Raw genomic sequence first — 57,671 nt, forward strand, 5'->3', positions numbered from 1 at the left:
TTGATCCAAAGGAATCTCACCCCACCGAAGTGGAGACGAGGTTATTTGGCATTTGACAAGTGCACGCTGTTGAGTTCTCAAGGATCGGACGCTCCCCCAGCCAGTCTCACAACCAGCCCAGAAGGCAACTTCACAACCATACCTCACCACTACGCGACTTGATGCACTCGGAACCAGGTTCCGCTGCAGACTGAGCCGCTGTCGGGGTGAAGTCTCCATCCTAGACGCAAGCGTCTTGTTCTCTCAAGGAGGTTTGGGATGGAATTCGTTCTCCGCTTGAGGGGGCGTAGGCCTTCCGGCCCTCTCGCTCTTCCCTGTGGGGCGAACAAGTAATAAGTTACGCGGCTCCCGGCATCCTGGCAAAACAACCCCACATCCCGGGCGTGTCGCGCCGAGACCACGCGGCGGAGATCCGCGTCATGATGCGCGAAACGGCGGATGCCGCGACCCATCGGCCGCGGCATCCGCCGTCTTCGCGCGTCGCGCGCTCACTCCCACTCGATGGTCCCCGGGGGCTTCGAGGTCACGTCGAGGACCACGCGGTTCACTTCGCGGACCTCGTTCGTGATGCGGTTCGAGATTCTCGACAGGACGTCGTAGGGCAAGCGCGTCCAGTCGGCGGTCATCGCGTCCTCGCTCGAGACGGGGCGCAGCACGATCGGGTGCCCGTACGTGCGACCGTCCCCCTGCACACCGACCGAGCGGACGTCCGCGAGCAGCACCACAGGGCATTGCCAGATCTCGGCATCGAGGCCGGCCTTCGTCAGCTCGGCGCGCGCGATCGCGTCGGCATCACGCAGGATCTCGAGACGGTCAGCGGTGACCTCGCCCACGATGCGGATTCCGAGGCCGGGCCCCGGAAACGGCTGGCGCCCGACGATCGCCTCGGGGAGTCCGAGCTCGCGACCGATCGCGCGCACCTCGTCCTTGAAGAGCGTTCGCAGCGGTTCGATGAGCTCGAACTGCAGGTCCTCGGGGAGACCCCCGACATTGTGGTGGCTCTTGATGTTCGCGGTCCCGGCGCCACCGCCGGATTCGACCACGTCGGGGTAGAGGGTCCCCTGCACGAGGAACCGGATCGGCTCCCCGTCGGCAGCCGCCTCGGCCATCAGGTCTCGCTCGGCCTGCTCGAAAGCGCGGATGAACTCCCGCCCGATGATCTTGCGCTTCTGCTCCGGGTCGCTCACTCCCGCCAACGCCTCGAGGAACCGTTCGCGTGCGTCGACGGTGATGAGCCGCACCCCGGTCGAGGCGACGTAGTCGTTCTCGACCTGTTCGCGCTCGCCCTTCCGCAGCAGACCGTGGTCGACGAAGATCGCCGTCAGCTTGTCACCGACCGCCTTGTGCACGAGCGCAGTGGAGACGGCCGAGTCGACACCGCCCGAGAGCGCCGAGATCACACGGCCCGATCCGACCTGCTCACGGATGCGATCGACCTGTTCGGCGATGACGTTCCCGCTGTTCCAGTCGGCGGGGAGTCCTGCCGCCTTGTGCAGGAAGTTCTCGATCACGTTCTGTCCGTGGTCGGAGTGCTTCACCTCGGGGTGCCACTGCACCCCGTACATCTTGCGGATGTCGTTGGCGAACGCCGCGACCGGGGTCGCTCCCGTCCGCGCGAGGACGTCGAAGCCCTCGGGGGCGCGGGACACCTGGTCACCGTGGCTCATCCACACGTTCTGCTCCGGAGGCTGTCCGGCCAGGAGCGTGCCCTCGGTGACGACGGTGGCGTCGGTCGCGCCGTATTCGCGCAGACCGGTGTTCGCCACCTCGCCGCCGAGCGCCTGGGCCATCACCTGGAATCCGTAGCAGATGCCGAGCGTCGGAACGCCGAGGTCGAAGACCCCCGGGTCGATGGCGGGGGCGCCCTCCTCGTAGACCGACGAGGGCCCGCCCGAGAGGATGATGCCCACCGGCTCCTTGGCCGCGATCTCCGCCGCCGTGGCCGTGTGCGGCACGAGTTCGCTGTAGACACCGGCCTCGCGGACGCGGCGGGCGATCAGCTGCGCGTACTGTGCGCCGAAGTCGACGACGAGGACGGGTCGCTGGGACGTTTCTGTCTGGGTGGTCACCGGGTGCCTTCCGTGGCGGGGATGGATGCCGCGGCCTCCGCCGCTTCGCGTTCGGCGAGGTACGTGCGCACCTCGCGACCGACGCGGGCCTCCATGAAGAACGACAGCGCGGGGACGACTCCACCGAGCGCGAGGACGATGAAGCGGAGGAACTTCCAGCGCATGAGGCTCCACACACGGAAGCACGCGAACAGGTACACGACGTAGAACCAGCCGTGGACGACGAGGATCGCGAGGGAGATGTTGAAGCCGTCGCCGAGCGAGAGCATCTCGCACGAGTTCGTCTGCGGCAGGAACAGCGACCACCACTGGCAGTCGGCACCGGGGATCACCCCGGCGAACCACAGCGCACCGCCGGATCCACCCGCGAAGAGCTCGAGGTGGATCGGCGTGTACTTCAGGATCATCTCCGCGAGCAGCAGCAGCAGACCGACACCCGTGATGACGGAGCAGATCTGGTAGAAGCGCAGCGCGTTCCGGATCGCCGGGAACGAGGCGAGGCGGGGGGCGGGCATGCCGTCCAGTCTAGTCGCGAGCGGGCGCGGCCTCTGCGGTGCCGCCGGCGTCCGCCTCGGCCCCGGCAGCGATCGCGGCGTCCTCGATCGCCTCGAGCTCCTTCTCCCACGCATCCTTCGCCAGGCGGTACCACATGTAGAAGGCGAAGCCCGCGAACACGGCCCACTCGACGGCGTAGAAGATGTTCAGCCAGTTGACGCTCGAGCGTTCCTCGGGCGCCGGCGAGTGGATGTCGTCGAGACCGGCGAACGGCTCGGCCGAGGTCAGGTATCCGCGGTAGACGTCGAGATCCTCGATGTCGCTCCACCGGCTGAGCAGAGCAGCCGGGTCCATGCGCGTGATCTCCCACGGCTCGCTGCGCGGCGGGACGGCCGGCCCCTCCCCCGAGATGAGACGCCCGGTCAGCGCGACGTCCTGCGGCGGATCGGCATCGAGGGCGCGCGCCGCGGCATCCGCGGTCTCGCGATCGCCGGTCCAGCCGACGGCGACGGCGAGCGATGTCGGGGCGTCCGACCCGGTGTCCGCGGGGTCCACCCGCAGCTGACCGGTGACCCAGTATCCCTCGACGCCCTCGTCGAACCGCGATGAGACCACGATGAAGTCGTCGGCGACGAACGACCCCGTCACCTCGACCCGCTGGCCGACGAGCGGGTCGGGCAGGTACGCGCCGGGCTCGCTGACGTCGGCGATCGGGCGCACGATCTCGGTCTGCCCCGGTTCGGGGGGCGAGGTGTCGACCGCGCGCGCCAGCTGCCACTGACCGAGCCAGGCGAACACCGACGCCACCAGCAGCGCGAAGCCGAGCATGCCCAGCCACCAGGGACGGAGCATCACCTCGCGCAGCGTCGGCGCGAACGCCGGCACGCCGGCGGTCGGTGCGGGGACGGTCGAGGTCATCAGCGCGAGCTGTAGGGCGCGACCACGACCTCCACGCGCTGGAATTCCTTGAGGTCGGAGTAGCCCGTCGTGGCCATGGACTTGCGGAGCGCCCCGATGAGGTTCGCGGTGCCGTCGGCGACCGGCGCGGGTCCGTAGAGGATCTCCTCCAGCGAGGCGACCTGGTCGACGGCGACGCGGTGGCCGCGCGGCAGCTGCGAGTGGTGCGCCTCGGGGCCCCAGTGGAACCCCTGCCCCGGTGCGTCCGTCGCGCGGGCGAGCGCCACGCCGAGCATGACGGCGTCGGCACCCATCGCGAGCGCCTTGACGATGTCACCCGAGGTGCCCACACCGCCGTCGGCGATCACGTGGACGTAGCGTCCGCCGGACTCGTCCAGGTAGTCGCGACGGGCTCCGGCGACGTCGGCCACGGCCGTCGCCATCGGGGCGTGGATGCCGAGGGTCGCCCGGGTGGTCGATGCGGCTCCCCCGCCGAAGCCCACGAGAACGCCGGCCGCACCGGTGCGCATGAGGTGGAGCGCTGCGGTGTAGGTCGCGGCGCCGCCGACGATGACGGGAACGTCGAGGTCGTAGATGAACTTCTTCAGGTTCAGCGGTTCGTCGACGCTCGAGACGTGCTCGGCGGACACCGTGGTGCCGCGGATGACGAAGAGGTCGACGCCGGCCGCGACGACGGTCTCGTACAGGTCCTGCGTGCGCTGCGGGGTCAGCGATCCGGCGACGGTCACCCCGGCGGCGCGGATCTCGGCCAGCCGGTCGCGCACGAGCTCGGGCTTGATCGGCTCGGCGTACAGCTCCTGCATCCGCCGCGTCGCCGACGCGTCCGGCAGGGCGGCGATCTCGGTCAGGAACGGCTCGGGGTCGTCGTATCGGGTCCAGAGGCCCTCGAGGTCGAGGACGCCGAGCCCGCCGAGCTGACCGAGCATGATCGCCGTCCGCGGGCTCGTCACCGAGTCCATCGGCGCGCCGAGGACCGGGATCGAGAACGGGAACGCGTCGATCGACCAGGCGGTCGAGACGTCCTCGGGGTTGCGCGTGCGCCGCGAAGGCACCACCGCGATGTCATCGAACGCGTAGGCGCGGCGGGCGCGCTTGGCGCGGCCGAGCTCGATCTCCATGGTCACCCCCTCAGCCTACCGTCGGGCCGAAGCGGCGCTTCCGGGCGGATGCCGGCGCGTGACGCTCGGATTGGCCGGCGCGTCGGAGCGGTGGAAGGGTGGATTCCATGACGCGCATCGTGATCGTAGGGGCCGGGATCATGGGGCTGTCGACGGCGTGGGCCCTCACGAGGCGCGGCGAGACGCCGCTCGTCCTCGATCGCTTCGGTCGCGGACACCTGCTCGGCGCATCGCACGGCCGCACGCGCAACTTCAACAACGCCTACTCCGACGTGCACTATCTCGACCTGCTCGAACGGGCGCGGGAGGGGTGGGACGCTCTCGGCGACGTCGACGGCGAACCGCTGCTCCGGCGGCACGGCCTCGTCACGCACGGCAGCGGGATCGGGGCGGCCGGGCTGGAGCTCATCGCCGGCCGGTTGGCGGAACGCGGCATCCCCGCATCGATGCTCTCGGCCACGGATGCTGCGACGCGCTGGCCCGGGATGCGCTTCGACGGCGACGCACTGTACTCGCCCGATGCCGGTGTCGTCCGAGCAGACGTCGCGATGATCGAGCTCGAGCGGCGGATCGTCGCCGCGGGCGGCGAGGTGCGATGGGGGACGCCCGTGCTCGCCGTCGAAGACCGCGCCGCGGGCGGCGCTCGGGTCGACCTCGGCGGCGGCGCCGCGATCGAGGCCGACGTCGTGGTGGTCACCGCGGGAGCGTGGATGACGCCGCTGCTGGCGGACATCCGGCTGCCTCGCCTGACCGTGACCGAGGAGACGCCGGCCCACTTCGCCCCGCGCGGCGATGCGGCGTGGCCGTCGTTCAACCACATCCCAGCAGCCGGCGCCTACCCGGCTCCGGTGTACGGCATGCCGACACCGGGCGAGGGTGTGAAGGTCGGCTTCCACCGCGTCGGCGACGAGGTCGATCCCGACGCGCGCCCCCACCGTGTGACGCACGCCGAGGCGCTTCGCGACTACGTCGCCGTATGGATGCCGGGACTCGATCCCGCCTCGGGCGTCCACCTCTCCTGCACCTACACATCGACCGACGACAGCGCGTTCATCCTCGACCGCGTGGGCTCCGTCGTCGTGGGCGCCGGCTTCTCGGGCCAGGGCTTCAAGTTCGCGCCCGGTGTCGGCGCGACGCTCGCCGACCTCGCCCTCGACCCGGCCGCACGCGCGGCCGAGGCGTTCCGCCTCCCCGCCTGAGCCGCCGGGGCGCCCACCGGACGGGTCGCCCACCGGACGGGTCGCCCACGGAACGGAGGAGATCAGCCCCCGACAGGGCCGATGCCACCACGTCGCCCTCCCCGACGCGGATGACCTCCGCACGGCGGGCGGTCGCCGCACGGCGAGCGACCTCACCGACCCGGGCACAGCAGCCCGGCGCCTCGTCGTCACCCGCGCCGGTGTCGCACCGAAGGGGATCGCCTCGGCGGAGGGCGGATGCTGCCCACAGGCCCTCCGCAGCTCGGATCTCCTCCCGACCGCTGCCGCTGAGCCGCTGCTCCCCTCCCTCCCCCGCGCGGCCGGTCGAGGAATTCTCCCCGGGTCTGCGGTGCGGGGCGTCGCGACGGGCGGCACCGGCCGAGCATCGACGGATGAGCGAGAGGGATGTGGCCCGCGCGGTGCGGAGGCTCGGCGGCGTCGCGCGAACGACGACACTGCTGGACCAGGGCCTGTCGCGGCACCACGTGGCGACGGCCGTCGCAGCGGCCGAGGTGAAACGGATCCGGCGCGGATGGGTCGCCGCGACGGATGCCGATCCCGAGCTCGTCACGGCCGCACGGGCCGGAGTCGTCGTGACCTGCGTGAGCGCGGCGCGTCGCCTCGGCCTCTGGGTGCTCGCCGACGACCGGCCACACGTCGCGGCCCCCTCGCACGCCGGCCGGATCGCGCTCGATGGCGGGGTGGTCCACTGGGCGGCGCCGACCGTGCCGCGTCATCCCGATGCCCTCGTCGACTCCGTCGAGAACACCCTCATCGCCGTCTCGCGGTGTCAGCCGTTCGAGCGCGCGCTGACGGTCTGGGAGTCAGCCCTCCGCCGGAAGCTGATCGCGCGCGAGGCGATGCAGCGTCTCGACATGCCGCCGGCGGCACGTCGATTGTGCCGCGAGGCCTCGCCGTTCTCCGATTCCGGGCTCGAGACGCTCCTCCCGCGTCGGCTGCGGTGGCTGGGCCTGCCGCTGCGGCAGCAAGTGTGGCTCATCGACCGCCCCGTCGACCTGCTCATCGCCGATCGCCTCGTGGTTCAGATCGACGGAGGGCATCACGTCGGGGGGCAGCGCGCCGCCGACATCGACCACGACACCCGTCTGATGCTGCTCGGGTATCACGTGATCCGCGTGACCTACGCCCAGGTGATCGAGGATTGGCCGCGGGTGCAGGATCTCATCACCGCGGCCGTCGCCCAGGGGCTGCACCTCGCCCGGTAGGCGGGCCGGATGCCGTCATCCGTCGCACGGCGGAGGCGGCGATCACCACAGCGGAGGCTCTCCTCCCGATGCGCGGCCTCCCACCTGCAGATCACCTCCCGCGGCGCAGCGCGGGACGGAAACGCGGAACGGGATGCCGCGATCTGCGGCATCCCGTTCGACGAGAGGGACTCAGCGCTTGTAGTTCGGCGCCTCCACGACGATCTGCACGTCGTGGGGATGCGATTCCTTGAGGCCCGCCGAGGTGATGCGCACGAACTTGCCGCGGGCCTTGAGCTCGTCGACGGTGCGCGCGCCGACGTAGAACATCGACTGCCGCAGTCCTCCGATGAGCTGGTAGGCGACGGCCGAAACGGGTCCGCGATAGGCGACCTGACCCTCGATCCCCTCGGGGATCAGCTTGTCGTCGCTCGGGACGTCCGCCTGGAAGTAGCGGTCCTTCGAGTAGGAGGTCTTCTTGCCGCGGGTCTGCAGCGCGCCGAGGGAACCCATGCCGCGGTACAGCTTGAACTGCTTGCCGCCCTGGAAGACCACCTCGCCCGGCGACTCGTCGGTGCCCGCCAGCAGCGAGCCGAGCATGACCGAGTCGGCGCCGGCGACCAGCGCCTTCGCGATGTCGCCCGAGTACTGCAGTCCGCCGTCGGCGATGATCGGGATGCCGGCTTCGCGAGCCGCGAGCGAGGCTTCGTAGATCGCGGTGACCTGCGGAACGCCGACGCCCGCGACGACGCGCGTGGTGCAGATCGATCCCGGACCGACGCCGACCTTGACCGCGTCCACGCCCGCGTCGATGAGCGCCTGCGCGCCCTCACGCGTCGCGACGTTGCCGCCGATGACGTCGATGTGCTCGAAGGATGCGTCGGCCTTGATGCGCCGGACCATGTCGATGACTCCGGCCGACTGGCCGTTCGCGGTGTCGACGACGATGACGTCGACCCCGGCGTCGCGCAGCGCTTCGGCACGCTCCCAGGCGTCGCCGAAGAAGCCGATCGCCGCCCCCACCCGGAGGCGACCCTGGTCGTCCTTCGTGGCGAGGGGGTACTTCTCGCTCTTGTCGAAGTCCTTGATGGTGATGAGTCCCGCGAGCTTGCCCTCGGCGTCGAGCAGAGGCAGCTTCTCGACGCGGTGGTGGGCGAAGAGCGCGATGACCTCGTTCGCACCGATGCCGACGGCTCCGGTGACGAGGTTCTCGCTCGTCATGACGTCGCGGACCTTCGTCGTCTGACGCTCGAAGCCCGAGACGAAGCGCATGTCGCGATTGGTGACGATGCCGACGAGGTGGCCCTCGTCGTCGATGACCGGGAGCCCCGAGATGCGGTACTGCGCGCAGAGGCCGTCGACCTCCTCGATCGTGGCATCCGGCGTCGTCGTGATGGGGTCGGTGATCATGCCGGACTCGCTGCGCTTCACCCGGTCGACCATCGAGGCCTGATCGGCGATCGACAGATTCCGATGAATGATGCCGATGCCGCCCTCGCGCGCGATCGCGATCGCGAGACGCGCCTCCGTGACCGTGTCCATCGCGGCCGACAGCAGCGGCGTCGCGACGGTGATGCGTCGCGTGACGCGCGAAGAGGTGTCGGCCTCGGACGGGATGACGTCGGTGTGCCCCGGCAGGAGCAGGACGTCGTCGTACGTGAGGCCGACGAAACCGAACGGGTCGTTGTAGTCGCTCATGCGCGCTCCTTGAAGGTCGTGACGATTCTAAACGCGCACGACGCCGGCGCATTCCCGGGATCGGTCCCATACCGATCACGTGCCAGCCGCGACACACCGCGATCCGAGTTGCGCGCCCGAAACACGCAGGCAACAATCGGCGAATACGTTCAGGTGCCGCCGAAGCCACCGAACCGGTACCTCTCGGCGCAATCGACCACTTATCTCAGGAGGTGCCAGTGGCGATCACCCCGACGACGCGCGCTGCCCGTCGCCCGGGGCGGATGACACGAAGAGTGTCCGCCCTCGCCGCAGTCCTCATGGCTGCGGTGCTGCTCATGCTGGCCCTACCGACAGCCGCGTTCGCGGCCGCGCCGGACCAACCCGGCGGTGACCAGGAGAAGACCGACTTCTACTTCGCCGGTGTGATCACCTTCGACGGCGCCCCCGTTCCCGACGCCGGAGTCTCGGTCGAGGGCAACGGGTTCGACGCCGAGACGGTGACCGACGCCGACGGACGCTGGCGCCTCTACGTCCCCGAGAAGGAGACGTACACCCTGACGGTCGACGAGTCGACGCTGCCCGACGGCGTCATCGTCGAGGGCGACTCGGCCTCGCAGGAGGTCGAGTTCGGCCTCACCGGGTCGAAGATCGTCAACCTCTTCCTCGGCGAAGGCGAGCGGCAGACCCAGTCGCTCATCGACCAGCTCGCCTCGCGCCTGGTCAACGGGCTGAACTTCGGACTGCTCCTGGCGCTGGCCGCGATGGGGGCCGCCCTCATCTACGGGACGACCGGCCTGTCGAACTTCGCGCACGGCGAGCTGGTGACGTGGGGCGCCCTGGTCGCCATGGTCGTCAGCACGATGTGGCAGCTGCCCCTCTGGATCGGCATCATCGCCGCGCTCCTCGCCGGCGCCGCACTCGGTCTCGCCTCGGATGCCGCGTTGTGGCGGCCTCTGCGAAGGCGCGGGCTGGGCGTCGTCCAGCTGATGATCGTCAGCATCGGCCTCTCGCTCGCCCTGCGATACACCTTCCAGTTCATCATCGGCGGATCGACCTTCCAGCTGCCGGGTGCGAGCCCGACGCCGATCCAGCTCGGGCCGATCGCCGTGTCGTACATCGACCTGGTGAGCATGGGCGTCAGCATCGTCGTCATCCTCGCGGTCGCGTACTTCCTGCTCGGGACACGGATCGGAAAGGCCACGCGCGCCATCTCCGACAACCCGCAGCTCGCGGCAGCCTCGGGCATCAACGTCGACAGCGTCGTGCGGACCGTCTGGGTCCTCGCGGGGACGCTCGCCGCCCTGTCGGGCGTCCTGTGGGCCTACTTCCGCCCGGGCGTGAAGTGGGACATGGGAACGCAGATGCTGCTGCTCATCTTCGCCGCCATCACGCTCGGCGGCCTCGGCACGGCGTTCGGAGCCCTCCTCGGATCCCTCATCGTCGGGATCGTCGTGGAGACCTCGACGCTCTGGATCCCGTCCGACCTGAAGTACGCGGGTGCGCTTGTCGTGCTCATCCTCATCCTGCTCGTCAGGCCTCAGGGCCTGCTCGGGCGCAAAGAGAGATTGGGGTAGCCCGTGGACTGGGGCGCCATCATCGGAAACACGCTCAGCTACCTGCTGAGCCCCATCACCATCGCCTACGCCCTCGCGGCTCTCGGCCTCGCGGTGCACTTCGGCTACGCCGGCCTTCTGAACTTCGGCATGGCCGGGTTCATGGCTCTCGGCGGATACGGGTACGCCATCTCGGTGCTGAGCTTCGGCCTGCCGTGGTGGCTCGGCATGCTCATCGGCCTCGCGCTGGCAGCGGTCTTCGCACTCGTGCTCGGCATCCCGACGCTTCGGCTGCGGGCGGACTATCTGGCCATCGTGACCATCGCCGCGGCGGAGATCGTCCGGCTGCTGTTCACGACCCAGGTGTTCGACGAGTACACCAACTCGGCCGACGGACTCGGCAACTACCACGCCAGCTTCCGAGCGGCGAACCCGTTCCCCGAGGGGTCCTACGGCTTCGGCCCGTGGACATTCAACGCCGACGGGCTCTGGGTGCGCGTCTTCGGGCTCGCCGTCCTCGCGGTGGCGATCCTGGTCGTGTGGTCGCTCGTGCGCAGCCCCTGGGGCCGCGTGCTCAAGGGCATCCGCGAGGACGAGGATGCGGTCCGCGCGCTCGGCAAGAACGTGTTCGCCTACAAGATGCAGGCTCTCGTGGTCGGCGGCGTGATCGGCGCATTGGGCGGAATCGTCTTCGTGCTCCCGTCGGCGGTCGTGCCCTCGAGCTACACGACCTCGCTGACCTTCTTCCTCTGGACGATCCTCCTCCTCGGCGGCGCCGCGACGATCTTCGGCCCGTCCGTGGGCGCGATCATCTTCTGGATGGTGATGGCGCTCCTGGGCAACATGCTGCCCGAGCTCGCCGCCCAGGGCTTCCTTCCGATGACGAGCATCCAGGCCGGAACGCTCCGGTTCATCCTGGTCGGACTGGCGCTCATGCTGCTCGTGATCTTCCGACCGCAAGGCCTCCTCGGCGACAAGAGGGAGATGACCTTTGTCAAGTGAACTGACGCCCGACAGCGGCGCGACCCCGACGGGCAGCGTCCCCCGGGCGAAGACGACGGGCCTCGCGCGCGGCGAGGCCGTGCCCGGCGTGGCCAAGGTCGATCCGATCCTCGTGATCGACGACGTGCAGCGCCGCTTCGGCGGGCTCACGGCCGTCGACGTCGCCCACCTCGAGATCCCGCGCGGCGCCATCACGGCGCTGATCGGTCCGAACGGCGCGGGCAAGACGACCCTGTTCAATCTGCTGTGCGGCTTCGACAAGCCCAACAGCGGAAGCTGGTCGTACGACGGCAAGAACCTCGCCGGCATTCCCGCCTTCAAGGTCGCCCGGATGGGTCAGGTGCGCACCTTCCAGCTGACCAAGGCCCTCTCGCTGCTGACCGTCCTCGAGAACATGAAGCTCGGCGCACCGGGCCAGCGCGGCGAGAAGTTCTGGCAGAGCTTCATCCCCGGGATCTGGCGCAAACAGGAGGCCGCGATCGAGGAGAAGGCGCGAGGCCTGCTCGCCCGCTTCAAGCTCGACGCCAAGGAGAAGGACTTCGCCGCCAGCCTGTCGGGCGGTCAGCGCAAGCTCCTCGAGATGGCGCGTGCGCTCATGAGCGATCCGAACCTGGTGATGCTCGACGAGCCGATGGCCGGCGTCAATCCCGCCCTCACGCAGTCGCTTCTCGAGCACATCCTCGACCTCAAGGACCTTGGAATGACGGTGCTCTTCGTCGAGCACGACATGCACATGGTCCGCCACATCGCCGACTGGGTCGTCGTGATGGCCGAGGGCAAGGTCGTCGCCGAAGGGCCGCCGGATGCCGTGATGCAGGACAAGGCCGTCATCGACGCCTACCTGGGCAGCCACCAGGACGTCGACCTCGGCGTCGTGACGGGTCGGATCGGCGGGGAGCTCGACGCTTCGGCTCGGGAGCTGCTCGCCGAGATCGAGGAAGAAGAGGCGGCGTCCAGCGCCGAGGCCGAGGAGGAGACCAAATGACCGGTGCGCCGCACCCCACCGCGGCCGCGACGTCGGCAGCCCCCCAGGGGGAGGTCGTCGTCCAGGTCACCGATCTGCTGGCGGGGTACCTCCCCGGCATCAACATCATCAACAACGCCAACCTCGTCGCCCGCCAGGGCGAGCTGATCGGCATCATCGGACCGAACGGCGCCGGCAAGTCGACGCTGCTGAAGTCGATCTTCGGCATGGTGAAGGTGCGTAGCGGCGACATCACCCTGCGCGGTGAGAGCATCGTCGGGCTGAAGTCCGACAGCCTCGTCAAGCGCGGCGTCGCCTTCGTTCCGCAGACGAACAACGTCTTCCCGTCGCTGTCGATCGAGGAGAACCTCCAGATGGGCCTGTATCAGCGCCCGCGCGTGTACAAGGAGCGCCTGGAATTCGTCACGTCGATCTTCGCGGAACTCGGCAAGCGCCTGAAGCAGCGGGCCGGATCGCTCTCGGGCGGCGAGCGTCAGATGGTGGCGATGTCGCGCGCGCTGATGATGGATCCCGCCGTCCTGCTGCTCGACGAGCCGAGCGCGGGCCTGTCACCCGTACGGCAGGACGATGCGTTCATCCGCGTCTCGGACATCAACAAGGCCGGCGTCACGACGATCATGGTCGAGCAGAACGCCCGCCGGTGCCTGCAGATCTGCGACCGCGGCTACGTCCTCGACCAGGGCCGCGATGCCTACGAGGGCACGGGACGCGAGCTGCTGAACGACCCGAAGGTCATCGGCCTGTACCTGGGCACCCTCGGCACGGACTGAACACGCACGACGCGCAACGCGTGAGGCCCCGGGATCTGTTCCCGGGGCCTCACGCGTTGCGCGTCACGGCGGCCCGAGACACACGCAGAAGCGCCCGGGAGCCTGAGCTCCCGAGCGCTTCGTCGGCGTGTGATCAGTCGTTCACGCGGGTGTGGGTGTTGTCGGCGCCGTACTGGAAGATGCCGATGGTCGCCTCGGTCGGGTCGCCGTTCTCGTCGAACGTGATCGGACCGGAGTAGCCGTCGTAGTCCGCGGTGCCGCCGTCGAGGATGATGTCGGCGCACTCGGCGAACGTGGTGCACTTCTCACCGTCGCCGGTGCCGCCCGAGACCTCCTGGAGCTTTCCGGCGATGGTCGGGCCGTCGGTCGCGTTGGCGGCCAGCGCGGCGAGTGCCAGGAGCACCGCGGCGTCGTACGACTCGGCGGCGTAGGACTGGTCCTCGAGCTCGGCGTTGCCGGCCTCGGTCCAGGCGGCGTTCAGACGCTCGACGAAGTCGTCCTCGAGCACCGGACCGGGCGTCGTGCCCTTGGCGCCCTCGAGCGAGACCGGGATGTCGGCGCCCCACTGCTTGAGGTTGCCGTCGACGAGGTAGAAGTTCTCGGCCGACTGTCCGGCGTTGACCAGCAGCGGCGCGATCGTGGCGAACTCGTCGAACGTGATCGCGACGATCGCGTCGGGGTTCGCCGCGGCGATCGTCGCCACCTGCGCATCGAACGAGGTGTCGCCGGTGTTGAAGGACGCTTCTGCGACGACCTCACCGCCGGTGCCCTCGAACACCTCCTTGACGACGCCCTCGAGGCCCGTGCCGTAGGCGTCGTTGATGTAGATGATGCCGATCGTGCTGTGGCCGTCCTCGGCGATCTGGTTCGCCAGCACCTCGCCCTGGAGCAGGTCGCTCGGAGCGGTGCGCCAGTAGAGGTTGTTGTCGTCCCACGTGGTGAAGTCCGGCGACGTGTTCGCCGGCGAGAACGTGATGATGTTCTCCGAGACGTTGCTGTCGAGGAAGAGCTTGCTCACGCCCGACGCCGCGGCGCCGATCATGGCCGAGACGCCTTCGCTCTGCAGACGCGGGACCGTGGTCTCGTAGGCCTTGTTGTCGGTGTCGCCCGAGTCGCCGGGGCTGAGCTCGACGGTGATGCCCTTGGCCGCTTCGTTGATCTCGTTGACGGCGAGCAGGACGCCGGCCTCCTCGGGCGGGCCGAGGAAGGCGAGGCTGCCGGTCTGGGGCAGGACGGTGCCGATCTTGAGGGTCAGGTCCTCCCGGTCGCCGGCGGGCGCGCTGCTGCTGCCGGATTCGGCCGGCGAAGAGTCGCCGGCGCAGCCGGCCAGAACGAGGGCACTCGCGCTGATCAGGGCGATGCCGCCGATGACCTTCGCAGTGCGGGAACGGGTGAGAACGCCCATTGTGCTCCTTGGTGAGTCGGGTACGCGGCACCGGAGCGCTGCGCAGGTTGGGTCAAACCTAGTGGGGCAGCCGGGTCGGTGATGTTGCGATGTGTTAACGGTCTGTTACGCGACCGAATCGTTACCTCGCCCCCGCCGCGACACGGATGGGACCGGTGCCACCGGTCGACGCGCGCGCCACCGCTCGCGGCCCGGACGCCGTCGCCTGCAGCCGCTCAGACGACGGGCGCGACGTCGGATGCCGCGGGCCGCCGACGCGGACGTCGGGCCGCGCGCACCGAGTCGATCGTGAGCACCACGAGCGCGAGCCAGACGAGCGCGAACCCGATCCAGCGCTCGAGGGGCATGGGCTCGCCGAGAATCCACGCACCGGTGACGAACTGGAGGATGGGCGCGACGAACTGCAGGAGGCCGACGACAGTGAGCGAGCTGCGCCGTGCACCGGCGGCGAAGAAGAGCAGCGGCGTGGCGGTCACGATGCCCGCCAGCAGCACGAGAGCCGTGTGCCCGCCGCTGACGGCGCCGAGGGCGAGCCCGCCGGTGACGGCGACCACGATGAGCTGCACGACGGCGACGGGAGCCAGCCAGAGCGACTCGAGCGTGAGCCCGCTGGCCGCATCGACCGACGGGCCGATCTGCTTCTTCACGAGGCCGTACGCTCCGAAGCTGCCCGCGAGGGTGAGCGCGATCCAGGGGAAGGCGCCGTAGCCGACCACGATCACGACGACGGCGACGACGGCGATGCCGATCGCGACCCACTGCGCGCGCCGCAGGCGCTCCCCCAGCACGAGTACCCCCAGCAGCACCGTGACGATCGGGTTGATGAAGTACCCGAGACTCCCCTCGATGACGTGCCCCGTCAGGGTGCTGATGAGGAAGACCTGCCAGTTCACGTAGATGAGGGCGCCGGCGACGATCGTCCACAACACGAGGCGCGGGGTGCGCAGAATGGCCCGCAGTTTGGGCCAGGCGCGCAGCACCGTCAGCAGCAGCGCGCAGAACACCAGCGAGAAGAGGATGCGCCAGGCGACGACCTCGAACGGTCCCATCGGCGCGAGCAGCAGGAAGTAGAGGGGCATGAAGCCCCACAGCACGTACGCCGCGAGCGCGTACACCCCGCCGAGGGTGCGTTCGCGAGCGGGATCGAGGGGCGTCACCCTCCGAGCCTAGGACCGCACCGCACGCCGGGACGCCGCCGGGCCCGCCATCCGCCGCCCGTCGCCTGCCAACCGGGCGCGGAGGAACGACGAAGGCCCGGATGCTCGCGGCATCCGGGCCTTCGGAAGTGTTCGGGGTGTCAGCGAACGACGACCGCGAGGACGTCACGCGCCGAGAGCACGAGGAACTCGTCGGCACCGAACTTGACCTCGGTTCCGCCGTACTTGCTGTAGATCACCCGGTCGCCGACGGCGACGTCGAGCGGAACACGGTTGCCGTTGTCATCGATGCGGCCGGGGCCCACGGCCACGACCTCGCCCTCCTGGGGCTTCTCCTTGGCGGTGTCGGGGATGACCAGGCCACTTGCGGTGGTCTGCTCGGCCTCGACCTGCTTGATGACGATGCGGTCCTCGAGCGGCTTGATGGAAACCGACACGGTCTACCTCTTTCTTCGACAAGACTGGTTGGCAATCTCACCCTGAGAGTGCCAGTCGCCAGTCTACGGGGGAGGTTGGCACTCATGCAACGCGAGTGCCAGCCCGTAGGCTGACGGGGTGGATTCCGCCGAGCTCGCCGCCCTGCTGACCCCCGAGGGACTGCGGCTCGTCGATGCCCTCTCCATCACCTCGACGGCGGATGCCGCGACCGCCGTCTCGCGGCTGCGCGCCGCCGGGCACTCCCCCGACCTCGTCTCGGCCGTCGTCGGACAGGCGCGCCTGCGCGAGCGTGCGCAGGCGAAGTTCGGCCCGTTCGCCGAGCGCATGCTCTTCACGCGCGCCGGGCTCGAACAGGCCACCCGCCTCGCCGTCGCGGCCCGTCACGCGGGACGGTTCCGCGACGCCGGCATCGGGCGCGTGGCCGACCTCGGGTGCGGCATCGGCGGCGACGCGCTCGGATTCGCGGGCATCGGCCTGGACGTCCTCGCCGTCGACGCCGATGAGATCACCGCGGCGATCGCCGCCTACAACCTCGCCCCGTTCGGCGACTCCACCACCGTCCGCCACGCCCGCGCCGAAGAGGTCGACCTCGACGGCGTCGACGCCGTCTGGCTCGATCCCGCTCGCCGCACCGCGGGTCACAGCGAGACACGGCGACTCGCGGCATCCGACTACACACCCTCTCTCGCGTGGGCTTTCGCCCTCGCGGAACGGATGCCGGTGGGCATCAAGCTCGGTCCGGGGTTCGACCGCAGCGACATCCCCGAGGACGTCGAAGCCCAGTGGATCAGCGTCGACGGGTCGACGATCGAGCTCGTCCTGTGGTCGGGGTCGCTCGCCCGGTCCGGAGTCCGCCGTGCGGCGCTCGTGATCCGCGGCGACGCCGCCGCCGAGCTCACCGCCGACGCCGACACCGTCGACGCGGACGTCCGCGAGCTCGGAGAGTTCCTGCACGAGCCGGAGGGCGCCGTCATCCGGGCGCGCCTGATCGGCGAGGTCGCGCGCTCGATCGGAGCCGGCATGCTGCCCGGCGGCACGGCCTACATGACCTCCGACAGCGGCGCGACGACGCCCTTCGCGACGACGTTCCGCGTGCGGGAGGTCCTGCCGCTGAAGGTCCGCGACATCGACGCGGCGCTCCGCCGCGACGGGATCGGGACCCTCGAGATCAAGAAGCGCGGCGTCGACATCGACCCGGCGCAGTTCCGCAGGAAGCTCGCACTGCGCGGCGGCCGGGACGGAAGCGCGGCGACGCTCTTCCTGACGCGCCTCGGCGACCGGCGCGTCGCCGTTCTGGCCGACCGCCTCTCGGCCTGATCGGCGGCGAGCCAGGCTCGCGAGAACCCACGACCGCGGCGAGAATCACCGCCTCCGCGCGAGTTTCACGGCGCATCGCGATCGCCACCCTGCGCCGGGGCGCCGCGGTGCGGCGCCGGCGTCAGCCGATGAGCCCCGCGCGGAACGCCGCCCACACCAGCCAGCCGGCGCTGTAGACGAGCGAGACCAGTCCGAGCAGCAGCGACCACACCGCGACCGCACGGCGCTCCCACGGGCGCCGCAGCGCCAGGATCGCGAGGGCGACGGCGGCGATGCCGAGCGGGAAGGCCCAGCCGACGACGAGCGAGAGCGCGAGCGCCACCACGGCGAGGCCGAGCGCCCAGGCGCCCGACCGCGGCAGCGCCTCGGGCTCCGGCGCCCAGGCGACGCTCGTGTGAACCGACTCCGTGACGGGGGTCGGCTGGGTCAGCGCACGCTCGAACCCGCCCCGGTGCTCGCCCGGGAGCGCCGCGGTGGGCGGGGCCGCCGCGGGGGCGGCGCCGATCCCGTCGGACCGGCGCGCGGCGCGCGTCGGCGGCATCCCCTCGTCCGTCATCAGCGCACCTGGATCTCGGTCACCGGCAGCGTCGAATCCGCGCCGAAGGCCAGGCGGGAGGGCGCGGCGCCCGAGGCGATCAGTTCGGCGGCGAGCGCCGCGATCATGGCGCCGTTGTCGGTGCAGAGGCTCAGCGGCGGGATGCGGACCGCGACGCCCGCCGCCGCGGCGCGCTCGAGCGCGACCTCGCGCAGACGCCGGTTCGCGATGACGCCGCCGCCCAGCAGCAGGCGGGGAACGCCGTGCTGCGCGCACGCGTCGAGGGCCTTCGTGACGAGGACGTCGACGACCGCTTCGCGGAAGGACGCCGCGACGTCGGCGACGGGCACGGGTTCGCCGGCGGCCTCGCGCTGCTCGATCCATCGAGCCACGGCGGTCTTGAGCCCCGAGAAGGAGAAGTCGTAGCGGTGCGCAGCCAGGTCGGAGGCGCGCGACAGTCCGCGCGGGAAGCGGATCGCCTGCGGATCGCCCGTCGCGGCGGCGCGGTCGATCTCGGGCCCGCCCGGATACGGGAGCCCGAGGATGCGCGCGATCTTGTCGAATGCCTCTCCAGCCGCGTCGTCCATCGTCTCGCCGAGCATCTCGACGTCCGAAACCAGATCGCGGACGAGCAGGAGCGAGGTGTGACCGCCGCTGACCAGCAGCGCGACGGTGGGGTACTCGACGTCGTCGCCGGTGAGGATGTCGGCGGCGATGTGACCGACGAGATGGTTCACGGCGTACAGCGGCTTGTCGAGCGAGACCGCGAGCGCCTTCGCCGCACCGACCCCGACCATCAGGGCACCCGCGAGTCCGGGGCCGCTCGTCACGGCGACGGCGTCGAGGTCGCCGAGCGCGATGCCGGCCTCGGCGACGGCGGCTTCGATCGCAGGCTGCAGAGCCTCGAGGTGGGCGCGCGCGGCGACCTCGGGGACGACACCGCCGTAGCGGGCGTGCTCGGCCATCGAGCTCGCGATCGTGTTCGAGAGCAGACGGCGGCCACGGACGATGCCGATGCCGGTCTCGTCGCAGCTCGTCTCGATGCCGAGCACGAGCGGTTCGGCGGCGGTCATCGGCTCTCCTCCCCCGCGGTCGGCACGTTCTCCGCAGAAGCGAGGGGTTCGCGGGCATCGTGAGCGGCCACGGCGGCACCGTCCTGAGGACGTTCGGTCAGCGAGCGCTGCATGATGATGGCGTCGACGTCGTCGGGCTGGTAGTACCGCGGGCGCCGAGCGATCTCGACGAACCCCTCGGAGAGGTACAGGCCGGAGGCGACGGGATTGTCGGCTCGCACCTCGAGGAACATCTCGCGCGCGCCGCGTTCGCGCGCTTCCGCGAGCAGCGCCCGCAGCAGCGCCCGGCCGCGGCCGGTGCCCCGCACGTGCGGATCGAGGGCGATCGTCTGGATGTCGGCATCCGATGCGCCGCGGACGGCGCGCACGCCGCCGTAGCCGACGACCCGGCCGTCCTCCTCGTCGACGAGGTAGCGCCCGTGGGGCGAGGCGAGCTCGGCGGCCATCGCCGCCCTGCTCCACGCATCGGTCGGGAACGCCGCGCGCTCGAGGTCCATGATGGCGTCGAGGTCGTCGCGGGTGGCGGTGCGCTGCGTCATGAGCCCACCTTCTTCGGGGTGGCCGGGAGGGTGACGTCCGGGGCGCGCAGGTACAGCGGCTCGAGCTCCCCGAGCGGTTCGCCGGCCCGCAGGCGTGCGAGCGCGATCCGGGCGAGGGCGACGGCGCTGATCGCGGTCGTCTCGGGCAGGGCGGATGCCGGTTCGCCGAACAGGTCGAGGAGCTCGGTCGACGCGCGTTCGACGAGACGCGGCCCCTCGATGCGCACCGGGAGTCCGCCCTCGACGCGGTAGACGGAGACGGCGAGCTCGCGGCGACGGGCGTCGGTCACGATCGCGACGGGCTCGCCCTCCACGGGGGCGGCGCCGACGGAAGCGGCCCCCGAGGGCGCAGCCAGGCGCGTGACGCGAGCGAGCGCCGCGGCGTCGTGGCTGGCGACGGGGACGAGCGGGACGCCCCGCCCCAGGGCGAAGGCGTTCGCGGCGGCGATCCCCACACGGAGGCCCGTGAAGGGGCCAGGGCCCATCCCGGCGGCGACGGCCGTGATGCGGGCGCCTGCTCCGGTGCGGCGACGAACCTCGACGAGCGCGCCGACGATGAGGTCGCCGATCACTTCGGCGTGACCGCGAGCATCCGCGCTGACGATCTCGGCCAGCACGGCGCCGTCGTCGGCGATGATCGCGACGGCCGTGCCGATCGAGGTGTCGATGCCGAGAATCACGTCAACCAGGGTAACCGCGCACGGCGTCGCGGCCCGCCGTCAGGGACGCCGCGTGACGGTCACCAGACGCGGAGCCGCCTCTTCCATGTCGGCCGCAGCCGGACCGCTCGTGCCGCACGCGTTGTCGAGCCCGGTGCCGCTCCAGCCGCGCTCGAGCTCGATCTCCCACCAGCTCTCGCGCAGCCCGTCGACCATCCCGTGCCCCCACTCGACGATCGTCACGCTCGCATCGAGGTCGAGATCGAGGTCGCCGAGCTCGGCCGGCGAGCCGAGGCGGTAGGCGTCGACGTGCACGAGCGGCGGACCGTCGACGAGCGAGGGATGCGTGCGCGCGATGACGAACGTCGGACTCTGGATGGGGCCGCGGACGCCGAGCCCGGCTCCGATCCCGCGGGTGAGGGTCGTCTTACCCGCACCCAGCGGACCGGTGAGCACGACGAGGTCGCCCGCGCGCAGCCGCGCACCGATCTCGCGCCCCCAGGCCTCCATGTCGGCCGCCGAGGTGATCTCCCGCTCTCCGAGGTCGTCGTCGAGTCCGCTCATCGCTGTTCCCCTCCCGGTCGCCGTGTCACGCGCGCACCGATGCGCGTGACGATGTCGTAGTCGATCGTGTCGGCCGCCTCCGCCCACTCGGCCGCACTGGGCACGCCGAGGGTGGGATCGCCGAACAGCACCACGTCATCGCCGACCGACACCGCGGCATCCCCGACATCGACGACGAACTGATCCATGGCGATGCGCCCGGCCACCGTGAAGCGACGACCGCCGATCACGACGGGTCCACGACCGGATGCCTGCCTCGGCACGCCGTCGGCGTAGCCGAGGGGCACGAGCGCCAGCGTCGTCTCGCCGTCCGTCCGATGCGTGTAGCCGTACGAGACGCCCTGGCCGGCCGGCACCCGGCGCACCGCGGCCACCGGGGCGCGCAAGGTCATCGCCGGGCGGAGGCCGAGGTCGGCGGACGTGCGATCGGCGAACGGCGAGAGCCCGTAGATCGCAATGCCCAGCCGCACGCAGTTCAGCCGCGCCTCCGGCAGCGAGATGGCCGCGTTCGAGGCCGCGATGTGGCGGAGCTCGGGAGCGAGCCCGGCGTCGGTGGCGACCGTCAGCGCGTCGTCGAAGCGGGCGAGCGAGGCGCGATCGTCCTCGGGCGATGTGTTCGACAGATGACTGAAGACCCCGACGACGCGCAGGCGCCCGACGCGTTCGAGCCGGGCGGCCTCGAAGCAGACCCGCGACCAGTCGGCGGGCTCGACCCCGTTGCGTCCGAGTCCCGTCTCGACCTTCAGATGGACGTCGGCGGGACGATCGGCGGATGCCGCGGCGGCCGCAGCCTGCAGCTGGCCGAAGCTCGAGATCCCCAGCTCGACCCGCCGCTCGACCGCGGGCCGGAAGTCGGCACCCGGCGCGTGCAGCCAGGCGACGATCGGCGCCGTGATGCCGGCGCGGCGGAGGTCGAGGGCCTCGGCGATGTCGGCGACGCCGAGACGGCTCGCACCGCCCGCGAGGGCTGCGGTCGCGGCACGGAGGGCGCCGTGTCCGTAACCGTCCGCCTTCACGACCGCGATGACCTCGACACCGGTCAGACGCCGGAGGTGGCGGACGTTCTCGGCGATGGCGTCGACGTCGACGATCGCCTCGCGCATCGTCCCCGCCCCGGCGCTCACGCGACGCCCTCGGCCACGACGTAAGCGGTGGCGAGATTCGCGTCGTGCGAGAGCGAGAGGTGGATCGCACCGATGCCGCGGGCCGCGACCGTGTCGGCGGTGTCTCCGGTCAGGGAGAAGACCGGGCGGCCCGAGGCCTCGGAGGCGACCTCGATGTCGGTCCAGTGCACGCCCTCGGAACCGCCGAGAGCCTTGATCAGCGCTTCCTTCGCGGCGTAGCGCGCAGCGAGGGAGCGGGGCTTCAGCATCCGCTCGGCCGGCGAGAACAGCCGCTCGAGCAGACGCGGAGTGCGCTCGAGCGAGCGCTCGAAGCGCGGCACGTCGACCAGATCGACGCCGATGCCCACGATCACGGCGCTCCTTCCCCGCCGCTCCGGCGGAGGAGGGCTCTCGCAAGATTACCGTCCGAGCCCGGGGCTCGGCCCGCTGCGCCGCCGCCGGCGACGCAGGCGGAACCGCGCAGGCAGGACGTTCCGCCGGGGAATGTCCTGCCTGCGCACGATCGCCTGTGCTCGCGGGGCGCTGCCCCGCGGCGGATCACTCGACCGTGACGGACTTCGCGAGGTTGCGCGGCTGGTCGACGTCGAGTCCCTTGGCCGTGGCGAGCCCCATCGCGAAGATGTGGAGCGGCACGACCGCCAGCAGCGGCTCGAAGAGGGGCTCGGCGAGCGGGATCCGCAGCACCTCGTCCGCGAAGGGCAGCACGGCGGCATCCCCCTCCTCGGCGACGGCGATGATCCGCGCGCCGCGGGCGCGGATCTCCTGGATGTTCGAGACGACCTTCGCGTGCAGCAGCGGCGAGCTGCTCGGCGAGGGCACCATGACGAAGACCGGCTGTCCCGGCTCGATGAGCGCGATGGGACCGTGCTTCAGCTCGCCCGCGGCGAAGCCCTCGGCGTGGATGTAGGAGATCTCCTTGAGCTTGAGCGCGCCCTCGAGGGCGATCGGGTAGCCGACGTGGCGGCCCAGGAAGATCACCGAGCGGGTGTCGGCCATCCAGTGCGCGAACTGCTCGATGTGCTCCTGCTCGGTCGCGAGGACGCGGGCGATCTTCTCCGGCACGGCCTCGAGCTGGCGGACCTGCTCGGCGATCGTCTCGGCGTCGAGCGCGCCGCGGACGCGGCCGACGTGGAGGGCGAGGAGGTACAGCGCCGTGATCTGCGCCACGAACGCCTTCGTCGAGGCGACGGCGACCTCGGGGCCGGCGTGGGTGTAGACGATGGCGTCGGACTCGCGAGGGATGGTGGCGCCCTGCGTGTTGCAGATGGACAGGGTCTTCGCGCCGGCCTCGCGGGCGAACTTCACCGCCATGAGCGTGTCCATGGTCTCGCCCGACTGGCTGATGGAGACGACGAGCGTGCGGGGGCCGATCACGGGGTCGCGGTAGCGGAACTCGTGGGCGAGCTCGACGTCGACCGGCACGCGGGCCCACTGCTCGAGCGCGTACTTGCCGACCATGCCGGCGTAGGCCGCGGTGCCGCACGCGATGACGATGATGCGGTCGATGCCGGTGAACAGCTCGTCGAGGCCCTCGAGCTCCGGGATCTGCACCGTTCCGTCGTGCACGCGGCCGCGGATCGTGTTGGCGACGGCCTCGGGCTCCTCCGAGACCTCCTTGGCCATGAACGACGACCAGCCGCCTTTGTCGGCCGCGGCGGCATCCCACACGACCTCGAACGGCTCGACGTCGACCGCGTCGCCCGAGAAGTCGGTGACGGTGACCTCCTGCGGGGTGATCGCGACGATCTCGTCCTGCCCGATCGCGAGGGCGTGGCGGGTGTGCTCGACGAAGGCCGCGACGTCGGACCCGAGGAAGTTCTCGCCGTCGCCGAGCCCGATCACGAGCGGGGAGTTGCGGCGGGCGCCGACGACGAGGCCGGGCTGGTCACGGTGCAGCGCCAGGAGCGTGAACGCGCCCTCCAGACGCGAGACCGTCGCGCGGAACGCCTCGACGAGGTCTCCGGATGCCGCGAACTCGCGACCCAGCAGGACGGCGGCGACCTCGGTGTCGGTCTCGCTGCGGAACGTGTGACCCTCGGCGACGAGTTCGGACTTCAGCTCGGCGAAGTTCTCGATGATGCCGTTGTGGATGACGGCGAGACGGTCGTCGTCGGCCAGGTGCGGGTGCGCGTTGGCATCGGTCGGGCCGCCGTGGGTGGCCCAGCGGGTGTGGCCGATCCCGGTCGTGCCGTCAGAGAGCGGGTGCGCGGCCAGGTCGTCCCGCAGCACCTGCAGCTTGCCCGCGCGCTTGCGGGTGCCGAGCGACCCGTCGCCGTCGATGACGGCGATGCCGGCCGAGTCGTAGCCCCGGTACTCCAGGCGGGCGAGACCCGAGATCAGGATGTCCTGCGAGGGCCGAGGACCCACGTAGCCGATGATTCCGCACATGGGCTCCATCCTAGATCGGGCGGGGCCGCGCTCCTGCGAGACGCCTGGGGCTACCGGCGGCCAGCGGTGTCGCGCGCCGTGCCGCTGCCGTGCAGATCGAGCGCCCCGAGCACCGCGTCGACGACGGCGAGGTTGGCGAACAGCGCGTCGTGGCCGCAGGCGCCCCCGAACGGCGGCGCGGCGACCTCGCCCGACAGGATGCTGAGAAGACCGTCGAGGCCCGGCTCCAGCTGCGTCCGACACGTGACGACGCTGGCCGAGTCGACCTGGGCCACAGCGGAGCCCTGCGCCACGAGGCCGTCGCCGAGGTTGATGTCGATGGTCGCGTCCGCGACCACCGGCACGGCGAGGACGGCGGCGCCCGCCACGGCTTCGACGTGCATCCCAGCCGGCCAGGGCGGCAGATCGGCGATATCGTCAGAGCCCGCGCGCAGGGCGATGCCGCCGGGGCCGAGCGCGGCGATACCCGTGCGGATGATCGGGGGCAGATCGCAGCCGGCGCGGGCGTCGGAGGAGAGCTGGAAGTTGCACACGGCCCCGATCCAGGGCAGCACGAGATTCTGCAGCACCGGGATCGTCGACATCGAGGCACGGATGGCGCCGGCGATGCCGACGGCGACATTGGCGATGTCGGAGCCCTCCGTCGGCGTCCCGACCGTGACGACGCGGTCGATGAGCCCGGCGAGTTCGGGCGAGGCGGCCAGGGCGTAGCGGAGCGCCAGCCCGCCCATCGAGTGGGTGACGACATCGATCGCGCCGCCGACCGACGCCGAGATCGTCCGGATCGCATCGCCGAGGTTCGCGGCCGACCCGTTCGAGCCGACCCACCCCGACGAGTTCGCCGAGTAGTCGAAGGCGTAGACGGCCACGCCCGGCAGCGCCTCGAGTCGCTGCTGCAGCGACGCGGACTGGCCGCGTCCGACCGGCTTCGCCGACCCGTCCTGCCACAGCACGGGCCGGTCGAAGGGCGACTGCGCGAAGGCGGGGGTCTCGACGTCCGACGGCAGCGACGTGCTGAGCCACCCGTGGATCAGCAGGACGGCTCGAGCCTGACCGTCGACCGCACCGCCCAGGCGCACCACCCGATCGCGGAGCATCGCGGCATCCGCACCGACGAGCGCCGCCTGCCCGCCGGTCGAGAACGCCGACGACGCGGCGGCCGGCGCGAAGGTCGCGGTGGCCGCGAGGAGGAGGACGCTCGTGAGGGCGATGCGCCGACGCCAGGGTCGCCGACGCTCGCCGCGTGCGGATCGTCGCATACGCGCGTGCGCGCGCGCGCGTGCGACGATCCCCAGTTTCATGAGTTCATACCTAGCAGGTCGGGATGTCGAGTGCGTAACACCGGATCAGGCTTGAGATTTTCGCCGTGACAGACGAGGGCCCTCTCGAGTCAGCCATTTGGGGACTGATTTACTCGAGAGGGCCCCGCAACCCGCGTGCTCTCGGTCGGACCGTTGGGGACGGCGTGACGACCGAATCACCGCTTGGGGAACGGTTCGAGTACTGCGCAGGCGGTGAAAGCCTACCGGATACAGGCGTTGGGCCGAGCGATTGGCCGAAACTTCTTTTGTCCCCCTATTGGCGGACACGAGGTTCGGCTGTAGCATCAACTCGACGCGCGGACTCTCCGCTTTTGGGGGGCTCGGGAGTCACCGACGTGTGTCGAACTCAAGGTGTCGATGGGGATCTGAGCACCGTGAGGGCGTTGTGCAGTGCGCATCCGCGCACGCGCGCTGCACAACGCGCACGCCCGCCGTTCGGCCCAGATCCGGGGCCGGAAATTGCTGCTACCGGCATGCCCGCGGCTCTGACATACTGAGCGCAGCCCGCGGCCTCCGGCCCGGGCCGACGCAGGATGGACAGTCCGCCGGGGTGGGACCCGGCTGATGCGTACCGGCGTTGCTTTGGGGATGTGCGGTGATCGGTGTCGACCGGCGCCGCACGTGGGGATACGGGGACGAGCATGATCGGTCGATCGAGGATGTGCGCACGCCTGCGGGTGGATCGCATGATCACGGATGACCGCACACCTCTCGTTCACCGACACTCGCGGCGACGGCCGCTCCTCGAGCATGCGCCCCACAGATGTGGCGGCTTCCGCTCGATCACCGCGACCCGGGCCTCGGCCTCGACGGCTCTGCCGACCGGACCGCTCGGTTTCGGGTCGTACCCCTCCCCCTGAGCGGGGGTCGTCCACACAGGCGTGCCCGTCGGCGCTTCGGCTCGGCGGGCACGTCGCATGCACCGCGGTCGTCAGACCTTGCGCACCGGCACCGCGGTCGTCAGACCTTGCGGAGCAGGACGGTGTCGACGGCGTGCGCGGCGCCCTTGTGCAGGATGAGGCTCGCCCGATGCTTCGTGGGGAGGACGTTCTCGACGAGGTTCGGCAGGTTGATGTCGTTCCAGAACGTGCGGGCCATGCGGACCGCCTCGTCGTCGTCGAGGTCGGCGAAGGTGTTGAAGTACGACGACGGGTTGTTGAACGCCCCGGCTTTGAGCGCCATGAAGCGGTCGACGTACCAGTTGCTGATGTGATCGGCATCCGCGTCGACGTAGATGGAGAAGTCGAACAGATCGCTCACCGCGACGTCGTGGGGCGACGGCGGCGGGGCGAGGACGTTCAGTCCCTCGACGATGACGACGTCGGGGCGGCGGACCGTGATCTGCGCGTCGGGGACGATGTCGTAGCGCATGTGCGAGTAGAACGGCGCCCGCACCTCGGCCGCGCCGGATTTGACCTCCGTGAGGAAGTTCAGCAGGGCCCGACGGTCGTAGGACTCGGGGAAGCCCTTGCGGTCCATGAGGCCGCGTCGTTCGAGCTCGGCGTTCGGATACAGGAAGCCGTCGGTCGTGACGAGTTCGACGCGCGGCGTCCCGGGCCAACGGCTCATGAGCTCGCGGAGGAGACGGGCCACCGTCGACTTGCCGACGGCGACGGACCCGGCCACGCCCACCACGAACGGCGTCGTGCTGTCGGCGTCGCCGAGGAACGCGTCGGTGTCGGTGCCGAGACGGTGCGCGGCGCTGGCGTAGAGCGAGAGCAGGCGGCTGAGCGGGAGATAGACCTCCGCGACCTCGCCGAGGTCCATCCGATCGCCGAGGCCGCGCAGCTGGACGATCTCGGTCTCGGTCAGCGGCTGAGCGACGCCGGCGGCGAGCCGCGACCAGTCGGCTCGATCGATCTCGCGATACAGCGATGGGGCCAGCGGCGTCAGCGCCTGCACTTCTTCAGGGGACATCGGGCTCATCGTAGCTCGCACGGCGGCCGATACTGTGGGCGTGTGCGCCTGGGAGTCCTCGACATCGGATCGAACACCGTCCATCTGCTGATCGCCGACGTGCGGCCCGGCGGCCGCCCGCTCGGACGGACGAGCACCCGGACGGTGCTGCGCCTCATGCGCTACCTCGAGCCCGACGGGTCGATCAGCGACGAGGGTGTCGCCGCGCTGGTGGCGGCCGTGACCGAGGCCGTCGCCGTCGCGCGCACCGAGAACGTCGTCGAGCTGCTCGCCACCGCGACGAGCGCGGTGCGCGAGGCGGCGAACGGGGCGGACGTGATCGCCCGCATCGAGGCGGCCCTTGGACAGGAGCTGCAGGTCCTCGGCGGCGAGTCCGAGGCGCGGTTCACGTTCCTCGCCGTCCGGCGGTGGTTCGGCTGGTCGGCGGGGCAGATCCTGCTGTTCGACATCGGCGGCGGTTCGCTCGAGGTCGCCGCCGGCGGCGACGAACTGCCGGATCTCGCGGCATCCGTTCCGCTCGGGGCGGGCCGGATGACGGTGCAGTTCCTGTCCGACGACCCGCCCGGAGAGGCGGCGGTCGAACAGCTGCGCGAGCACGCTCGCGAGACGCTGCGACCGGTCGCCCGCGACGTGCGCGATGCGCCGCGACCCGATCACGTGGTCGGGTCGTCGAAGGCCATCCGCTCGCTCGCGAAGCTGGCCGGGTACCCGGTGCCGGGGTGGTCCGGCATCGAACGGATGACGCTGCCCCGCGCCGCGCTCGGGTCGTGGATCCCGCGACTGGCGCGGCTGCCGGCATCCGCCCGTCAGGAGCTGCCCGGCATCACCGCCGACCGCACGTTCCAGATCGTCGCCGGCGCCGTCGTCCTCCACGAGGCGATGCGGGTGTTCGACGTCGACGAGCTCGAGGTGTCGCCGTGGGCGCTGCGGGAAGGCGTGCTGCTGCGCTACATCGAGTCCCTCTCGTGGAGCGCGCCGCCGGCCTGACGGGTCAGGGTGCCGAGACCGGCGCGGGTTCGAGCACCGGCACGATGGCCTCGAGGACGACGTCGCGGCCCCGCTGGTAGACCTGAGCCGACGGCCCGAGTCCGGCGACGCCGAGCCCGCCGCCCAGCTGGGCGTCCGCGCGGAGCTGACCGGGGCTCGTGACGGTGACGTGCAGCGCCGCGTCGGAGGGACGGGCCGAGACGGCCACGACGGCCGTCCGGGATGCCGCGTGCTTGACCGCGTTGACGAGCCCCTCCGCGACGACGGCGACCACTCGCAGCGACACCAGGGGGTCTTCGAGCGCCCGCTGCGACGACGCGTCGACATCGGCGGATACGGCGATCACCGGCTGCCAGACGGCGACCGTCTCAGCGAGACCGGCCGGCTCCTCGTGGAGGTGCTCGCTCTCGAGCAGAATGTGCGCGAGAGAGGACCGGACCGAGTCCTCGAAGGCCCCGAGCGCCTCCGTGGTGGCGGGTTCCTCATCGACCTGGGCCGCGAAGATCACGCACGTGCCCTGCACCCGGCCGTGCAGGAGGTCTGCTGCTCGCAGGAGCGAGCGCCGGGTTCCGGAGGTGCGGAGCGCGGCGGAGCGGGCGACGTCGCGGAGCGCGCGTCCGAGCCGACGAGCCTCGATCCGGCCGCGGTGCATCGCGTCGGCGCACAGCGCCGCGATGACGGCGACGCCCGGGAAGGCGATGGCGGGGATGAGGGCGATGAAGCCGGCGCCGATGATCGGCAGGGCGACGAGCGTGCCGATCGCGCCGGTCGCGGCCCACACGGTCAGCAGCGCCGCCCCGCGGCCGGCCGCGTCCCGGCGGCGACCCAGTCGTCGCGACGCGAGGTCGGCGAGGAGGCCGGCACCGAGTGATCCGACGAGGACGAGCGCCAGCAGCAGCCCACCGCCGCGATGAACGGCGAACGGGCTGCTCCCGGCGGCGAAGATCGCGCCCACGAGGAGAAGAGGCGGCGGGCGCAGCCGCTCGAGGAAGCGCCGACGCGACCGCGTCGCGCCCTGGCCGGTCGGATGGTCGGGAGCGACGTCGAGGAGGTCGAGGTTCGCATGGCGCTGAACGCGGTGGCTGGCGGACCGCACGCCGTCCGAGAACGTGCGCACGCCGTCGAAGTCGATCGGTGTGAGCACCAATGCCCCCAGGGCGCGGCGCAGGGTCTCGACCTCGGTCGCGACGAGCTCCCGGCTCTCGCGCTCGTACCGACCGGCGCGACGCTGCTCGTCGGTCACCGTGCGCAGGGCGTCGAGCAGGCGCTCGCGCGCGTCGCGTGAGCTCGCGTAGAGCTGCTCGGTGATGGCGACGAGGGAGAGCAGGGCGATCCAGGCGACGAGGTTCGTGATGATGCGGGCGGGCCAGGTCTGGTCGGCTTGCAGCCCGAACGCGTCCACGGCGAGCGCCTCGTTGAGGAAGGGACGGCCGACACTCGCCGCCACGACCGCTGTCAGCACCACGACGCCGCGCACCCGCGGATCGACGAGGCGCCGCTCCGCGAATGCCACGGGGACGAGCGCGAGGATCAGGACGAGGGCGCCGAGCAGAGCCGCCGTCTGCGCGAGGACGACTTCCGGTACGGAGTTCGCCGCCTTGTACGGCGCCAGCACGAGGACCGCGAGCGGCAGCGCGAGCGCCAGGCTCCACCGGGTGAAGAATCGTCCACCCGAGAGTGCCGCCCACCAGATCGCCGACGCCTGGCGCAGTCGCGTGCGCAAACGCGCACCTGTCCCCCGCCCCACATCCGCCCCCTCGAGTCCGACGCGTCCCCTCGTCGCTCGCGGCAATGATAGCGAACGCCGGTGGCCGCCGACGCCGCGGAGGCAGCGCTCAGGCGATGTCGGCGGCGTGTTCCGACGGGTGTCCGCGGCGCGCTGCCGAGGCCAGGGCTCGTCGGAGCATCGTGCTGGAGGTGTGCGCCGTGTACGGGAAGTAGACGACCTCCACGCCGACCCGCGCGAAGCGACGTTCGAGAGCCCTGCCCTTCTCGGTGTCGCGCCAGTCGTCGCCCTTGAAGAAGTGGGTGAACCCGACCTCGCGCCAGGTCTCGAGCTTGTCCGGAACACGCTCGATGTGCACGTCGTCGACGACATCGATGTGTCGCACGATCTCGGCCCTCTCCTCGGTCGGGATGAACGACGAGATGCCCTTCGTGCGAAGGAGCATCTCGTCGCTCACCACGCCCGCGATGAGGATGTCGCAGTGCTCGCGCGCACGCCGAAGGATCTGCAGATGGCCGATGTGGAAGACATCGAAAGCCCCCGCGGCATACCCGATCCGCTGTGTCATAGCGCCCCCAAAACGCATGTGACGTGTTCGCCCGGTCCCACCCGGTCGAACGATTCCCCAAGCCGGCGCTGAGCCGGTGCGACAGACAGTACACCGTCCCGTGCCCCCGCGCACAACCGACATCGCGGATTCATCGGCCGGGACTTCCCTCGGGCACCCTCGATGGTGTAAGAATCGATGGCAAGGCCGTTTTGGGACGGCCCGGAGAAATCCGACGCATCGGATGCGCGCCTGGGAACGCTCATCCGTATCAGCGACGTCAGTCGCGATGTTCCATTGGGGGGAGCACTCATGCGCGTCAGCAATGCCTCGTGCACGGTCTCGGCGATCACCGCCGGGCCGGGCCGATGACCGCCGTCGACGACCGCGCCGGCCTGGGCTCGTCCGAGTCCCGTGACCCCGCGGTCTCGCCGCGTCGGCAGCCCAACCTCGAGCTGCGACGCCAGCGCGAGCTGCGGCACGCACGGCGCCTCGGCGCGACCGACACGGTCATCGTCCTCGCCGCCGTCCTCGCGGCGGCCGCCGTCGCTCTGCGCACCGGTGCGCCCGTGGGAGGGACCGCGGGCACCGCAGCCGCCAGCGTGACGGTCTGGCTGCTCGCCCTCGCCCTCTTCGGATCGCGGCAGCCGCAGGTCATGGGCACGGGGTCGCAGGAGTACCGACGCGTGACCAACGCGACCGGCATGACGTTCGGAACGCTGGCGGTGGCCTTTGAGATTGCCCAGTGGGAGGGCCTGCGCGTCCAGATGATGGTCGCCCTCCCCGCCGGGCTCGTCGCCCTCCTGGTGACGCGCTGGCGGTGGCGCGCGTGGCTGCGCGAGCGACGTCGCCGCGGCGAGGACGCCTCGCGCACGCTGATCGCGGGTCGTCGTCGCGACGTCGACTACGCCGCCCGGCAGCTCGCACTCGCCGACAACGGCTACGCCGTCATCGCGCTCGCCCTCACGGACACGGTCGAGTGGACCGACGCAACGCGGGTCCATCTCGTGACGACGGCGCGCGACATCGCCCGCGTCGCCCGCGAGGAGCACGCCGACACCATCGTCGTGGCGAGTGTGCCCGACGACGATCCCGACTTCTCGCGCTCGCTGGCCTGGGAGCTCGAGGGCACCGCGGCGGAGCTCATCATGTCGAGCCACCTCGCCGACGTGGCCGGGCCGCGCATCCGCCTCAGCCCCATCGAGGGCCTCCCCCTGATCCACGTGAAGATCCCGGCCTTCGAAGGAACGGCCCACACGCTCAAGCGGCTGCTCGACCTCGTCGTCAGCGCCGCGGCGTGCACCGCCATCGCGCTCATCACCCCGATCATCGCGCTGGCGATCAAACTCGACTCCCCCGGACCGGTGTTCTTCGCGCAGCGTCGCGTCGGCCGGGACGGGCGCGAGTTCACCATGTACAAGTTCCGCTCGATGACCGACACGGCTGAGCAGGAGCTGGCCGAACTGCTGCCCGCCAACGACGGCGCCGGTCCGCTGTTCAAGATGCGCGCGGACCCGCGGGTGACCCGCGTGGGGCGCGTGCTGCGGAAGTACTCGCTCGACGAGCTGCCCCAGTTCCTCAACGTCCTGCGCGGCGACATGAGCATCTCCGGGCCGCGACCGCCGCTGCCGTCGGAGGTCCGCAACTACGAGGGCCGCGTATTCCGACGGCTCTACATCAAACCCGGGATCACCGGTCTCTGGCAGGTCAGCGGTCGGAGCGACCTGTCGTGGGAGGACAGCGTGTCGCTCGATCTCCGCTACGTCGACAACTGGTCCGTCACGCTCGATCTGATGATCATGTGGCGCACCGTCAAAGTCATGTTCCGGCCGATGGGAGCCTACTGATGCACACCGAGAATCAGCGCGCCCGAGGATCGGTGCTCTTCGTCGGGCTGAACTACGCACCCGAGCCGACCGGGATCAGCCCGTACACGACAGGTATGGCTGAGGGGCTCGCGCGCGACGGCTGGGACGTCCGCGTCATCACGTCGTACCCGCACTATCCGTGGTGGGAGGTGCGTGACGAGCATCGTGCACTGCCCGCTCGCGAGACGGTCGAGGCCGTCGACGTCCGCCGCGTGCGCCACCACGTGCCGAGATCGCCCGGCTCGTTGCGTCGCGCGCTCTTCGAGACATCGTTCGGCGTGCGCGCGCTGCTGTGCCGCTGGGACTCCCCCGATGTCGTCGTCGTGGTCTCCCCCGCGCTGCTCGCCTCACGCCTGATCGCGCTCCGTGCGCGACTCGCCCGCATCCCGGTCGTCACCTGGGTGCAGGACATCTACGCGCTCGGCGTGCAGGAGGCCGGCGGCGGCACCGGCGCGGGCGCGGTCGGCGCGATCGAGGCGAGCCTGTTCGCCGCATCCGAACGCGTCGTGGTCATCCATCGACGATTCCGGCAGGTTCTCGAGAGCCGGTTCGCCGTCCGGCGGCCGATCGATGTCGTCCGCAACTGGTCGCACGTACCCGAGATCCATCTCGAGGATGCTGCCGCGGTCCGCGCGCGCCGCGGGTGGCGCTCCGACGAGGTCATCGTCCTGCACGCCGGCGCGATGGGCGCGAAGCAGGGCCTCGAGAACGTCGTCGCGGCGGCCGAGGTCGCCCGCGCGCGCGGTTCGCGCCTGCGGTTCGTCCTCATGGGCGACGGTGGCCGGCGGGCGGCGCTGGAGGCCCTTCCGGGCGCCGACGCGGTCTCCTTCGTCGACCCGCTGCCGGAGGAGGAGTTCCTCAGCACTCTCGCGGCCGCCGACATCCTGCTGGTGAACGAGCGCCCCGGGATGACCGACATGTCGGTGCCGAGCAAACTCACCAGCTATTTCGCGACCGGCCGGCCGGTCATCGCCGCCGTCGACGAACGCAGCACGACTCGCGCGGAGATGGAGGCGTCGCAGGCGGGTCCGGTCATCGCACCGGCCATGCCGGTCGACCTCGTCGACGCCGCCGAGGCGCTGGCTGCCGACCCGGCGCTGGCGCACCGTTACGGAGTCGCGGGCCAGACGTACCGGAGGCGCGTGCTCACGGAGCACGCCGCGGTCGCGGCGTTCGCGCGGAGCCTCACCGCAGCCGTCTCGGCGCCGCGGGCGGCCGCCAGCGCGATCGGAGCCGCGCAGCCCGTCGCCCGGGACCTGGCGTCGCGGCACGTGCTCTCCTGACCGCCGCGCGCGCTCAGCGCGCGTGGCGTCCCGGCACCCGGGGCGATCGACGGGGTGGGTGCGCCCGATCTCAGGAGAATCCGCCGTCGGCGAGGCTGTCGCCTCTGCCGCGCCTCTTTTCTCCTGAGAACCGGCCGCGGCCGCCCGGTCGAACGCCTGCACCCCGCGTCGCTTCCCTGCGCCCGCACCGGCAACCGCCCGCTCGTGGCCGCAGCGGCCGGCGCCGCGCGCAGCGCACGCGTGCACGACGAAAGGGCCGCTGCGCGTGCGCACCGACCGTTCGTCGTCGCCGCTCAGGAGACGGAGTACGTGAGCGTGAGAGTGGGGCGCTGCGCGGGAGTCGTCGCCTCGCGCGAGAGGATCCGCAGGTTGTCGGCCGACGTGGTCGAGAGCCGCAGGGTCACCGTCTGACCCAGCAGCGGCGTGAGCTGATCGACGGCGAGCGCCGCGGTGTACGCGGTGTTCGTCGCGGTCGCACCCGTCAGCATCCCGAGGGCCGTGGAGCCGACGGTCGCGGTGGGCCGGTTCGCCCACGTCAGAGTCGACTCCTCCCAGGCTCCCGTGACGAGGTGTAGGTCGTGCGTCCCGGCACTGCCCGCCGTCGGATCGGTGGAGGTGCGCACGCTGAACGCCGCCGACACGAGCGTCGCACCCGGCGGGAGGGTCGGCAGCGTGAGCCGGAGGAAGCTCTGCTGCCCCACGTCCCCTCGGGAGACGAGCTGGTTGGCGGTGCCGTAGTTCTGCGCCGGCATGCTCGAGTAGGCCGCCGCATCCGCGTCGACGGTCACCGTCGCCGTCGCCGTCTGCGTCGGTGCGGCGACCGTCACGGACGACGCAGCCGACGCCGCGCTGCTGTTGCCGCTGCTGTCACGCGCGCTCACGCGATACCAGTAGGTGCCGGGCGCCAGGGGCCCGTCGGTGAAGCTCGTACCGGTCGGTGATCCGATCCGACTGGCCGCATCGGCGGTGAACCCGGCGGAGGCACCGCGGTACACGTCATAGGTGACGGCACCGGAGGCGTCCGAACTCGGCGCCCACGAAACCTGCGTGCTGGTGCCGCTGAGTGCGATGGCGGGTGTGCCGGGAACGGTCGGTGCCGTCGTGTCGGGCGCCGCGATCGTGACCATTGCCTCGGTCGACGCGGGACCGGCGTTGCCGGCCGCGTCGAAGGCCACGACCCGGTAGAGGTACGTCCCCGGCGCGAGCGGACCGTCCGTCGCCGACGTCGCGGTCGACTCGCCCACACGCGTCGCGGCGCTGACCGCGAATCCGGGCGTCGCGCTGCGGTGGATCTCATAGCGCACGACGCCTCGGTCGTCCGTCGCCGCCGTCCAGCCGAGACCGACCGTCGCGCCGGAGGCCGACGCCTGCACGCCGGTGGGCGCCGTCGGGGCGGTCGTGTCGGATGCGCTGAGCGGAGTGAACTCGAGCGCCAGCACGGGACGGTAGCTGGCGGTGGCCGCCTCGGACGACCACAGCCGGAGGTTGTCCGCCCCGGCCCCGGTCATCCGGATGGTGGCCGTCGACCCCAGGCGCGCCTGCAGCGCGGTCGCCGACAGGTCGACGGCGTACGCCGTGTTCGTCGCGGGCGCCTGCCCGAGGCGGCCGAGCGGCGTTCCCGATGTGGTCGGCCGTGTGCTCCACGTGACCGTCGACTCGTTCCAGGTGTCGGGGATGACCGCGAAGTCCGTCGCGTCGAGTGTTCCGGCCGTGGGATCGGTCGACGTGCGTACGCTCAGCGTGGCCCGGGTCAGCGCCGTCCCCGCGGGCGCGGTCGGCAGCGGGAGCGACAGCAGAGACTCGACGGACGACGCACCGGCCCGGCTGGAGATCTGGTTCAGCGAGCCGTAGTTCGTCGTCGGCGCGGCCTGGGAGAGCATCGCGTCGTCGGCCACGGGGACGCGCACCGTCACCGGCTCGGCTGCCGACTCGACGGTCACCGACACGGATGCCGCCGCGCCGATGTTTCCGGCAGCGTCGACCGCCCGGATCTTGTAGTGGTACACACCGGGCGTGAGACCGGTGTCGTCGTAGCCGAGCCCCGTCACCTGTGCGACACGGTTGGCGCCGTTCGGTTCGAACGCGGCGTCGGAACCGCGGTGGACGAGGTAGCCGGTCACGCCGGTGTCGTCCGTCGCGGCCGTCCAGCTCACCCGTGCGGTGCTGCCCGACAGCGTCGCCGCGGGAGCGCCGGGCGCGCTGGGCGCCGCCGTGTCGGGCGCGGCGATCGTCGCCGATACCGCCGCCGAGGCCTCGCTCGCGTTGGCCGCGGCATCCAGCGCCACGATCCGGTAGAAGTACGTGCCCGGTGCACCGACCGGATCGCTGAAGGACGGTGTCGCCGATGTTCCGACGGCGTTGTCGGCCGTCACCGCGAAGTCCGACGTCGCGCCTCGGTGCACACGGTAGCTCGTGACTCCGACGTCGTCAGAAGAGGCCGTCCACGACAGCGCGATGCCGTCCGCGCCGAGCATCGCCACCGGCGATGTCGGCGCCGACGGAGCCGTGACATCGGGCCGCTCGACGGCGACGGCCGCCGTGGCGGGACCCACGTTGCTCGCCGCGTCCACCGCCACGACGCGGTAGTAGCGGCTGCCGGAGAACTGCGCACTGTCGACGAACGACGTGGTCGTGGTCGTCCCGAGCCGGGTGTCCTCGCCCGGAGCGAAGTCCGCCGTCGCTCCCCGGTAGACGGTGTACGACGCTACCGACCGGTTGTCCGTCGCCGGCGCCCAACTGAGGTGGACGCCGTCCGCCTGCAGCGAGGCGGACGCGGCTCCCGGCGCACTGGGCGGCGTGGTGTCGGCGACGCCGATCGCGAAGTGACGCGCGATCGTGGCGGCGTCGAGCGTGCTCGAATAGATCGCGAACTCGTCGAGGTCTCCGCGGAAGTAGAACGAGTTCGGTTGTCCGGGCCACCCGCCGATGTTGCCGCCGCCGACCCGCCAGCGTCCCGACCCGGTCTCGGCGCCGGGGACGTTGCTGGAGGCGACGAGCTGGCCGTCGACGTAGAGCTTGCGCCCGGAGGTGTCGATGACCCCGACGGCCTGGTGCCAGGCTCCGTCGTTGTACGACAGCGGAGACTGCACGATCGCGGCGGAACCGATCCACGAGCCCCAGACGAGCTTGCCGTCATTGGTCATGTAGAGGTGCTTGTCGTAGTTGCCGCCGTTGCCGGTGAGGGTGTTCTCGAAACCGAAGATCTTGCCGCCGTCGGTGGTGTCGGTGCGGAACCAGACCTCGCCAGTGAAGGCGCTCGAGGGGGCGGTGGGCTGCGCGAGGCCGACGGTGCCGGATTCGTTGCCCGGCAGGGTCAGCGAGCCGCTGCCGGCGACGGCGCCGTTCGGGCTGCGCGACGCGCCGGTGTTGTACGCACCCGTGCTCGTCCCGAACATCGACGCGTCGGCGGCGGAGTCGGCGCTGTCGTCGAACCGCCAGTAGAGGGACGGGTCGCCGGCGAACACGGCCGCGCCGTACGCGTCGGCGGGCGCCGCGTTCACATCGAGGGTCCGACCGGAGGCGAGGTAATGGTCGGCGATACGGGTCGCGGGAAGCGCGCTGGAGTAGATGGCCGTTTCGTCGATGAGGCCGGCGAAGAAGTCGCTCGCAGGCCGGTCGGGCCACCCCGAGAGGTTGTCGCCGCCGACGCGCCAGACGCCGTAGTAGCCCTGCGCATTGGACGTGCCGTTCGTGCCGACGCGCAGCCCGTCGATCGAGAGGGTCATCCCCGACGGGCCCTGCGTGGCGACGATGTGGTGCCACTGTCCGTCGTTGAGCGCCTGCGGCGAGGTCAGCGTCGCCGCGTGGCCGACCCAGACGCCGAAGGTCACGCGTCCGTCGTTGCGCATATAGACGTGTCGGTCGTAGTTGCCGCTGAGGTTCGAGACACCCGAGCCGGTGCGCGGACGTCCGTTTCCGAAGCCGACGATCTTGCCGCCGGCGGTCGTCGTGGTGTTGATCCAGGTCTCGACCGTGTAGGTGGAGGGGCCGGCGCGCAGCTGGTCCGTGATGGCGTAATCGTTCGCCCCGTCGAACTGGAGCGACCCGCCGCCACTCGGAACCGCCGAATCGGCGGACGTCGTCGCCCCGTCCATGAGCGCGGCCGGGACAGCGTCGGTGCGGGACTGCTGCGCCGCGGAATCCTGCACCCACGACCCGAGAGCCGCACCGGACCACAGGCTCTGCGGGCCGTCGGCTCGGACAGCGGCCGAGTAGTCCGACGTCGCCGCGCGGGCCGTTGCGGTCACAGCGCTCGAGCGCGCGGACGTATTGGTGCCGTCGCTGGCGGTCACGCGGTACGAATAGGTGGCGCCGGGCGAAACGGCGGTGTCGACGAATGTCACCTGGGGACGTTCCCACCAGAGCGACCTGCCGGTGCCGGTCCAGATCGGCTCCGCCGCGTTGCCCCGGTAGACGCTATAGAGGAGGTGGCTGTCATCGGCGTCGACGACGGTCCGGAAGCGGACCTGCACCGTTCCGTCGGCCATGGCCTGCGCGCTCGCGACGGGCGTGGGCGGGTTGCCGGTGTCCTGCGGCCCGAACCGCGTCAGCCCCTGCTGAGCCCGACCGTTGATCGACGTGAAGTCGCCGCCGGACCACAGGTAGTTCTGGCCGGTCGTGCGGCCGGTCGCGACGACGAGGGCTCGCGGACCGATGCCCTCGCCGATGCCGTCATTGCCGAGAGGCAGCCAGCCGAGGATCTCGGTCGTCTGCGGGTTCTGCGCCATGAAGTATCGACGGATGCCGTCGTTGAAGGCGTTGATGCCGCTGCAGTCGTGCGCATGGCTGGCCGAGTACAGCGTGCCCTGGTACATGACGAGCGACTGCGTCGCGCCGAGGCACGTGTCGCGCCAGACCTGGTCCCCCGTGGACCACGAGAAGGCCGCCTTGCCGTCGAAGACCCCGCCGCCGGTGCCCTCGTTGCCGATGTAGAAGTTGCCGTCGCCGCCGTCGATGATCGTCTTGGTCACCGATGTGTCGGGGATGAAGCCCTGCGGGTAGGTGCGCAGCACCTCGCCGCCGCTGCCGTCGAGGGGGCTCGCGCCGCTGACGATCGCGATGGAGTGCGAGTACTGGCCGTTGATGGAGAACATGTCGCCGCCGAGGACGACCTTGGCGCCGTCCGGCGAGACCGCGACGGCGCGCGCCTCGTTGACCTGCGGCGGCAGATCGGTGCGTCCGCGCACGGCGTTGGCGGTCCAGGGCAGGAGCGCACCGGAGTCGGCACGGAAAGCGGCGAAGGCCTGCCGCGGGTTGCCGCCGACGGTCTGGAACAGCCCGCCCGCGTACAGCGTCGAGCCGTGCAGCGCGAGGGCGGTCACGGTCGACGAGGGCAGCGGCGCCCGGAACGGCGTGACGGTGCAGGCCTGCACGTCGAGCGCGGCGATGCGCGCGACATTGACGCCGCCGACGCTCGAGAAGTTGCCGGCGACGTAGACCCGTGAGCCGTCCGCGCTGGTGGTGATCGCGCGGATCGTGGGCGTGCCCCCGCTCAGCGTGACGGCGAACTGGCAGGCGTCGGGCTCGCCGGTCTCGGCATCGAGGATCACGAGGGCGTTGCGCGCCCGAGCCGCGTCGCTGCGCCCCGCGGGCGGGCGGATCTGCGAGAAGGTCCCGCCGGCGACGACCTTGCCCCCGGCGGCGCCGAGCGCGTAGATGGTGCCGTTCGTCTGCCACGACGGCTGATCCTCCGCAGCGAAGGACACCCCCGGAGACAGCGCCGAGGCCGGCGCCGCGACGTTGACGATTCCGACCCCGATGATCAATGCCAGGACGACAGCGGCCACGGCCGCAATGCGTGTACGCACGAGTGTTCCCCAATGTCTTGCACCCTCGCGGGCGCTCCCCCAAACGCGCGACCCCCGTCACGCGGTGTTTCCCCAGTGCGGTCGGGGGCTGCCCCAGCAGCGGCCGACCTGCGTGCATCGTACACTGTGGCGCAGGGGACGCATAGACCGGATGCCGGTGGTCTGCGAATAGGGGAATCGTATGGAATACGCCGAGGCCTGGCGCCGGCTGCGCGACGCGCAGAAGGGCAAGCGGGGCGTGTCGCTGTACTCGCGGTGGATCAACCGGCCGCTCGGACGTGCCTTCGCCGCTGCCGCGGCGACGTTCGGCATCGGCCCGAACGCCGTCACGGTCGTCTCAGCGCTCGTCACGATCGCGGGCGTCGTGGTCGTCGCCGCAGCACCGATCACCGTCGTCGCCGGGGTGGCGGCCGCAGCACTATTCGTGCTCGGGTTCGCGCTCGATGCCGCGGACGGTCAGGTGGCCCGACTCACCGGGGCCTCGTCCCGCGCCGGCGAATGGCTCGACCACGTCGTGGACGCCGGCAAGATGGTCGCCGTGCACGCCGCGGTCCTCGTCGGGTTCGACGGTGCCGATCTGCACGGCGGGGTCTGGCTCCTCGCACCGCTCGCCTACTCCCTCGTGTCGGTCGTGCTCTTCGCCGGACTCACGCTCCACTCGCTGCTGATGCCGCGCGATGCCGCTCCGGGGACGCCGTCCACCGCGCGCGCCGTGCTGCTGCTGCCGGCGGACTACGGCGTCCTCGCGGTGGCCTTCGTCCTGTGGGGCGCCCCGCAGCTGTTCATCGTCGTCTACGCCGCGCTGCTGCTGGCGACCACGGTCATCACCGCGCTGCTGTGCCGCAAGTGGTTCCGGACGCTCACGGCGGCCGGCTGAGGCGTCAGTCCAGCGCCGCCAGGACCGCGTCCGCGATCGCCTGGTGGCCCGCATCGTCCGGGTGCACGCCATCGGGCGCGACCAGCTCGGTATCGGAGCCGAGCGGCTGCCCGAGGTCGAGCCAGGTCGCACCGATGCCCTCGGCGCCGGCCCGGACGACGTCCGCGAGCGCAGCGACCTGCGGCGGCGGGTCCGTCGCATCCCACAGCACGTTCGTCACGTAGATCCGACTGTTCGGGTACGTCTCGCGCAGCAGAGCGAAGAACTGCGCGACGCCCGTGTCGAGCGCATCGGCGCCGATGTCGTTCCGGCCGCCCGAGACCACGACGATGTCGGGGAGGAGCGCCGCGCCTTCACGGGCCATGGCCGCGAAATCCGGGCAGTCCTCGCGGCCGCAGGCGTTCGGCGCCTTCTCGCCCGACACCTCGGCGACATAGCCGGTGCCCCCGCGCGCGTAGTTGCGCACGCGCCATCCTTCTGCGGCGCCCACGACGCTCACCCAGCTGCGCGACGGGTTGCTCGCACCGGCTCCGGCCACATACGAGTCGCCGAGGAAAAGCACCACCGGAGAGGATGCCGCGGCGACATCGGCCGCCGGGGCGGGGCGCAGTCCCATTCCGGCCCAGAGGAGCCCGGGGATGACCAGCAGCGTCGACACGACCGCCCACACCGGCATCCCACCCCATTCGCGCTGCCACCACCGACCGCCGGCCGGTCGGCGCACGCTCCACCAGCGCCCCGCCGGCACCCGCCCCGCGTCAGCGGTCATCGGGTATGCACGATCGTGTCGGTCGCGGGGATCCACAGGTCGTGCGTCGAGGTCTCCTCGCGCTCGAACCACGCGCCCGAGACGGGCCCGCGCAGCTTCGCCGGCACCCCCGCCCACAGGCCGGGCTCAGGCACACCGCGCGCGCGGATGAGAACGGATCCGGCGCCGAGGACGGACCGAGCCGGCAGCACGGCCCCGCCCAGGACGAGCACGCGCGTGCTGACGAAAGAGCGCTCGCCGATCACAACGGGTAGAGCCGTCTGCGCGTTGCGTGCGAGGTCGACGCTGTGCGACATCACGCGGCTCTGGTGACCCGCGACGGAGGCGAACGGCCCCAGGGACACCGAGCCGGAGCAGTCGAGCTGGTGCCGGCTGGTGATCTTCGCGTGATCGCCGAGCACCAGGGCGCCGCCGGTCGGCAGATGCCGCACGAAGGACTCGTGCGAGGAGATGAGGTTCCACCGCCCGATCATCGCGTCACGCCCGAGGCGGATCTCCCGCATGTTCTTGACGACGTTCGCGAATCCGAACGAGGAGTGCGGGGCGAGCTCGAACGAACCGACCCGCCAGACGATGCTCGGGCGCGCCCGAGCAGTGGGATGGACGCGGTGGCCGGCCCTTCGCAGCAATGCGTTCTTCGCCGCACCGGCGGGCAGGAGCCAGAGCACGAGCCTCACCACGTCGCGCACCTTGTCAGACATCGATCTCCTCCCGGATGGTCACGGCATGGGTGGCTCGGATCGTCCGCGACGCGGCGACCGCCTCGACCGCGCCGCGTGTGACGAGACCGAGAACCACGGCGGTCAGAGCGCCGACGGCGCCCCACAGGGCCGCCCCGAGCGCGACGAGCGGCACGACGACGAAGGTGCTGACGACGGTCGCGTGCGCGCCGATGCGGAGGCGGCCGAGCGAGGGCAGAAGCGCTTTGGCGACGAGGGACTCGAAGAAGTTGACCGCGACGAACAACGCCATGAGCACGACGGCGAGAGGCATCACCGCGATCTCGCCCCCGCCGAGCCACCGGAGAGCCGGCCCGCCCGCGAGAACCACGACGAGACCGATCACGGATGCCGCCGCCGCCCCCACCGCGAGCGCGGTGCGAGCGCGCGCGGCGCTCTGAGCGACGTCGCGACGCGGCACCCATCCCTGGGCGACCGTGATCACCGGCTGCAGTGCCACGCTGACCTGCCGCTGGAGCTTGTCGACGAGGGCGAACACGGGCTGAGCGGCGGGCGCGATGACCGTCACCACGACGAGCGGGAGCGCGATGTACACCGCGGAGCCGAGCGCCGAGCCCATGCCGTGCCGCTGCTCCGCGAGCACCCGCGACAGGCGGGCCGGCCGCGGAGCGAGATCGCGGTGCGGCCGCAGCCCGAGGAGGATCCAGACCGTCGAGCACACGAAGGCGGCGACGAGGCCTCCGAGCATGCCGGTCAGTCCAGCGGCGGCACCCGCTCCGCCCAGCATCAGGGCGATGCCGATCACGGTTCCGAGCACCCGCGGGACCGTCTCCGCCACGAGGAGTGCATACGGCGACCCGGTTCCCACGAAGTACCAGTTCGCCGAGACCCCCGCTGTCGCCGCGGTGATGGCCCCCAGGACGGCGAGCCCCGGCGACTGCGGCGCGACGAGCGCGGCGAGCGCACCGCTCGTCGCGGCGATCGGAACGAAGAGCGCGGCACGAGCGCGGACCGACTCCACGTACGCCGTCCGCCGGTGCGGACCGTCGGCCACCGCGATGCGCGCCGGACCCGACACCCCCCACCCGAAGCCGATCGCGGCGGCGGCGATGGCGCCCACCGCTTGACCGAGCGCGATAGCGCCCCACCCGCGGTCGCCCTCGGCGCCGACCATGACCGGGATCGCGGCGAGCGACGCGACCGCGAGAAGCGCGATCGACAGCGCGAAACCCGACATCCTGCCGAGTCCGCCGGTCAGACGGCGCAGCCGTCGTCCTGATTCGGACATCCCCCAATACCCCCGATTCCGGGCGACGTCCCCACGCACGCCCGTACGGGAGGAACCGTACAGCATCCCGCGCATCCTGTCTCTAGCAGCCGATCGTCGCGTGCGTACAATGAGGCGCCATGGGGGCACGGCGCAGGCTCGCGGGGTTCAGCGGGCGCGGATACGACAAGGGCCGCACCGTCGGCTGGCAGCTCGCGTGGCAATGCGCGTCGGCGGTGGCGGTCATGCCGTGGTTCGTGCCGGTTCGGATCCGCCTCGCGGTTCTCCGCGCATTCGGCGCGCAGATCGGCACGGGCGTCAACCTGCGGTCGGGAGTGCGGGTCCACTGGCCGTGGAAGCTGCGGATCGGCGACGACACGTGGATCGGCGAGCGGGTGTGGATCCTCAACCTCGAGCCCGTCGTGATCGGCAGCGACGTGTGCGTCTCGCAGGACGTCCTCCTGTGCACCGGCAGCCACGATCGTCGATCGCCGACGTTCGAGTTCGACAACGCCCCGATCTCGATCGGGGACGGCGCGTGGGTCGCCGCGCGCGCCACCGTGCTCCGCGGCGTCCGCGTCGGTACGGACGCGCTGGTCGGCGCGACAGCGCTGGTCGTCCACGACGTGCCCGACGGCGCCACCGTCCTCGCCCCCGCCGCGGTGTCGCGCCCGGCTCCGACCGAGGCGTCGAGACGGTGAGGATCCTCGGCGTCGTCACCCTGGTCAGCCCGCTCGGCGAGTACGGCGGGCCGGTCCGCGTCGCGGTCAATCAGCTGCAAGCGCTGGCCGCCCGCGGCCATCAGGTCGTCCTGGCCGGCGCGACCCGCGGCTTCGAGCGCGTGCCGCGCGAGATCGAGGGGATCGCGGCACGCCTCTACCCGGCGCGGACGCTCGTGCCCGGCGCCGGTTTCGCCGGGCTCACCTCGCCCGGCCTGCTGCGCTCGCTGTCGCGTCACGTCGGCGAGTTCGACGTCGTCCACGTGCACGCCGCACGGGATCTCGTGACGCTCCCGGCCGCCCGCCTGGCGGCATCGCGCGGGGTGCCCACGGTGCTGCAGACCCACGGCATGATCGACGAGTCGCGGCATCCCTTCGCCGCCCCGCTCGATGCCGCGCTCACGCGGCCAGCCCTCGCCGCCGCCCGCGCGGTGTCGTACCTGACCGAGCGCGAGCGCGGCTCGCTCGTCGCGGTCGGGCGCGGGCGCGCCCGACTGGTCGAACTCCACAACGGCGTCCCGCCGGCGCCCGCCGCCGAGCCCGCCGACCCGCTCGAGCTGCTCTTCCTCGCTCGTCTGGCGCCGCGGAAGCGGCCGACCGAGTTCGTCGCGGCGGCGGCCTCTCTCGCCGGGGAGTTCCCCGAGGCGCGGTTCACCCTCGTGGGCCCCGACGAGGGCGAAGGTGCGGCCGTCCGCGCGGCCATCGCGCGCTCGGGCGCGCCGGATCGCATCCGCTGGGAGGGCGCGCTGCCTCCCGAGCAGACCGGGGCGCGGATGCGGCGCGCCACCGGCTACGTCCTGCCGGCCATCGACGAGCCCTACCCGATGGCCGTTCTCGAGGCCATGTCGGCCGGTCTGCCGGTCGTCGTCACGGACAGCTGCGGACTGGCCGGCACGGTCGAGCGCACCGGGGCCGGGCTCGTCGTCGACGCCCGCAGCGACTCTCTCCGAGAGGCCATGCGCACACTCCTGGCCGATCCGCCGGCCGCACGCGACCGGGGCGCCGCCGGCCGGGCCGCGGTCCGACGCGACTTCACGATGGATGCCGTCGCCGCGCAGCTCGAGGCGATCTACGCCGGCTGAGCGGGTGTTGCCGCTCCCACGGAAGCGGTCCTATACTCGCACCACCGTCGATTTGGGGATCGGCACGCGTGGGATGGTTCTGGGGATCCTTCCGGTGCGCGCGACGGGGCTGCCGCGCCGGGCACAAGGGGGAACGCTCATGAAGCGCGCATTCATCACCGGCATCACCGGACAGGACGGCTCGTATCTGGCCGAGCTGCTGCTCGCCAAGGGCTACGAGGTGCACGGCCTGGTCCGCCGCGCGTCGACGTTCAACACGTCGCGCATCGACCACCTGTACGTCGACCCGCACGAGGTCGGCGCGCGCCTGTTCCTGCACTACGGGGACCTCAGCGACGGCGCGCGCATGACGACGCTGCTCGCTCAGCTGCATCCCGACGAGGTCTACAACCTCGGCGCGCAGTCGCACGTCCGCGTCTCGTTCGACGAGCCCGAGCACACCGCCGACACCACCGGCACCGGTTCGGTGCGGCTGCTCGAGGCGGTGCGCATGGCCGGCATCCAGACGCGGTTCTACCAGGCCAGCTCATCGGAGCTGTACGGTGCGACACCGCCGCCGCAGAGCGAGACGACGCCGTTCCACCCGCGCTCGCCGTACGCCGCGGCGAAGCTGTACGCGTACTGGATCACCAAGAACTACCGCGAGGCGTACGACATGTTCGCCGTCAACGGCATCCTGTTCAACCACGAGTCGCCGCGGCGGGGCGAGACATTCGTCACCCGCAAGATCACGCGCGCCGTGGCCGCCATCAAGCTCGGGCTGCAGGATCACGTGTATCTCGGCAACCTCGATGCGGTGCGGGACTGGGGATACGCCGCCGAGTACGTCGAGGGGATGTGGCGGATGCTGCAGGCCGACGAGCCGGAGGACTTCGTCCTCGCGACCGGCATCGGCATCACCGTCCGCGATTTCCTGACGGCGGCCTTCGAGCACGCCGGGCTCGACTGGGAGCGCCACGTCCGCTTCGACGAGCGATACCTGCGCCCGAGCGAGGTCGACGCGCTCGTCGGCGACGCCAGCAAGGCCGAGGAGAAGCTCGGGTGGAAGGCGACCGTGGGCCCGCTGGAGCTCGCCCGGATCATGGTCGACGCCGACATCCGCGCGCTCGAGTACGCCGGCCGCCCGTGGATCGACACCGTCGCCCTCTCGGGCTGGGCAGCGTGAGGGTCGGCGACGGCATCGGCCCCCTCGACCGCGGCGCGCCCGTCTTCGTCGCGGGCCACCGCGGGCTCGCCGGGAGCGCGATCCACCGCGCCCTCGAGACCGCCGGCTTCACCTCGCTCGTGACGCGGACCTCTGCCGAGCTCGACCTGACCGACCGCGCCGCGGTGTTCGCATTCTTCCGTCGCGCGCGGCCGGCCTCCGTCGTGCTCGCGGCGGCGAAAGTGGGCGGCATCCTCGCGAACAGCACGTTCCCCGTCGACTTCCTCAGCGAGAACCTCCGCATCCAGACGAACGTGATGGATGCCGCGATCGAGGTCGGCGTCGAGCGACTGCTGTTCCTGGGGTCGTCGTGCATCTACCCGAAGTTCGCCGAGCAGCCGATCCGCGAGGACAGCCTGCTCACCGGTCACCTCGAGCCCACGAACGACGCCTACGCCATCGCGAAGATCGCCGGCATCCTTCATGTGCAGGCGGTGCGTCGTCAGTACGGGCTGCCCTGGATCTCGGCGATGCCGACGAACCTGTACGGCCCGAACGACAACTTCTCGGCGCAGGGCTCGCACGTGCTCCCGGCGCTCATCCGACGCTACGACGAAGCACGCGGGCGCGGCGACGCGGCCGTCGTGAACTGGGGGTCGGGTCGTCCTCGGCGCGAGTTCCTGCATTCCGACGACCTCGCATCCGCCGTGCTGCACCTGCTGGACCACTACGACGGCGACTCCCACGTGAATGTCGGGACCGGTCGCGACGCGACGATCCGCGAGATCGCGGAGATGGTCGCCGATGCGGTCGGCTACGAGGGCGAGACGCGCTGGGACACCGAGAAGCCGGACGGCACCCCGCGGAAGCTACTGGATGTCGGTCTGCTCCGCTCGACCGGCTGGTCGCCGAGGATCGGTCTCCGCGCCGGCATCGAGCGCACGGTCGCCTGGTACCGCGAGAGCGGCGCCGAGCTGCGGGTCGCCTGAGCCCGCCCCGTCGTCGGTGCGGTCGGGGTCTCGCCCGGCCGCGCCGGAGATGAGGATGAGGCACACGATCATGACCGTCGTCGCGCCCGTCGCCTGCAGGAGCGACCCGCGCATCAGAATCGTCATGTACACCGGCAGCACGGCGCCCACGATCGCCCAGACGCCGCCGGCGGCGAACGCCAACACGATCCGTCGGTCCATCGCCCGCAGCGCGACGCCCAGCGCGACGAACACGACCACGACCGCGACGACCCCACCGTTGACGAGAGCCTCTGCCCACACCGGTGCCGACAGATTGTCGAAGCTGTAGCCGCGGTACTCGGCCAGCACGATGCCGGTGTCGGTGGGCTTGTCGGGCCACACGGCCCGCGGCACCCAGAAGAGGATGCTGCCGAGGAGCTGCCGCATCGGCTGGACGAGCCCGTCGACCCAGAAAGACAGGGCATTCGCGACCTGCCAGAACGCGTCGTAGTCGGGGTTCGCGAGGTACTCGCCGAAGAAGCTCGAGCGATTGACCCGCACCTCGTCGGTGCGGAAGGCGTCGGCGATGGGGAAGACGAACAGGAATGCGACGATCGCGAGGAGCATTGTCAGTCGCGCCCGCGCGCGGGTGACCATCGCTCCCGCGTAGACGGCGAGCGCGAACGCCACCGTGCCGAACGTGTAGCGCGCGCTCGCGATGGGGTTGACCACGAGCAGGAGCACGGCCGCTGCCAGGAGGGCGGCGACCGTGACCGAGATCCGTGCGGCGCGGGAGGCGGCGAGGCGCCTGAGCTGCGCGAGCGCGCCGGTGGCGATGAGGAGGGGGTACACAGCAGCGGCGTACATCACGGATCTCACCGCCGGATCGGGCCAGCGCGCCTCGCGGGCGGCGAAGGCGGCCTCGCGGCTTCCGAGCGCCGCGGCGGGACCCATCTGGACCACGAAGTACGCGCTGACGGCGAGTCCGACCGCGATGAGCATCGCAGCGCGCACCGGCGAGACCGGTCTCGGCGCCGCGCCCGCCCGGCGCGGTCGCGTCCGTTCGACGACGAGCGCGACCGCTCGGGCGATCTCGTAGCATCCGATCCCGAGAGCGACCACACCTGCCGTAGGCAGGTCCCAGCCGCTGTCGATGCCCGGCGTCGTCGTCGACACCGCGTCGGCGCGGATCTGAACGGTGGGCCCGAGCCCCATGAAGATGTAGGTGAAGAGCCAGAAGAAGAAGTCGAACAGCCGGGGGCGGCCCGAGACCCAGGTGGCCGAGAGGCGGACACCGCCGTAGATCATGATCAGCAGCGTGACGATCCAGGCATCGCTGCGCGCGGCGTCGGTGACATCGGAGACGAGGGCGACCGGAAGCACCACCGACAGCACGGCGACGGAAACCGCGACGAGCGTGACGCGCAGCCCCCCGCGCAGCGAACCGTCGGATCCGGCGTCCGGGTCCGACGGCGGCGTTTCAGTCTGCTTCCCCACGGCCTCCCCCTCGCATATCATGACAGACGGGGTCCGCGTGTTCGCACGCGGTGATTGGGGCCGCACGGAGCGATCCGTGCGCGAAGGGGGAAGACCATGGAGTCCACGCGCATTTTGCGGATCGTTCGCTACCACTGGTTGACGGTGCTGGCGCTCATGGCGATCGGCGCGACCGCGGGTCTCGCCTACGCGTGGTCGCTGCCGCGCGAGTACACGGCGCAGGCCGACGTCTTCGTCGCCGTCACCGGAAGCTCGACGACCGGGGAGCTGGCTCAAGGGAGCAACTTCTCGCAGCAGCAGGCCCGCAACCTGAGCACCGTCGCGACCCGCGAGGTGGTGCTCGCCCCCGTCATCGATCAGCTCGGCCTGACGGACAGCACGGAGCAGCTGCGCGATCGGGTCTCGACGGCGGTGCCGCTGAACACGTCGATGATCTCGATCTCGGCCACCGATCCGTCGCCGCGCGAGGCCGCGCGCATCGCGAATCTCGTCGCCGCCAAGCTCGCCGAAGTCGTCCCCACCCTGTCGCCGCAGGTCGACGGCACATCGCCGGTGCGCCTGCGCGTGATCGAGAACGCCGTCCCGCCCGCGACGCCGTCGTCGCCGCACACCACCATGCTCGTGGTCCTCGGCACGCTCGGCGGGCTCGTCGCCGCGGCCGCCGTCGTGATGCTCCGCCTGCTCTTCGGCACCCGCATCCGCACCACCGAGCAGGCGGCGGACGCCTCCGGCGCGGCGATCATCGGCACCGTGAGCGCTGACCGCACGGCCGAGCGAGCGCCGGTCGCCCTCCTGTCGGCGCCGCACTCGCTGCGGTCCGAGGACTATCGGCGTCTGCGCGGGAACCTCCGCTTCGTGCAGACGTCTCAGGCGCACCGGGTGTTCGTCTTCACCTCTTCCGTTCCCGGCGAGGGCAAGAGCACGACGGCGGCCAACGTCGCCGCGGCCCTGGCGGCCACCGGCGCATCCGTGTGCCTGGTCGAAGCCGATCTGCGCCGCCCGAGCCTCGGCCGCATCCTCGACGTCCCCCCCGAGATCGGCCTGACCTCCGTCGTCGCCGGCGAGGTCGAGCTCGACGAGGCCCTCGTCGCCTGGGGGCCGGATCGTCTGCGGGTGCTGCTGTCGGGTCCTGTTCCGCCCAACCCGTCCGAGCTCCTCGAGTCCGAGCGGACGATCGCTCTCCTCGAGACGCTCCGCGCTGATCACGACGTCGTCATCATCGATGCGCCGCCGGTGCACCCCGTGGCGGATGCCGCGGTGCTCGCGCGCCTGTTCGGCGGAGCGGTGCTCGTGGTGGGCGCCGGTCGCGTCCGCGAGCGCGACGTACGCCGCGCGGCGGCTCGCCTCACCTCGGTCGGCGCGACGATCCACGGGACCGTCCTGAACCTCGCGCGTCCGAGCCGAGCCGATCGGCAGAGCTACTCGACCTACTCGGTCGCGCCGGCCGAACGCCCTCGGGTCCGGCGCACCGGGCACCACGACGACCGCCCCGCCGCAGAAGCACTCGGTGGCGAGCGTTCTCCGGCGGGGCGGCGCTGATCGGGGCGACGCGCGGTGCTGATCCCTACTCGACGCTGTCGACGGCGTAGTAGCCGAGATCCTCGACGACCGGGCGATCCACGACCGCGTACGGCGAGTCGAGCTCGATCACCGCTGAGCCGTCTCGGCTCACCGTGAGGGAGACCGACCCGGAACGCAGCGGCACTGTGACGGCCGACCGTCCGGCGGGCGCGTCGACGCCCGTCGTCCGACCACCCACCGTGAAGGTCAGCGTCGCGGGCGCGGTCAGGTAGACCAGCGCCTCGACGTTGTCGGTCGGGGCGATCGAGGTTCCACCGAGCGTCGGGGTGGCGAGACGGTGCAGCAGCTCCGGCAGCGCCCCGGCGAACTGGGTCCGGTGCGTGAGGAAGGCCTGGTCCTCCGTGATCGCGGGCTCGACGCCGGTGTGGAACCAGTCCACGAAGGGCCGGCTCGCGTCGAGGAACGCATCGCCGTGATCGACCGACGGCGCGAACTGCGTGCTCTCGCTGTAGTCGTTCCACGTCACCAGCTGCACGTACTGCGCGCCGCTGTCGATGGCTCGCTGCCACGAGGCGCGCAGGTTCGCGGTGTTCCCCGCCTCGGCGAAGACACCCGATCGGGGCCGGTAGTCCTGAACCGACACCGGTGCGATCCAGCTCTTGCCGTAGGACGCGGCCCGCGCCGCGTAGTCCGGACCGTTGAGCGTGTTCCACTCCGTGCGGACGCCCCAGTTGCCGTAGCCGTCGGCGATCCCGCGGAAGGCGGCCATGTTGGCATCGGAGGCGTTGAGGAAGACGGCTTGGAAGGTCACCGGAACGCCGTGGACGTTCTGCAGTCGGTCGATGATCTGGCGCCACCAGTCGACGCTCTGACGCTCGGCCGCGAACGACGACAGCAGCGCTCGACCTCCGACGCGATAGGCGGCGGACGAGGTGTAGAGCTCGGCAAGACGGTCGGCGACCGTCCCCGGATCGGCGTCGCCGGCCGATGCCGTCGCGTCGATCATCGGCACGACGGCGAAGTCTCCCTCGCGCTCGGCGGCGATGAAGAGGTTCTTCGTCGCCTCCCAGTTCGAACCTGCGAGCCCCATGATGTTGACGGTGAAACCGTCGATGCCCGCCGCCGACGCCTGCTGGACCTCGCGCTGCAGGTTCTGGGTCCTCCAGTCCGACGAGCTCGAGACGGGGACCGGCTCGGGCCGGTCGCGCAGCAGCCCGCCGTAGCCGGCGTGGCGGCCGCCCTCACCATCGGGCTGCAGGTAGTTGCGGGCGTAATAGTCGCTGTCGGCCGGTCGGTTGTCGATCGACACCGGGTACGGCGGGAAGTAGTGCGCGAAGATCTCCTTGCCGGGGATCGCGGGAACGACCGGCGGCGCGGGCGTCTCGGGATCGGGCTCGGGCTGCACCGGCGGCGCGGGGGTCTCGGGCTCGGGCTGCGGGGCGGCCTTCGGGGTGTATGTCACCCGCAGCTGGGGAGCGCCGTCGCCGGTGCGCACGTACGTCGAGGAGATGTAGCGCTGGCGGTAGCTCATGCGCAGCGACAGGTCGCCGTCGGCGGCGACCGCGGCGACATCGCCCAGATCGATCGACAGGTCGCTGCCCGAGCGTGCGACGGGCGCGACGGCGTTCAGACGCGAGCCGGTCTCAGCCGGGCGACCCGCGTACGTGAGCGACTGACCCGACCAGGTACCCGATTCGGCGAACACCTCGAGACCCGCGGCACGCGCGCTCGAGAAGCCCACGGTGAGGTCGAGGGTCGCGCGCACCGGCTGCGTCGGGTCGACGTCGTCGGGCAGGTCGAACAGCAGGTAGCTGCGGTCCTGCGAGGCCGTCGCGCTGAGCGGATGCCGCGACAGCACGGCGCGCGGCTGGCGCGCGGAGACGACGGCGGTGTCTGCCGCCGCGAGGGTGAGCGTCTGCGCGGCGGGTTCGCCCGACGGCTGCGGAGAGGTGTCGGCGGGGGCGCTCTCGGCGGCCTGCGCACCGAGTGCGGAGGTCATCACGAGCGCAACCGCTGCCACGGTCGCGGACACCACCGACGTCCGTCGTCGGCGAGATGAGGTACGGGTATTCGGATCTGCTGGTTTCATGTCTTCCTCAGTGGTGACAATCACCCTCGACAGACGCACACGTCGGCCGAGACCCCTCCCAGCAATTCCGATGAGTGTCGCACGAACCCCGGAATCGGGCAAATGTCGTTCGGTCCGAGAACGACCTCAAGGCCGTGCGAAGGCAACCGCAACGTAACCGCAATTTCGTCCCTGACGGCCAGATCCGGCTTGTCGGCGTCGTACTCTGAATGTGTTCCGAGAACCGGCGGGGGCGACATCCGATAGTCACCGCACTCGGGTCCGACGGTCGTGTTGGGGGCACAGTCGCCGGACGGGTTCACTGTCCGGGCGACGCTGGGGAACGGCGCCGGGGCAGTGAACCTCTCGGCACAGACCCGAAGCCGTGCCCGCATCGCCGGCCGCCGCATCATACGCGCCGCACCGCACCGCGGCATCCGCACGACACCGCCCACTTCGCGACCTAGCGTGGCGGCCATGGAGAGCTTCGACTATCTCATCGTCGGCGGTGGCATGGTGGCCGATGCCGCCGCCCGCGGCATCCGCGAGATCGACTCGGACGGCGTCATCGGCATCCTGAGCGCCGACGTCGACGAGCCCTACACGCGCCCCGCGCTGTCGAAGAAGCTCTGGACCGATCCGGACTTCACCGCCGATCAGGTGCCCCTCCGCACCGCCGACGACACCGGAGCCGTCATCCGCCTCCGCACCCTCGTGACGGAGCTCGACCGCGACGGCCGAAGCGTCGTCACCGCGTCGGGCGAGCGCATCGGCTACCGCCGGCTCCTGCTGGCAACCGGCTCGAAGCCCGGCGACGCGGATTCGCCGCCGAGCGACCGCGTCCTCGCCTTCCGCTCGGCGGCGGACTACCGGCGGCTGCGCGAGCTGGCGGGACACGGCCGGCGCATCGTCGTCGTGGGCGGCGGGTACATCGGCGCCGAGATCGCCGCCGCCCTCGTCCAGAACGACACCGTCGTCGACCTCGTCTTCCCCGACGCCGTGCTCGGGGCCGCGACCTTCCCGCCGGCGATCGCCGAACGCTACGAGTCGCTCTTCGCGGATGCCGGGGTGAACCTCGTCCGCGGCCGGCGCGTCGAGCGGGTCGCTCCCCTGACCGACACCGTGACGCTGACCCTCGACGACGACACCGAGCTGCACGCGGACGCCGCGGTGCTCGGGCTCGGCGTGACCCCGGTCACCGACCTCGCCGAGACGGCGGGGCTCCGCGTCGAGGACGGGGTCGTGGTGGACGAGCATCTCGTCACCAGCGACGACAGCATCTGGGCCGCGGGCGACATCGCCTCCTATCCCGACCGGCTCCTCGGCCGCACCCGCGTCGAGCACGTCGACAATGCGCAGGAGATGGGACGGGCCGCGGGTCGCTCGATGGCGGGTGCCGCGGAGGCCTACCGCCACACGCCGTTCTTCTACTCGGCCGTCTTCGGCATCCGCTGGGAGGCCGTCGGCTCCCTCGACGCCGAGCTCGACGCCCTCGTGGTCGATCTCGAACCCGACGACGACGGCCGCGAGCGCACGGTCGTCTACTACCGTGACGACTCCGGCGCGCCGGTCGGGGTGCTGCTGTGGAACGTCGCCGATGCGACGGATTCCGCGCGCCTCGTGCTCGCGGATGCCCCGACCGACCAGCACGAGCTGCGCGGCCGCATCCGCTGACCGACGGCGAGCCTTCTAGAGCGCGAGACGCTCGGAGACGACGGCGGCGAGCTCGTCGGCGACCTCGGCCGCCTCGGACTGGCTCTCGGCCTCGACCATCACGCGCACGAGCGGCTCGGTGCCGGATGCCCGCAGCAGCACGCGGCCGGAGTCCCCGAGTCGCGCCTCGGCGGCGGCGACCGCGGCCTGCAGCGGCTCGTCCGAGGCGACCCGGTCGCGATCGACGTTGCGCACGTTGACGAGCAGCTGCGGGTACACGGTCATCACCGAGGCGAGCTCGGCGGCCGTCTTGCCCTGGCGCGCCATCTCGGCCACGAGGTGCAGCCCGGTGAGCAGGCCGTCGCCCGTGGTGGCGTAGCGACTCATGATGACGTGCCCGCTCTGCTCGCCGCCCAGACCGAACCGGCCCTCGTTCATGCGCTCGAGGACGTACCGGTCGCCCACGGCGGTCTGCTCCACGGCGATGCCGTGATCGGCCATTGCGCGGTGCAGTCCGAGGTTGCTCATGACGGTCGCCACGAGCGTGTCCTTCGGGAGCCGGCCGCGTTCCTTCATCGCCACCGCGAGGATCGCCATGATCTGGTCGCCGTCGATGACGCGCCCTTCGGCGTCGACCGCGAGACAGCGGTCCGCGTCGCCGTCGTGGGCGATGCCGATGTCGGCGCCCGTGCGGATGACCTCCGCGGCGATGCGGTCGAGGTGCGTCGATCCGACACCGTCGTTGATGTTGAGCCCGTCGGGGTCGGCGCCGATGACGGTCACCTTCGCCCCGGCATCCCGGAACGTCTGCGGCGACACCCCGGAGGCCGCACCATGGGCGCAGTCGAGCACGACGTGCATGCCGTCGAGCGTGTGCGGCAGCGAGGCGAGCAGGTGCACGACGTAGCGGTCCTCGGCGTCGGAGAAGACCCGGATGCGGCCGACGCCGGCGCCCGTGGGCTGGAGCTTCGGACCGGTGAGCGCGGCCTCGATGCGTCGCTCGACCTCGTCGGGGAGCTTGACGCCGCCGCGGGCGAAGATCTTGATGCCGTTGTCGGGCGCGGGATTGTGCGACGCCGACACCATGACGCCGAAGTCGGCGTCGATGTCGCCGATGAGGAACGCCGCCGCCGGCGTGGGCAGGACACCCGCGTCGAGCACGTCGACGCCCGAGGATGCCAGACCGGCCGCGACGGCGGCCGAGATGAACTCACCCGACACCCGCGGATCGCGCGCGACGACTGCGGTCAGCCGCTTGCCGGCCGCCGTCCGCGCCTCGGCGATACGGCCCTGGCCCAGGACGACGGCAGTCGCCTGGGCCAGGGTGAGTGCGAGTTCGGCGGTGAGGGGGCCATTGGCCAGGCCCCGCACACCGTCCGTACCGAACAGCGCCATGAAGCTTTAGCGCTTCGAGTACTGAGGAGCCTTGCGCGCCTTCTTGAGACCGGCCTTCTTGCGCTCCTTGACGCGAGCGTCGCGCGAGAGGAAGCCGGCCTTCTTCAGGGTCGGGCGGTTGTTCTCTTCGTCGATGCCGTTCAGCGCGCGGGCGATGCCCAGACGCAGCGCACCGGCCTGGCCCGAGGGGCCGCCACCGGAGATGCGGGCGATCACGTCGTACGAGCCGGCGAGCTCGAGCACGGTGAACGGGTCGTTGATCAGCTGCTGGTGCAGCTTGTTCGGGAAGTAGTCCTCGATCGTGCGGCCGTTGACCGTGATCGTGCCGGAGCCGGGGACCAGACGCACGCGGGCGATGGCCTGCTTGCGGCGACCCACGGCAGCGCCGGGGACCGAGAGCACCGGACGGGGTGCGGCGGCGGCAGCGGCCTCCGACGCGGGCGTCTCGGTGGAGTAGTTCTGGGGGGTCTCCTCGAGGGAGTCAGCGATCTTCGCCATCAGTGTTTCCTTGCGTGGTTTCGCGGCGCTTACTGGGCGACCTGGTCGAAGGTGTAGGTGGTGGGCTGCTGCGCAGCGTGCGGGTGCTCGGCACCGGCGTAGACCTTGAGCTTCGAGAGCTGCTGGGCGCCCAGGCTGTTCTTGGGGAGCATGCCGCGGATGGCCTTCTCGACCGCGCGGGCCGGGTTCTTCTCGAGCAGCTCGGCATAGGTCACCGACTTGAGTCCGCCCGGGTAGCCCGAGTGGCGGTACGCCTTCTTCTTCTGGAGCTTCTGGCCGGTCAGGGCGACCTTGTCGGCGTTGACGACGATGACGAAGTCACCGGTGTCGACGTGCGGGGCGAAGGAGGCCTTGTGCTTGCCGCGGAGGAGGACCGCGGCGTGCGAGGCGAGGCGGCCGAGGACGACGTCGGTTGCGTCGATGACCAGCCACTCGCGCTGGATCTCGCCAGCCTTGGGGGTGAAAGTGCGCGTCACAGTAGTGCTGCTTTCTTGATTCGAACGGAGAAGTTCGTGAATCCCGCTCCGGGGTGGTTCGCGCGGCGGATGCCGGTCGAACACGCCAGTGGAGGGCTCACGTTCGCGGTGCTGCGCCAGCGGGACGCGGACACCAAAGACACAGCGTACGCTATCGGCAGTCGTTATCAAAGCCGCGCTCCCTCGGATCCGCCTGCGATCGCCACTTCCGATCCGATTGAAGGGACGCGCGGGATGCCGCTGTTCGAGCTCGACCGCACACGTCGCGGACGGGTGCGCGTCTTCACGCGCGCTCAGCTCCCGTTCCTCGTCGGCGCGCTCCTCGTCTTCGCCGCGCTCGCCGTGGGCACCCCCGTGAGCCTGTCGACACCCCTCGTCGTCGAAGCGGCGATCCTCATCCTCATCGCCTCGGCCGCCGGCGCGCTCCTGCCGTGGGAGAGCGTGGCGGCCGGCTGGCTGATCCTCGTCGCCGCCGCCGACATCGTCGCCGTCGGTCTCCTGCGCGCCGAGCTGCTGCCGTTGCTGCCGTCTGTCGGCATGCTCGCGATCTTCCCGATCCTGTGGATCGCGTACGGCTTCCCCCCGGTCGCCTTCCCCGTCGCCGTCGGGGGCGCCGCGTTCATCACCCTGTTCGGCTTCCTCTACCGCGGCTCGTGGCCGACGACGGCGCTCGACTGGGTCAACGTCGTGACACTCCCGGGCCTCATCCTCGCCATCGCCGTGGTCGTCAACATCGCCGCGCGCAACCTGCGAGGCAGCCGCGAAGTGGCCGCCGTCGCATCGCTGGCGCGGACGGCGGCGCTGCGCCGCGCCCTCGACGACGAACTCCTCCTGCGGACGATGCTCGACACCGTCAGCAGCGCCGTCGTCCTCTACGACGCTGAGGGCCGCCTCATGCTGGCCAACGCTCCGGCGGAGCGCCTCGCTCGGGCGATGGGCATCTCACTCGACTCCCCGCCGCACGCGGGTGTCGCCGTGCTCGCGGCCGACCGGCGCACCCCGATTCCGGCGCGCGAGCAGTTCATCCCCCGCGCCCTCCGCGGCGAGCCGCTGCGGGGCGAGGTGGAATGGATCGGCCCCCCGGGCTTCCAGCGCGCCGTCGTCGCCGGCGCGGAGCAGGTGCGCCGGCCCGACGGGTCGCTGCTCGGCACCGTCATCGCCGCGTACGACGTCACCGACATGGCGGACGCCGCGGCGCTGCGCGAAGACTTCCTGCGGACGGTGTCGCACGAACTCCGCACTCCCCTGACGAGCGTGACCGGCTACCTCGACCTGCTCACCGAGCGTGTCGGCCCGTCCGATCCCGACGCCGCGCGCTATCTCCGCGCGACCGAGCGCAACGTGCTCGTGCTGACCGACCGCATCAACGAGCTGCTCGCCGCGTCGGCCGCCGACAGTCCCGTCTCGCGCCGCACGGTCGTCCTC

Annotated in this window: 47 protein-coding genes (1 of these 47 running past the window's edge); 18 read left to right on the forward strand and 29 right to left on the reverse strand. The window is 71.3% G+C overall.

Going from position 1 to position 57,671, the window contains the following annotated elements; all coding sequences use genetic code 11:
• Positions 1-488: 488 nt before the first annotated feature.
• The 4 genes from guaA to F6B42_RS13795 are packed head-to-tail and all read right to left on the reverse strand — an operon-like array spanning position 489 to position 4,600.
• Positions 489-2,069, reverse strand: a complete 1,581-nt coding sequence (guaA, locus tag F6B42_RS13780; RefSeq protein WP_150420305.1) for a glutamine-hydrolyzing GMP synthase — start codon at positions 2,067-2,069, stop codon at positions 489-491.
• Positions 2,066-2,584, reverse strand: coding sequence for a DUF3817 domain-containing protein (locus tag F6B42_RS13785; protein WP_150420306.1), 519 nt, complete (start codon positions 2,582-2,584; stop codon positions 2,066-2,068). Before F6B42_RS13785 ends, guaA begins: the two co-directional genes overlap by 4 nt.
• Positions 2,585-2,594: 10 nt before the next feature.
• Positions 2,595-3,482: an SURF1 family protein gene (locus F6B42_RS13790; RefSeq protein ID WP_223878526.1), complete on the reverse strand. Its 888-nt coding sequence runs from the start codon at positions 3,480-3,482 to the stop codon at positions 2,595-2,597.
• Positions 3,482-4,600 carry a GuaB3 family IMP dehydrogenase-related protein gene (locus F6B42_RS13795; RefSeq protein WP_150420416.1) on the reverse strand — a complete coding sequence of 373 codons (1,119 nt, stop codon included), beginning with the start codon at positions 4,598-4,600 and terminating at the stop codon, positions 3,482-3,484. Before F6B42_RS13795 ends, F6B42_RS13790 begins: the two co-directional genes overlap by 1 nt.
• 107 nt (positions 4,601-4,707) lie before the next feature.
• Here F6B42_RS13795 and F6B42_RS13800 point away from each other — a divergent pair, with 107 nt between their 5' ends.
• Positions 4,708-5,799: an FAD-dependent oxidoreductase gene (locus tag F6B42_RS13800; RefSeq protein ID WP_150420307.1), complete on the forward strand. Its 1,092-nt coding sequence runs from the start codon at positions 4,708-4,710 to the stop codon at positions 5,797-5,799.
• A 392-nt stretch (positions 5,800-6,191) separates the two neighbouring features.
• Positions 6,192-7,025, forward strand: coding sequence for an endonuclease domain-containing protein (locus tag F6B42_RS13805; protein WP_150420308.1), 834 nt, complete (start codon positions 6,192-6,194; stop codon positions 7,023-7,025).
• A gap of 171 nt (positions 7,026-7,196) precedes the next feature.
• On the opposite strand, the gene guaB is transcribed toward F6B42_RS13805, so the two are convergent.
• Positions 7,197-8,702, reverse strand: coding sequence for an IMP dehydrogenase (guaB, locus tag F6B42_RS13810; RefSeq protein WP_150420309.1), 1,506 nt, complete (start codon positions 8,700-8,702; stop codon positions 7,197-7,199).
• 263 nt (positions 8,703-8,965) lie between these two features.
• On the opposite strand from guaB, the gene F6B42_RS13815 reads away from it, so the two are divergent.
• From F6B42_RS13815 to F6B42_RS13830, 4 genes are read left to right on the forward strand one after another with little or no spacing between them, the layout of a single operon-like run.
• Positions 8,966-10,258, forward strand: coding sequence for a branched-chain amino acid ABC transporter permease (locus F6B42_RS13815; RefSeq protein ID WP_150420310.1), 1,293 nt, complete (start codon positions 8,966-8,968; stop codon positions 10,256-10,258).
• Between the two features lie 3 nt (positions 10,259-10,261).
• Positions 10,262-11,239 (forward strand): branched-chain amino acid ABC transporter permease, encoded by a 978-nt coding sequence (locus F6B42_RS13820; protein ID WP_150420311.1) that lies wholly within the window; start codon positions 10,262-10,264, stop codon positions 11,237-11,239.
• Positions 11,229-12,224, forward strand: a complete 996-nt coding sequence (locus F6B42_RS13825) for an ABC transporter ATP-binding protein (RefSeq protein ID WP_191089383.1) — start codon at positions 11,229-11,231, stop codon at positions 12,222-12,224. Before F6B42_RS13820 ends, F6B42_RS13825 begins: the two co-directional genes overlap by 11 nt.
• Positions 12,221-12,994, forward strand: coding sequence for an ABC transporter ATP-binding protein (locus F6B42_RS13830; protein ID WP_150420312.1), 774 nt, complete (start codon positions 12,221-12,223; stop codon positions 12,992-12,994). Before F6B42_RS13825 ends, F6B42_RS13830 begins: the two co-directional genes overlap by 4 nt.
• Positions 12,995-13,127: 133 nt before the next feature.
• Here the strand turns inward: F6B42_RS13830 and F6B42_RS13835 are convergent, their stop codons facing one another.
• The 3 genes from F6B42_RS13835 to groES all read right to left on the reverse strand — a co-directional run bounded on the left by F6B42_RS13835 (position 13,128) and on the right by groES (position 15,993).
• Positions 13,128-14,399: an ABC transporter substrate-binding protein gene (locus F6B42_RS13835; RefSeq protein ID WP_150420313.1), complete on the reverse strand. Its 1,272-nt coding sequence runs from the start codon at positions 14,397-14,399 to the stop codon at positions 13,128-13,130.
• Positions 14,400-14,614: 215 nt separating this feature from the next.
• The gene (rarD, locus tag F6B42_RS13840) at positions 14,615-15,556 is read right to left on the reverse strand and encodes an EamA family transporter RarD (protein ID WP_150420314.1); all 942 of its coding nucleotides are present in this window, start codon (positions 15,554-15,556) and stop codon (positions 14,615-14,617) included.
• Positions 15,557-15,696: 140 nt separating this feature from the next.
• Positions 15,697-15,993, reverse strand: a complete 297-nt coding sequence (groES, locus tag F6B42_RS13845; protein WP_023954390.1) for a co-chaperone GroES — start codon at positions 15,991-15,993, stop codon at positions 15,697-15,699.
• A gap of 118 nt (positions 15,994-16,111) precedes the next feature.
• Between groES and F6B42_RS13850 the strand changes: the two genes are divergently transcribed.
• A complete protein-coding gene (locus F6B42_RS13850) occupies positions 16,112-17,311 on the forward strand; it encodes a class I SAM-dependent methyltransferase (RefSeq protein WP_150420315.1) in 1,200 nt (399 codons plus the stop codon).
• 121 nt (positions 17,312-17,432) lie between these two features.
• Here the strand turns inward: F6B42_RS13850 and F6B42_RS13855 are convergent, their stop codons facing one another.
• From F6B42_RS13855 to coaA, 10 genes are all read right to left on the reverse strand, one after another.
• Positions 17,433-17,867 carry a hypothetical protein gene (locus tag F6B42_RS13855; RefSeq protein ID WP_150420316.1) on the reverse strand — a complete coding sequence of 145 codons (435 nt, stop codon included), beginning with the start codon at positions 17,865-17,867 and terminating at the stop codon, positions 17,433-17,435.
• On the reverse strand, positions 17,867-18,919 hold the full coding sequence (gene tsaD / locus F6B42_RS13860; protein WP_150420317.1) for a tRNA (adenosine(37)-N6)-threonylcarbamoyltransferase complex transferase subunit TsaD: 1,053 nt from the start codon (positions 18,917-18,919) through the stop codon (positions 17,867-17,869). The genes F6B42_RS13855 and tsaD overlap by 1 nt, the downstream gene beginning before the upstream one ends.
• Complete coding sequence (gene rimI / locus F6B42_RS13865; protein ID WP_150420318.1) at positions 18,916-19,458, reverse strand: ribosomal protein S18-alanine N-acetyltransferase; 543 nt, start codon at positions 19,456-19,458, stop codon at positions 18,916-18,918. Before rimI ends, tsaD begins: the two co-directional genes overlap by 4 nt.
• Positions 19,455-20,138, reverse strand: coding sequence for a tRNA (adenosine(37)-N6)-threonylcarbamoyltransferase complex dimerization subunit type 1 TsaB (gene tsaB, locus F6B42_RS13870; RefSeq protein WP_150420319.1), 684 nt, complete (start codon positions 20,136-20,138; stop codon positions 19,455-19,457). The genes rimI and tsaB overlap by 4 nt, the downstream gene beginning before the upstream one ends.
• A gap of 39 nt (positions 20,139-20,177) precedes the next feature.
• The gene (tsaE, locus tag F6B42_RS13875; protein WP_150420320.1) at positions 20,178-20,681 is read right to left on the reverse strand and encodes a tRNA (adenosine(37)-N6)-threonylcarbamoyltransferase complex ATPase subunit type 1 TsaE; all 504 of its coding nucleotides are present in this window, start codon (positions 20,679-20,681) and stop codon (positions 20,178-20,180) included.
• Positions 20,678-21,784, reverse strand: a complete 1,107-nt coding sequence (alr, locus tag F6B42_RS13880; protein ID WP_150420419.1) for an alanine racemase — start codon at positions 21,782-21,784, stop codon at positions 20,678-20,680. The genes tsaE and alr overlap by 4 nt, the downstream gene beginning before the upstream one ends.
• A 17-nt stretch (positions 21,785-21,801) precedes the next feature.
• Entirely contained in the window at positions 21,802-22,158 is a 357-nt protein-coding gene (locus tag F6B42_RS13885) for a holo-ACP synthase (RefSeq protein WP_150420321.1), read from the reverse strand.
• 184 nt (positions 22,159-22,342) lie between these two features.
• Positions 22,343-24,193 carry a glutamine--fructose-6-phosphate transaminase (isomerizing) gene (glmS, locus tag F6B42_RS13890; RefSeq protein ID WP_150420322.1) on the reverse strand — a complete coding sequence of 617 codons (1,851 nt, stop codon included), beginning with the start codon at positions 24,191-24,193 and terminating at the stop codon, positions 22,343-22,345.
• 50 nt (positions 24,194-24,243) lie between these two features.
• On the reverse strand, positions 24,244-25,494 hold the full coding sequence (locus F6B42_RS13895) for an esterase/lipase family protein (protein ID WP_150420323.1): 1,251 nt from the start codon (positions 25,492-25,494) through the stop codon (positions 24,244-24,246).
• Positions 25,495-26,475: 981 nt separating this feature from the next.
• Positions 26,476-27,432, reverse strand: coding sequence for a type I pantothenate kinase (gene coaA / locus F6B42_RS13900; protein ID WP_150420324.1), 957 nt, complete (start codon positions 27,430-27,432; stop codon positions 26,476-26,478).
• Between the two features lie 42 nt (positions 27,433-27,474).
• On the opposite strand from coaA, the gene F6B42_RS13905 reads away from it, so the two are divergent.
• Complete coding sequence (locus tag F6B42_RS13905) at positions 27,475-28,419, forward strand: Ppx/GppA phosphatase family protein (RefSeq protein ID WP_150420325.1); 945 nt, start codon at positions 27,475-27,477, stop codon at positions 28,417-28,419.
• 4 nt (positions 28,420-28,423) lie between these two features.
• Here F6B42_RS13905 and F6B42_RS13910 read toward each other — a convergent pair whose 3' ends face one another.
• Both F6B42_RS13910 and F6B42_RS13915 read right to left on the reverse strand, forming a co-directional pair.
• Positions 28,424-30,142 carry a sensor histidine kinase gene (locus tag F6B42_RS13910; protein ID WP_150420326.1) on the reverse strand — a complete coding sequence of 573 codons (1,719 nt, stop codon included), beginning with the start codon at positions 30,140-30,142 and terminating at the stop codon, positions 28,424-28,426.
• 112 nt (positions 30,143-30,254) lie between these two features.
• Positions 30,255-30,713 (reverse strand): adenylyltransferase/cytidyltransferase family protein, encoded by a 459-nt coding sequence (locus F6B42_RS13915; protein WP_150420327.1) that lies wholly within the window; start codon positions 30,711-30,713, stop codon positions 30,255-30,257.
• Between the two features lie 347 nt (positions 30,714-31,060).
• Here F6B42_RS13915 and F6B42_RS13920 point away from each other — a divergent pair, with 347 nt between their 5' ends.
• A complete protein-coding gene (locus F6B42_RS13920; protein WP_150420328.1) occupies positions 31,061-32,539 on the forward strand; it encodes a sugar transferase in 1,479 nt (492 codons plus the stop codon).
• Entirely contained in the window at positions 32,539-33,843 is a 1,305-nt protein-coding gene (locus F6B42_RS13925; RefSeq protein ID WP_150420329.1) for a glycosyltransferase, read from the forward strand. Before F6B42_RS13920 ends, F6B42_RS13925 begins: the two co-directional genes overlap by 1 nt.
• Before the next feature lie 293 nt (positions 33,844-34,136).
• On the opposite strand, the gene F6B42_RS13930 is transcribed toward F6B42_RS13925, so the two are convergent.
• Complete coding sequence (locus F6B42_RS13930) at positions 34,137-39,650, reverse strand: LamG-like jellyroll fold domain-containing protein (protein ID WP_191089384.1); 5,514 nt, start codon at positions 39,648-39,650, stop codon at positions 34,137-34,139.
• Between the two features lie 181 nt (positions 39,651-39,831).
• Here F6B42_RS13930 and F6B42_RS13935 point away from each other — a divergent pair, with 181 nt between their 5' ends.
• Entirely contained in the window at positions 39,832-40,527 is a 696-nt protein-coding gene (locus tag F6B42_RS13935) for a CDP-alcohol phosphatidyltransferase family protein (protein ID WP_223878527.1), read from the forward strand.
• 4 nt (positions 40,528-40,531) lie between these two features.
• On the opposite strand, the gene F6B42_RS13940 is transcribed toward F6B42_RS13935, so the two are convergent.
• Genes F6B42_RS13940 through F6B42_RS13950 form a run of 3 tightly spaced genes read right to left on the reverse strand, consistent with a single transcriptional unit; the run spans position 40,532 to position 43,264 of the window.
• Entirely contained in the window at positions 40,532-41,296 is a 765-nt protein-coding gene (locus tag F6B42_RS13940) for an SGNH/GDSL hydrolase family protein (RefSeq protein ID WP_150420331.1), read from the reverse strand.
• Entirely contained in the window at positions 41,293-41,997 is a 705-nt protein-coding gene (locus tag F6B42_RS13945) for an acyltransferase (protein ID WP_150420332.1), read from the reverse strand. The genes F6B42_RS13940 and F6B42_RS13945 overlap by 4 nt, the downstream gene beginning before the upstream one ends.
• On the reverse strand, positions 41,990-43,264 hold the full coding sequence (locus tag F6B42_RS13950) for a polysaccharide biosynthesis protein (protein ID WP_150420333.1): 1,275 nt from the start codon (positions 43,262-43,264) through the stop codon (positions 41,990-41,992). The genes F6B42_RS13945 and F6B42_RS13950 overlap by 8 nt, the downstream gene beginning before the upstream one ends.
• A 119-nt stretch (positions 43,265-43,383) precedes the next feature.
• Here F6B42_RS13950 and F6B42_RS13955 point away from each other — a divergent pair, with 119 nt between their 5' ends.
• From F6B42_RS13955 to F6B42_RS13970, 4 genes are all read left to right on the forward strand, one after another.
• Entirely contained in the window at positions 43,384-43,944 is a 561-nt protein-coding gene (locus F6B42_RS13955; protein ID WP_150420334.1) for a DapH/DapD/GlmU-related protein, read from the forward strand.
• On the forward strand, positions 43,941-45,044 hold the full coding sequence (locus tag F6B42_RS13960; RefSeq protein ID WP_150420335.1) for a glycosyltransferase: 1,104 nt from the start codon (positions 43,941-43,943) through the stop codon (positions 45,042-45,044). The genes F6B42_RS13955 and F6B42_RS13960 overlap by 4 nt, the downstream gene beginning before the upstream one ends.
• 139 nt (positions 45,045-45,183) lie before the next feature.
• On the forward strand, positions 45,184-46,209 hold the full coding sequence (gene gmd / locus F6B42_RS13965; RefSeq protein ID WP_150420336.1) for a GDP-mannose 4,6-dehydratase: 1,026 nt from the start codon (positions 45,184-45,186) through the stop codon (positions 46,207-46,209).
• Positions 46,206-47,177: a GDP-L-fucose synthase family protein gene (locus F6B42_RS13970; RefSeq protein ID WP_150420337.1), complete on the forward strand. Its 972-nt coding sequence runs from the start codon at positions 46,206-46,208 to the stop codon at positions 47,175-47,177. Before gmd ends, F6B42_RS13970 begins: the two co-directional genes overlap by 4 nt.
• Here the strand turns inward: F6B42_RS13970 and F6B42_RS13975 are convergent.
• Complete coding sequence (locus F6B42_RS13975; RefSeq protein WP_150420338.1) at positions 47,058-48,635, reverse strand: hypothetical protein; 1,578 nt, start codon at positions 48,633-48,635, stop codon at positions 47,058-47,060. The two genes, F6B42_RS13970 and F6B42_RS13975, sit on opposite strands and share 120 nt — an antisense overlap.
• A gap of 96 nt (positions 48,636-48,731) precedes the next feature.
• Between F6B42_RS13975 and F6B42_RS13980 the strand changes: the two genes are divergently transcribed.
• Positions 48,732-50,174, forward strand: coding sequence for a polysaccharide biosynthesis tyrosine autokinase (locus tag F6B42_RS13980; protein WP_150420339.1), 1,443 nt, complete (start codon positions 48,732-48,734; stop codon positions 50,172-50,174).
• A 25-nt stretch (positions 50,175-50,199) separates the two neighbouring features.
• On the opposite strand, the gene F6B42_RS13985 is transcribed toward F6B42_RS13980, so the two are convergent.
• Complete coding sequence (locus tag F6B42_RS13985) at positions 50,200-52,155, reverse strand: endo-1,3-alpha-glucanase family glycosylhydrolase (RefSeq protein WP_191089385.1); 1,956 nt, start codon at positions 52,153-52,155, stop codon at positions 50,200-50,202.
• 546 nt (positions 52,156-52,701) lie between these two features.
• Between F6B42_RS13985 and F6B42_RS13990 the strand changes: the two genes are divergently transcribed.
• Entirely contained in the window at positions 52,702-53,898 is a 1,197-nt protein-coding gene (locus F6B42_RS13990) for an NAD(P)/FAD-dependent oxidoreductase (RefSeq protein WP_150420341.1), read from the forward strand.
• A gap of 15 nt (positions 53,899-53,913) precedes the next feature.
• Here the strand turns inward: F6B42_RS13990 and glmM are convergent, their stop codons facing one another.
• From glmM to rplM, 3 genes are read right to left on the reverse strand one after another with little or no spacing between them, the layout of a single operon-like run.
• Positions 53,914-55,272 (reverse strand): phosphoglucosamine mutase, encoded by a 1,359-nt coding sequence (gene glmM / locus F6B42_RS13995; protein WP_150420342.1) that lies wholly within the window; start codon positions 55,270-55,272, stop codon positions 53,914-53,916.
• Positions 55,273-55,278: 6 nt separating this feature from the next.
• Positions 55,279-55,770, reverse strand: coding sequence for a 30S ribosomal protein S9 (gene rpsI, locus F6B42_RS14000; protein ID WP_150420343.1), 492 nt, complete (start codon positions 55,768-55,770; stop codon positions 55,279-55,281).
• A gap of 29 nt (positions 55,771-55,799) precedes the next feature.
• Complete coding sequence (gene rplM, locus F6B42_RS14005; protein WP_150420344.1) at positions 55,800-56,246, reverse strand: 50S ribosomal protein L13; 447 nt, start codon at positions 56,244-56,246, stop codon at positions 55,800-55,802.
• A 234-nt stretch (positions 56,247-56,480) separates the two neighbouring features.
• Here rplM and F6B42_RS14010 point away from each other — a divergent pair, with 234 nt between their 5' ends.
• A protein-coding gene (locus tag F6B42_RS14010; RefSeq protein WP_150420345.1) for a sensor histidine kinase crosses the window boundary here: on the forward strand, positions 56,481-57,671 show its 5' portion. The gene runs 483 nt beyond the window's last position; the window shows 1,191 of its 1,674 coding nt (coding positions 1-1,191); the start codon lies at positions 56,481-56,483; its stop codon lies off the right edge, out of view.

The organism is Microbacterium radiodurans (assembly GCF_008710705.1).
Lineage (GTDB): Bacteria > Actinomycetota > Actinomycetes > Actinomycetales > Microbacteriaceae > Microbacterium > Microbacterium radiodurans.

What these genes read in the sequence shown, in the direction of transcription:
- F6B42_RS13785 (WP_150420306.1), bottom strand. Translation starts at nt 2,584, where the DNA reads ATGCCCGCCCCCCGCCTCGCCTCGTTCCCGGCGATCCGGAACGCGCTG.
- F6B42_RS13790 (WP_223878526.1), bottom strand. Translation starts at nt 3,482, where the DNA reads ATGACCTCGACCGTCCCCGCACCGACCGCCGGCGTGCCGGCGTTCGCG.
- F6B42_RS13795 (WP_150420416.1), bottom strand. Translation starts at nt 4,600, where the DNA reads ATGGAGATCGAGCTCGGCCGCGCCAAGCGCGCCCGCCGCGCCTACGCG.
- F6B42_RS13800 (WP_150420307.1), top strand. Translation starts at nt 4,708, where the DNA reads ATGACGCGCATCGTGATCGTAGGGGCCGGGATCATGGGGCTGTCGACG.
- F6B42_RS13805 (WP_150420308.1), top strand. Translation starts at nt 6,192, where the DNA reads ATGAGCGAGAGGGATGTGGCCCGCGCGGTGCGGAGGCTCGGCGGCGTC.
- guaB (WP_150420309.1), bottom strand. Translation starts at nt 8,702, where the DNA reads ATGAGCGACTACAACGACCCGTTCGGTTTCGTCGGCCTCACGTACGAC.
- F6B42_RS13815 (WP_150420310.1), top strand. Translation starts at nt 8,966, where the DNA reads ATGACACGAAGAGTGTCCGCCCTCGCCGCAGTCCTCATGGCTGCGGTG.
- F6B42_RS13830 (WP_150420312.1), top strand. Translation starts at nt 12,221, where the DNA reads ATGACCGGTGCGCCGCACCCCACCGCGGCCGCGACGTCGGCAGCCCCC.
- F6B42_RS13835 (WP_150420313.1), bottom strand. Translation starts at nt 14,399, where the DNA reads ATGGGCGTTCTCACCCGTTCCCGCACTGCGAAGGTCATCGGCGGCATC.
- F6B42_RS13855 (WP_150420316.1), bottom strand. Translation starts at nt 17,867, where the DNA reads ATGACGGACGAGGGGATGCCGCCGACGCGCGCCGCGCGCCGGTCCGAC.
- tsaD (WP_150420317.1), bottom strand. Translation starts at nt 18,919, where the DNA reads ATGACCGCCGCCGAACCGCTCGTGCTCGGCATCGAGACGAGCTGCGAC.
- rimI (WP_150420318.1), bottom strand. Translation starts at nt 19,458, where the DNA reads ATGACGCAGCGCACCGCCACCCGCGACGACCTCGACGCCATCATGGAC.
- tsaE (WP_150420320.1), bottom strand. Translation starts at nt 20,681, where the DNA reads ATGAGCGGACTCGACGACGACCTCGGAGAGCGGGAGATCACCTCGGCG.
- alr (WP_150420419.1), bottom strand. Translation starts at nt 21,784, where the DNA reads ATGCGCGAGGCGATCGTCGACGTCGACGCCATCGCCGAGAACGTCCGC.
- glmS (WP_150420322.1), bottom strand. Translation starts at nt 24,193, where the DNA reads ATGTGCGGAATCATCGGCTACGTGGGTCCTCGGCCCTCGCAGGACATC.
- F6B42_RS13895 (WP_150420323.1), bottom strand. Translation starts at nt 25,494, where the DNA reads ATGAAACTGGGGATCGTCGCACGCGCGCGCGCGCACGCGCGTATGCGA.
- coaA (WP_150420324.1), bottom strand. Translation starts at nt 27,432, where the DNA reads ATGTCCCCTGAAGAAGTGCAGGCGCTGACGCCGCTGGCCCCATCGCTG.
- F6B42_RS13915 (WP_150420327.1), bottom strand. Translation starts at nt 30,713, where the DNA reads ATGACACAGCGGATCGGGTATGCCGCGGGGGCTTTCGATGTCTTCCAC.
- F6B42_RS13920 (WP_150420328.1), top strand. Translation starts at nt 31,061, where the DNA reads ATGACCGCCGTCGACGACCGCGCCGGCCTGGGCTCGTCCGAGTCCCGT.
- F6B42_RS13925 (WP_150420329.1), top strand. Translation starts at nt 32,539, where the DNA reads ATGCACACCGAGAATCAGCGCGCCCGAGGATCGGTGCTCTTCGTCGGG.
- F6B42_RS13935 (WP_223878527.1), top strand. Translation starts at nt 39,832, where the DNA reads ATGGAATACGCCGAGGCCTGGCGCCGGCTGCGCGACGCGCAGAAGGGC.
- F6B42_RS13940 (WP_150420331.1), bottom strand. Translation starts at nt 41,296, where the DNA reads ATGACCGCTGACGCGGGGCGGGTGCCGGCGGGGCGCTGGTGGAGCGTG.
- F6B42_RS13945 (WP_150420332.1), bottom strand. Translation starts at nt 41,997, where the DNA reads ATGTCTGACAAGGTGCGCGACGTGGTGAGGCTCGTGCTCTGGCTCCTG.
- F6B42_RS13950 (WP_150420333.1), bottom strand. Translation starts at nt 43,264, where the DNA reads ATGTCCGAATCAGGACGACGGCTGCGCCGTCTGACCGGCGGACTCGGC.
- F6B42_RS13955 (WP_150420334.1), top strand. Translation starts at nt 43,384, where the DNA reads ATGGGGGCACGGCGCAGGCTCGCGGGGTTCAGCGGGCGCGGATACGAC.
- gmd (WP_150420336.1), top strand. Translation starts at nt 45,184, where the DNA reads ATGAAGCGCGCATTCATCACCGGCATCACCGGACAGGACGGCTCGTAT.
- F6B42_RS13980 (WP_150420339.1), top strand. Translation starts at nt 48,732, where the DNA reads ATGGAGTCCACGCGCATTTTGCGGATCGTTCGCTACCACTGGTTGACG.
- F6B42_RS13985 (WP_191089385.1), bottom strand. Translation starts at nt 52,155, where the DNA reads ATGACCTCCGCACTCGGTGCGCAGGCCGCCGAGAGCGCCCCCGCCGAC.
- F6B42_RS13990 (WP_150420341.1), top strand. Translation starts at nt 52,702, where the DNA reads ATGGAGAGCTTCGACTATCTCATCGTCGGCGGTGGCATGGTGGCCGAT.
- glmM (WP_150420342.1), bottom strand. Translation starts at nt 55,272, where the DNA reads ATGGCGCTGTTCGGTACGGACGGTGTGCGGGGCCTGGCCAATGGCCCC.
- rpsI (WP_150420343.1), bottom strand. Translation starts at nt 55,770, where the DNA reads ATGGCGAAGATCGCTGACTCCCTCGAGGAGACCCCCCAGAACTACTCC.